At 40.6% G+C, this 57,671-nt stretch carries 44 protein-coding genes and 1 other RNA gene; 44 read left to right on the top strand and 1 reads right to left on the bottom strand.

Annotation, left to right across the window (positions count from 1 at the left end):
- Window positions 1–3: 3 nt before the first annotated feature.
- The 5 genes from PTI45_RS22635 to holA all read left to right on the top strand — a co-directional run bounded on the left by PTI45_RS22635 (window position 4) and on the right by holA (window position 6,769).
- Window positions 4–507 carry a deoxycytidylate deaminase gene (locus tag PTI45_RS22635; protein WP_281181708.1) on the top strand — a complete coding sequence of 168 codons (504 nt, stop codon included), beginning with the start codon at window positions 4–6 and terminating at the stop codon, window positions 505–507.
- A gap of 198 nt (window positions 508–705) precedes the next feature.
- Window positions 706–3,372, top strand: coding sequence for a DNA internalization-related competence protein ComEC/Rec2 (locus PTI45_RS22630; RefSeq protein WP_175425255.1), 2,667 nt, complete (start codon window positions 706–708; stop codon window positions 3,370–3,372).
- Window positions 3,373–3,680: 308 nt separating this feature from the next.
- Entirely contained in the window at window positions 3,681–4,229 is a 549-nt protein-coding gene (locus tag PTI45_RS22625; RefSeq protein ID WP_069329857.1) for an RNA polymerase sigma factor, read from the top strand.
- On the top strand, window positions 4,226–5,632 hold the full coding sequence (locus PTI45_RS22620) for a hypothetical protein (RefSeq protein ID WP_069329856.1): 1,407 nt from the start codon (window positions 4,226–4,228) through the stop codon (window positions 5,630–5,632). Before PTI45_RS22625 ends, PTI45_RS22620 begins: the two co-directional genes overlap by 4 nt.
- Before the next feature lie 117 nt (window positions 5,633–5,749).
- Window positions 5,750–6,769, top strand: coding sequence for a DNA polymerase III subunit delta (holA, locus tag PTI45_RS22615; protein ID WP_069329855.1), 1,020 nt, complete (start codon window positions 5,750–5,752; stop codon window positions 6,767–6,769).
- Between the two features lie 267 nt (window positions 6,770–7,036).
- Here the strand turns inward: holA and rpsT are convergent, their stop codons facing one another.
- Entirely contained in the window at window positions 7,037–7,309 is a 273-nt protein-coding gene (rpsT, locus tag PTI45_RS22610; protein ID WP_069329854.1) for a 30S ribosomal protein S20, read from the bottom strand.
- 221 nt (window positions 7,310–7,530) lie between these two features.
- Here rpsT and lepA point away from each other — a divergent pair, with 221 nt between their 5' ends.
- The 39 genes from lepA (at window position 7,531) to PTI45_RS22415 (ending at window position 57,623) form a co-directional block, all read left to right on the top strand.
- Window positions 7,531–9,345 carry a translation elongation factor 4 gene (gene lepA, locus PTI45_RS22605; RefSeq protein ID WP_069329853.1) on the top strand — a complete coding sequence of 605 codons (1,815 nt, stop codon included), beginning with the start codon at window positions 7,531–7,533 and terminating at the stop codon, window positions 9,343–9,345.
- 194 nt (window positions 9,346–9,539) lie between these two features.
- The gene (gene hemW, locus PTI45_RS22600) at window positions 9,540–10,730 is read left to right on the top strand and encodes a radical SAM family heme chaperone HemW (RefSeq protein WP_069329852.1); all 1,191 of its coding nucleotides are present in this window, start codon (window positions 9,540–9,542) and stop codon (window positions 10,728–10,730) included.
- A 585-nt stretch (window positions 10,731–11,315) separates the two neighbouring features.
- Window positions 11,316–11,786 (top strand): N-acetyltransferase, encoded by a 471-nt coding sequence (locus PTI45_RS22595; protein ID WP_069329851.1) that lies wholly within the window; start codon window positions 11,316–11,318, stop codon window positions 11,784–11,786.
- 187 nt (window positions 11,787–11,973) lie between these two features.
- Complete coding sequence (gene hrcA / locus PTI45_RS22590) at window positions 11,974–13,005, top strand: heat-inducible transcriptional repressor HrcA (RefSeq protein WP_069329850.1); 1,032 nt, start codon at window positions 11,974–11,976, stop codon at window positions 13,003–13,005.
- 61 nt (window positions 13,006–13,066) lie between these two features.
- Window positions 13,067–13,672 carry a nucleotide exchange factor GrpE gene (gene grpE, locus PTI45_RS22585; RefSeq protein ID WP_069329849.1) on the top strand — a complete coding sequence of 202 codons (606 nt, stop codon included), beginning with the start codon at window positions 13,067–13,069 and terminating at the stop codon, window positions 13,670–13,672.
- A 93-nt stretch (window positions 13,673–13,765) separates the two neighbouring features.
- Window positions 13,766–15,610, top strand: a complete 1,845-nt coding sequence (gene dnaK / locus PTI45_RS22580) for a molecular chaperone DnaK (RefSeq protein WP_069329848.1) — start codon at window positions 13,766–13,768, stop codon at window positions 15,608–15,610.
- Between the two features lie 215 nt (window positions 15,611–15,825).
- A complete protein-coding gene (gene dnaJ, locus PTI45_RS22575) occupies window positions 15,826–16,947 on the top strand; it encodes a molecular chaperone DnaJ (RefSeq protein WP_069329847.1) in 1,122 nt (373 codons plus the stop codon).
- 152 nt (window positions 16,948–17,099) lie between these two features.
- Entirely contained in the window at window positions 17,100–18,068 is a 969-nt protein-coding gene (gene prmA / locus PTI45_RS22570; RefSeq protein ID WP_069329846.1) for a 50S ribosomal protein L11 methyltransferase, read from the top strand.
- Window positions 18,069–18,071: 3 nt separating this feature from the next.
- On the top strand, window positions 18,072–18,755 hold the full coding sequence (locus PTI45_RS22565; protein WP_069329845.1) for a site-2 protease family protein: 684 nt from the start codon (window positions 18,072–18,074) through the stop codon (window positions 18,753–18,755).
- A gap of 149 nt (window positions 18,756–18,904) precedes the next feature.
- On the top strand, window positions 18,905–19,693 hold the full coding sequence (locus PTI45_RS22560; RefSeq protein ID WP_069329844.1) for a 16S rRNA (uracil(1498)-N(3))-methyltransferase: 789 nt from the start codon (window positions 18,905–18,907) through the stop codon (window positions 19,691–19,693).
- A gap of 46 nt (window positions 19,694–19,739) precedes the next feature.
- Complete coding sequence (locus PTI45_RS22555; protein ID WP_069329843.1) at window positions 19,740–21,110, top strand: class I SAM-dependent rRNA methyltransferase; 1,371 nt, start codon at window positions 19,740–19,742, stop codon at window positions 21,108–21,110.
- 269 nt (window positions 21,111–21,379) lie between these two features.
- Entirely contained in the window at window positions 21,380–21,784 is a 405-nt protein-coding gene (locus PTI45_RS22550) for a hypothetical protein (RefSeq protein WP_139129317.1), read from the top strand.
- 192 nt (window positions 21,785–21,976) lie between these two features.
- Window positions 21,977–25,528: a helicase-exonuclease AddAB subunit AddB gene (addB, locus tag PTI45_RS22545; protein ID WP_069329841.1), complete on the top strand. Its 3,552-nt coding sequence runs from the start codon at window positions 21,977–21,979 to the stop codon at window positions 25,526–25,528.
- Complete coding sequence (gene addA, locus PTI45_RS22540) at window positions 25,525–29,694, top strand: helicase-exonuclease AddAB subunit AddA (RefSeq protein ID WP_083243691.1); 4,170 nt, start codon at window positions 25,525–25,527, stop codon at window positions 29,692–29,694. The genes addB and addA overlap by 4 nt, the downstream gene beginning before the upstream one ends.
- A gap of 181 nt (window positions 29,695–29,875) precedes the next feature.
- Window positions 29,876–31,051: an exonuclease SbcCD subunit D gene (locus tag PTI45_RS22535; protein ID WP_069329840.1), complete on the top strand. Its 1,176-nt coding sequence runs from the start codon at window positions 29,876–29,878 to the stop codon at window positions 31,049–31,051.
- Window positions 31,048–34,461, top strand: a complete 3,414-nt coding sequence (locus PTI45_RS22530; RefSeq protein ID WP_069329839.1) for an AAA family ATPase — start codon at window positions 31,048–31,050, stop codon at window positions 34,459–34,461. The genes PTI45_RS22535 and PTI45_RS22530 overlap by 4 nt, the downstream gene beginning before the upstream one ends.
- A gap of 63 nt (window positions 34,462–34,524) precedes the next feature.
- A complete protein-coding gene (locus PTI45_RS22525) occupies window positions 34,525–34,893 on the top strand; it encodes a histidine triad nucleotide-binding protein (RefSeq protein WP_069329838.1) in 369 nt (122 codons plus the stop codon).
- Window positions 34,894–35,088: 195 nt separating this feature from the next.
- The gene (gene rpsU, locus PTI45_RS22520; RefSeq protein ID WP_005547957.1) at window positions 35,089–35,262 is read left to right on the top strand and encodes a 30S ribosomal protein S21; all 174 of its coding nucleotides are present in this window, start codon (window positions 35,089–35,091) and stop codon (window positions 35,260–35,262) included.
- Between the two features lie 15 nt (window positions 35,263–35,277).
- Window positions 35,278–35,721: a GatB/YqeY domain-containing protein gene (locus PTI45_RS22515; RefSeq protein WP_069329837.1), complete on the top strand. Its 444-nt coding sequence runs from the start codon at window positions 35,278–35,280 to the stop codon at window positions 35,719–35,721.
- 209 nt (window positions 35,722–35,930) lie between these two features.
- Window positions 35,931–37,355, top strand: coding sequence for an NfeD family protein (locus tag PTI45_RS22510; RefSeq protein ID WP_069329836.1), 1,425 nt, complete (start codon window positions 35,931–35,933; stop codon window positions 37,353–37,355).
- Window positions 37,356–37,605: 250 nt separating this feature from the next.
- Window positions 37,606–38,607, top strand: a complete 1,002-nt coding sequence (gene floA / locus PTI45_RS22505) for a flotillin-like protein FloA (protein WP_069329835.1) — start codon at window positions 37,606–37,608, stop codon at window positions 38,605–38,607.
- 31 nt (window positions 38,608–38,638) lie between these two features.
- On the top strand, window positions 38,639–39,202 hold the full coding sequence (locus tag PTI45_RS22500; protein WP_139129316.1) for a hypothetical protein: 564 nt from the start codon (window positions 38,639–38,641) through the stop codon (window positions 39,200–39,202).
- Window positions 39,203–39,427: 225 nt separating this feature from the next.
- Window positions 39,428–40,399: a PhoH family protein gene (locus tag PTI45_RS22495; RefSeq protein WP_069329833.1), complete on the top strand. Its 972-nt coding sequence runs from the start codon at window positions 39,428–39,430 to the stop codon at window positions 40,397–40,399.
- 66 nt (window positions 40,400–40,465) lie between these two features.
- On the top strand, window positions 40,466–42,712 hold the full coding sequence (locus PTI45_RS22490) for an HD family phosphohydrolase (protein ID WP_069329832.1): 2,247 nt from the start codon (window positions 40,466–40,468) through the stop codon (window positions 42,710–42,712).
- Window positions 42,709–43,209 (top strand): rRNA maturation RNase YbeY, encoded by a 501-nt coding sequence (gene ybeY / locus PTI45_RS22485; protein ID WP_069329831.1) that lies wholly within the window; start codon window positions 42,709–42,711, stop codon window positions 43,207–43,209. The genes PTI45_RS22490 and ybeY overlap by 4 nt, the downstream gene beginning before the upstream one ends.
- Entirely contained in the window at window positions 43,209–43,577 is a 369-nt protein-coding gene (locus tag PTI45_RS22480) for a diacylglycerol kinase family protein (RefSeq protein WP_069329830.1), read from the top strand. Before ybeY ends, PTI45_RS22480 begins: the two co-directional genes overlap by 1 nt.
- A gap of 199 nt (window positions 43,578–43,776) precedes the next feature.
- Window positions 43,777–44,181, top strand: coding sequence for a cytidine deaminase (cdd, locus tag PTI45_RS22475; RefSeq protein ID WP_069329829.1), 405 nt, complete (start codon window positions 43,777–43,779; stop codon window positions 44,179–44,181).
- A gap of 103 nt (window positions 44,182–44,284) precedes the next feature.
- Window positions 44,285–45,187, top strand: a complete 903-nt coding sequence (gene era, locus PTI45_RS22470) for a GTPase Era (RefSeq protein ID WP_069329828.1) — start codon at window positions 44,285–44,287, stop codon at window positions 45,185–45,187.
- A 138-nt stretch (window positions 45,188–45,325) separates the two neighbouring features.
- On the top strand, window positions 45,326–46,099 hold the full coding sequence (gene recO / locus PTI45_RS22465; RefSeq protein ID WP_069329827.1) for a DNA repair protein RecO: 774 nt from the start codon (window positions 45,326–45,328) through the stop codon (window positions 46,097–46,099).
- A 340-nt stretch (window positions 46,100–46,439) separates the two neighbouring features.
- Window positions 46,440–47,318 carry a glycine--tRNA ligase subunit alpha gene (gene glyQ, locus PTI45_RS22460; RefSeq protein WP_069329826.1) on the top strand — a complete coding sequence of 293 codons (879 nt, stop codon included), beginning with the start codon at window positions 46,440–46,442 and terminating at the stop codon, window positions 47,316–47,318.
- A gap of 2 nt (window positions 47,319–47,320) precedes the next feature.
- Window positions 47,321–49,396 carry a glycine--tRNA ligase subunit beta gene (glyS, locus tag PTI45_RS22455; RefSeq protein ID WP_069329825.1) on the top strand — a complete coding sequence of 692 codons (2,076 nt, stop codon included), beginning with the start codon at window positions 47,321–47,323 and terminating at the stop codon, window positions 49,394–49,396.
- Between the two features lie 153 nt (window positions 49,397–49,549).
- Window positions 49,550–50,029, top strand: a complete 480-nt coding sequence (locus tag PTI45_RS22450) for a YaiI/YqxD family protein (RefSeq protein ID WP_069329824.1) — start codon at window positions 49,550–49,552, stop codon at window positions 50,027–50,029.
- A 46-nt stretch (window positions 50,030–50,075) separates the two neighbouring features.
- On the top strand, window positions 50,076–51,896 hold the full coding sequence (gene dnaG / locus PTI45_RS22445; RefSeq protein ID WP_069329823.1) for a DNA primase: 1,821 nt from the start codon (window positions 50,076–50,078) through the stop codon (window positions 51,894–51,896).
- A gap of 41 nt (window positions 51,897–51,937) precedes the next feature.
- The gene (gene rpoD, locus PTI45_RS22440) at window positions 51,938–53,065 is read left to right on the top strand and encodes an RNA polymerase sigma factor RpoD (protein WP_069329822.1); all 1,128 of its coding nucleotides are present in this window, start codon (window positions 51,938–51,940) and stop codon (window positions 53,063–53,065) included.
- 271 nt (window positions 53,066–53,336) lie between these two features.
- Window positions 53,337–54,161 carry a hypothetical protein gene (locus PTI45_RS22435; RefSeq protein WP_069329821.1) on the top strand — a complete coding sequence of 275 codons (825 nt, stop codon included), beginning with the start codon at window positions 53,337–53,339 and terminating at the stop codon, window positions 54,159–54,161.
- Window positions 54,158–54,940 (top strand): tRNA (adenine(22)-N(1))-methyltransferase, encoded by a 783-nt coding sequence (locus PTI45_RS22430; RefSeq protein WP_069329820.1) that lies wholly within the window; start codon window positions 54,158–54,160, stop codon window positions 54,938–54,940. The genes PTI45_RS22435 and PTI45_RS22430 overlap by 4 nt, the downstream gene beginning before the upstream one ends.
- A complete protein-coding gene (locus PTI45_RS22425; protein WP_069329819.1) occupies window positions 54,916–56,031 on the top strand; it encodes a Nif3-like dinuclear metal center hexameric protein in 1,116 nt (371 codons plus the stop codon). Before PTI45_RS22430 ends, PTI45_RS22425 begins: the two co-directional genes overlap by 25 nt.
- A 229-nt stretch (window positions 56,032–56,260) precedes the next feature.
- An RNA gene (rnpB, locus tag PTI45_RS22420) (RNase P RNA component class A) lies at window positions 56,261–56,674 on the top strand.
- Window positions 56,675–57,122: 448 nt separating this feature from the next.
- Window positions 57,123–57,623: a YpuI family protein gene (locus tag PTI45_RS22415; RefSeq protein WP_069329818.1), complete on the top strand. Its 501-nt coding sequence runs from the start codon at window positions 57,123–57,125 to the stop codon at window positions 57,621–57,623.
- Window positions 57,624–57,671 lie beyond the last annotated feature (48 nt).

Here is a 57,671-nt window from a genome sequence, read left to right as displayed (position 1 = left end):
AGATTGGTACGTAAAGATTGGGATACGTATTTTATGGATATTGCTCATATGGTCTCGACACGTTCACGATGCCCGCGTCGTCATGTCGGTTCAGTCTTAGTACAAGGGAAAAAGTTACTTGGTACCGCATATAATGGAGCACCGATGGGTGTACCCGATTGTTCTGAAGATGGTTGTATGATCTCAGAAGAAGTAGAAGTGGTCAATGTGGATGGTGTAGAAACAATGGTCAAAAAGCAACGTTGTATTCGCACCATTCATGCCGAACAGAATTTACTCCTTTTTACCGATCGTGCTGACCGTGAAGGTTCAGTAGTGTATGTTACAGACGAACCTTGCTGGACATGTGCCAATATGTTAGCCAATAGTGGGATTATCGAGATCGTCTATTATCGTCCTTATCCCAAAGATACACGTAAAGTGACAGCTATGATGAAGCAAAAAGGCATTATTTTCCGTCAGTTGGATCATTATAATCCACCACCTGACACCACAGTGATCAGCTAATTTCATAAGATTCATCTGCCCTCATCGCAAATTAGGGAACGATATATGGAAGAACCATTATCTTGTAAGTACACCACATCTGTTGAAGATGCGTGTGAACTTATACAGGTAATGGTTCTTTTTTTGTGCGTAGAGGGCGAGATGGTCTTGAAAAATAGTTCTTTTGAACACAATAAATCAAGAACGGAGAGAACAGGATTGCAAACACGTCCACTTGTCGCATTATGTGCAGTATGGGTTGGAGGCAGTATGATCGCTTGTCTAACCAGTGAATATATAGGGTGGGTACTTGCAGGGTTAAGTCTGATTTTATGCTCAAGTTATCTGTTATTACCGGAAAATCGACGTTCGATCATTATTCTAGGTTCTGTTATGTTGATTGCGCTACTTTACTGGCACTGGAATGAAGTGAATAATATCAGCAGAATCCCTTCTACCCTTCAAGTTCAAGCATCACAGATGATCGATCAACCGGTTCAAAGTAGTGGTATCATTATTAGCCCTATCAAAATAGATGGTGATCTAGTTACTTTTTTGATGAATACATATCATTTTCAAAAAGATCAATCACTGGCTACACCAGAAAAAGTAAGAATTCAACTCAAATTAGCAAAAGAATCCGAATTGCAAACAGCGGCTTTGTGGCAACGAGGAGATCAGATACAGATTCAAGGTGTATGGAAAGTACCCGGAGAAGCTCGTAATTTTAATACGTTTAACTACAGAGATTATCTACGTACACAATACGTCCATTGGATCATTAGCGCAAAAGGTGCCCATTCACTGGAAAAGACTACACTGCCATTATCCAAAATAGCACAGTGGAAATGGGAACTACTACGTTATAACGATCAGGTTCGAGCGGATCTTGGAGCACGCATTGATGCATTATTTGATGATCATGATCGTGGATATATGAAAGGATTGTTGATCGGAAACTCGGGTGATCTGGATCCTGAGACATTTGCTTCTTTTTCCAGACAAGGATTAACGCATATTCTGGCGATATCTGGATTGCACGTAGCCATTTATACAGCTATTTTATTATGGCTGTTACGCCAGATGAGAGTGACCAGAGAACGGGCTTGTTTGATTGTGATTGTGCTTCTTCCTATCTATGTCTTATTAACAGGAGCTTCTCCATCTGCTGTCCGTGCAGGTATTATGGGCATGATTGGTCTATATGCACTTAGCCGTGGCATCCTCAAAGATGGACTGCATATACTATGTGCTGCTTGTATAGGAATGTTAATCTATGAACCTTATTATTTGCTGAATGTGAGCTTTCAATTATCTTTTATCGTAACAGCGGGATTAATTATTTTTGTACCTTTAGTTCAACCTTTACTTCAAAAGATACCGTCCAAATGGGCAGGAGCGATAGCTGTAACATGGGTGGCACAGATGATCTCGTTTCCTTTAACCATTTATTATTTTAATCAGTTTTCTATATTATCCTCGGTGGCTAACTTCATCTTGGTTCCGATTGTAAGCTTGATTGTATTGCCGATCGGATCTATCGTACTTGCTCTTAGTTATGTATGGTTGCCTATAGCGAATAGTCTTGGAAATGGAGTCTCATGGATCAACACATGGACATTTCATCTGGTAGATTGGATCGATGTTATACCCGGCATGTTAACGATCTGGTATTCGCCTTCTATGTTATGGATCTTATTATATTACGTACTGCTTTATATAGGATTACGCTGTAATCAAAGTATTATACAGTGGAAATTTCGAGAACAGTCCTCACATGTTGATTCTTCGGATCATTCAACGGATCTACAACCTGCCATCACACAGCCTTTAAAGACTATACATTCTAAATGGCATGCCGTATCTTATCAATCTCCATGGATCAAGCGAAGATATATCGCTTGTTGGATCAGTGGATGTTTAGTCACTATTTTGATCATCTATGGTTATATTCAGCCGACCACTTCAGGTAACGGAATCGTTCAATATTTAGATGTAGGGCAAGGCGATAGTATTTTGATTACGACTCCACAAGGAAAGCAGATCTTGGTGGATGGTGGCGGCACAATGACATTTGAACGTCCGGGACAAGAATGGAGAAAACGCAAAAATCCGTATGAGATTGGTAACAAGCTACTGGTTCCATTGCTCAAAAAGCGAGGGATACATCAATTAGATGCGGTTCTTTTAACACATGGCGATCATGACCATGCAGGAGGCTTACCTGCTGTAGTGAAGCAGATTCCGGTTAATCATTTTATTTTTAATGGCACATTGCCAGATGGAGATAGCTTGAATCCATTGATGAAGACGCTATTAGATCAACAAATTCCTTTGAGTACACCTACACCGGGTAGTGAATTACAGATCGACGATCAGACTACATTGACCTTTTTAGCTCCTGAATCATTACATCAAGGAAAGAATAATCAGCTCAAAGGATTACCACGTGAAGAAAATCAAAATCATTATTCGGTTGTATTTTTGCTGACCATGAATAAGCGTAACTTTGTATTTACAGGAGACGCTGATCAAGCAGAAGAACAAGGCATATTATATCATCTTCAGCAGTCGTCTACGTTTGAATCTAACTCAGCGTTTGCAACATCACGAACCGAATCGACATTTCCTATTGATGTACTCAAAATCGGTCATCATGGTAGCAAAACATCGTCTTCTAGTGAATGGTTACACTACTGGCAACCTCATTTGTCTGTAATCTCTGTAGGAGCTACAAATACATACGGTCATCCTACAGAAGAAGTATTGCAACGGATAGAGCAAGTAGACTCGGAAGTTGCTCGTACAGATCTGCAAGGAGAAATACAGATTCAAGTGACACCCGATGGAGACATGTTAGAGCGAGTGATGTTTCCTTTACCTTAATCCTCCAATACAGCCTTTCTTTAGATGTGTATTCTAATCCATACCAACTGTCGGGATGACGAATACAAGTGTTTCTGTTATTCTAAATACAGTCTTGAACCGTTTACATCTTGACATTCGATTCGGATGAATCCTACATAGGGTAAATCTTTATAACACCAGAGTTCACATCTTTCCGTAATGCAAGATAAAGCGCGTAGACCACTAATTATTCAAATGAATCAATTAATTAAAATTAATTTGAAAATAACTGCAACTATTAGGCAACTCTTTGCGTCTGAATAGTTGTAAGGAGAGGGGGATCCTCCGTGGTGGAGCAGGGACTCATCAAGGCCGCCCAAGCGGGAGACCGGGATGCTCTAATCACCCTATTAAGAGAGATAGAACATCATGTCTACAAAACGGCATATTACATTTTAAATAATGAACAAGATGCTCTAGACGCGGCTCAGGAAGCTTTGATCCGTATTTATACCAAAATCGGTTCCTATGAAGAAAAAGCACAATTTAAAACATGGGTACAACGAATCGTGACAAATGTATGTATTGATAAATTTAGACGTAACAAACCAACGGTCTCGATCGATGAGCATGAAATGATTTTTGAAGGTCGCGATAATGTAGAGCATGATGTTATGCGTGCTTATACATCAGAAGATGTACGCGAAGCGATTAATCAACTACCAGAGCATCACCGAACCGTGATTGTACTCCGTTATATTCAAGATTTATCCTATAACGAAATAGCAGATTGTCTTGATTTGCCATTGAATACTGTGAAATCGTATTTGTTTCGTGCCCGTCAACAATTACAGAGTCTGCTTGCAGATTATGAGAAAGGAGGAGTGACTGGATGAAACGTGAAGTAGCGGAAGAATGGATGAACCGCTATTTGGACGGTGATCTAAGCGAGGAAGATGCTGATATCCTGTTCCGCCATATCGATAATAATCCTGATGATGCGGATACATTTCGAATAATGAGCGCTTTATCTTTACAGCTTGAGAAATTACCAGATGTTAAGCCCCGGTTTAGTCTAGTCGATTCTATATTGCCTACTTTAGATGATATCGATGCCGAACGTCGTGCTGAGATTGCTTCTGATATCGGCATTATGGAACCGCAACATGAAAGTAAAGATGAATTCACTGAACGTCGTAGACAGCGAAGTTCTTGGAGAGATCGTCTGCCTGTACGTACGATCGGTGGGCTAGTCGCTGCTGGGGTTATTCTTGGAGTGTCGATTGCAACATACGAACCCAAAACACTTTCCGATGCAGGACAAGCACCAACCAGTATCAGTATGGAACAACAAGCAGCAGAGCAAGAAAAAGGCGCAGCGAAATCCAATGCTGAACAAGATGCTACCTTACAAGCACCTGCAACAAATACGCCTGAATCAACAAGTTCACCTGAAAGTAATACACAACCACAGTCGGATCAATCACCAGAAACTACGGTGCCTGACAGTGGAACACTAGATTCACAAGCGACACCGCCAGATAAAGCGACTCCTGATACAGGTACAGGCACTAGCCAGGAAAGCACTCCTTCTTCAGGCAACAAGGGAGGCAATCCTCCAGCAAGTTCCCAGACTGGACCAGAAGCAAGTCCGCCGAGTTCGAGCAGTGACCCAAGCAGTAATCAAGATCAGTTGATGAAACAGCAGGAAATTGCGCCGAATACCGATAGTAGTGGCACAAGCGAATCATCATCTGCAACAGGAACCGATTCAGGAACAACAGATAGTAGTTCTTCGAACAGTTCCAAATCGTCAGACAGTACTACCCCAAGTACAGCAAATAATGATGAATCTTCATCTACAGTAGCACCCAAATCAAGTGCAGATGATAGTTCGTCCAAAGATAGTTCATCGTCTAAAGATAATGCTTCTAGTACTACACCGGATACATCCGATAGTGATGTTGCACCAAAAACGTATAGTATAGCACCAGAAACAGATGCTAAACCTAAAGACGATAGTAAGCTACGTTCATTTAGTACCAATACCATACAGCAAGAGCAAGAATGGGTATCTCCCACTTCGCAATTTGCAGTTGTATTAACCACATCCAATACGTTGAGATTGGATAGTCTATCCAAAAACAATATTAATGGTCGCACAGTTGTGGCTACAGCTACAATTGACGGCACTTGGTTAAATGGTCAATGGACTAAAGATGGAAAAGCATTTAACTATCAAGTAGCTAAAGAAGGCAAAACCAAATGGTATAAACTTTCTACAGCTGGACTTCAATAACATCAATGTACATGATAACAAGTGTAAATTAAGAACTTTCCGAGTATTTAGGAAAGTTCTTTGTCGTACGCTCCTTTTTCCGTTAAAATAAAAAGGACGAACTTGGGGGGACGGAAGATGGACTTAAAAACAGCAAGTAAAGAAATTAAAAATAATAATCCAGCCGCTATTTATGTATGTTATGGCAATGAAAAATATCGTATTCGTGAGTTTATTGATTTTGCAACTTCGCAATTAATTGAACCCGAGCATAAAGATTTTGCTCTAGCTCAATATGATCTTGCAGAAACACCGCTAGAGACCGTTATCGAAGAAGCAGAAGAGATTCCCTTTATGGTGCCTCGTAAAGTGATGATTGTCAGAGACTCTTCTGTACTAACAGCAGGCAAAGATACCAAAATCGAGCATCGCATCGATTCTTTACTTCGCTACATGGAACACCCCGCTGAATATAGCATTATTATTTTTTGGGTACAGGGCGAAAAGTTAGATGAGCGCAAAAAAATTGTCAAAGCACTTAAATCATCATCAGCGTGTATATTGCCTTTTCAACCAATGGGTGCAGATGAATTGTTACAATGGTTGATTCGTCATGCCAAAAAGTTAGAATGTGAATGTTCTACAACAGCCGCAGAAGCACTTGTACAGTCTGCGGGTACTGGTTTGGGTATTCTAGCTGCCGAGATGGACAAGTTATGCTTACACGCTGGCAAAGGCGGTGTCATCACGGTAGAAGATGTACAGCACCTTGTTGCGCGCAGTACAGAGCAAAATGTGTTTGCTTTAGTAGAACAGATTGCAGCTGTTCGTTTAGAACAAGCATTGACTATTTTTTATGATCTACTGAAACAGCGTGAAGAACCGATCAAGATTGCGGCTCTGATTGCTCGTCAATTTCGTATTATGTTGCAGGTGAAAGAGTTAGCGGGGCAGAATTATTCGCAACAACAGATGGCTTCTCAACTGAGCCTACATCCTTATGTCGTTAAGTTAGCCGGTGAACAAGCTCGTAAATTTGATAGTCAGAAATTACGCTCGATTTTAGCACATTTGGGTAGACTGGATTATCAGATGAAAACAGGCGCGATCGATAAAGTATTAGGGTTAGAAATGTTTTTGTTGCGTTTAGGAGCTTGATCCTTTTGAGGTAGGCACTACTGTATAGCATAAATTTATCTTATTTCACACAAAAAAGGCTTACCCAGAATGTATATTATCTGTGGTGCAGCCTTTTTTTGTTACAATCATATTTTGGTAAATATAAAAAGTAGATGTGCATGGATAGTATGAGTATCCCAAGCTCACCCTAGCAAACTAACAAAATAACCCCCTGCTCGGAATGGCCGATGCAGGGGGTTATTATATGCAGATTGTGAATACATTCAACAATCTGTTGCACGAAATTTAGCCTTGGCTAGAAATCGCGTTTAGTTTTTTAGCCAAACGAGATTTTTTGCGAGCAGCCGCATTTTTGTGGACAAGACCTTTAGTAGCAGCTTTATCAAGCTTCTTAGAAGCAGCCATTACAGCAGCTTTTGCAGCTTCTACATCAGTATTCACAAGTGCAGTATCAGCAGCTTTAACTGTTGTACGAAGAGCAGACTTGTGAGAAGCATTCAACATACGACGTTTTTCATTAGTTTTTACACGTTTCACCGCGGATTTAATGTTAGGCAATTACATTCACCTCCTGTAGAGCATATACGTATTCTTCACAACTTTAAATATTCTATCATGTACCCTAATCAAATGCAATACCATTATTGACTATAGTCAATGATATTTGAGATGTGGGATTGCTGTAAAATCGCTCAACTGCTATAATAAATAGATTAATGGGATTGTTGATTTTTTTCAATAATCAGCAGTATATTTCAGGCTTGTGTTGGGGGTAAGGCATGACTGATATGTCAGTAAGACAACAAAAAATTCGTAATTTCTCAATCATTGCGCATATAGACCACGGTAAATCCACTTTGGCTGACCGTATTTTGGAATATACAGGCGCGCTCACTTCGCGTGAGATGCAAGCACAAGTACTTGATCAAATGGACTTGGAACGTGAACGTGGAATCACGATCAAATTACAAGCTGTTCGTCTTGTGTACAAAGCAGATGATGGTGTGGAGTATCTGCTAAATCTGATTGATACACCGGGACACGTCGATTTCACGTATGAAGTATCTCGTAGTCTGGCAGCCTGTGAAGGCGCTTTGCTTGTCGTCGATGCGGCGCAAGGTATCGAAGCTCAGACGTTAGCTAATGTGTATTTAGCGTTAGATAACAATTTAGAAATTTTGCCAGTCATCAACAAAATCGATCTTCCTAGTGCTGATCCTGAACGGGTGAAGAAAGAAGTAGAAGATGTTATTGGACTGGACACAAGCGATGCTGTACTGGCTTCTGCCAAAGCAGGAATCGGGATTAAAGACATCTTAGAGCAGATTGTACAAAAAGTTCCTGCACCTACAGGTGATCCGAATGAGCCGCTTAAAGCATTGATTTTCGATTCTCATTATGATCCGTATAAAGGCGTTATTGTCTATATTCGTGTCATTAATGGCAAAATCAAATCAGGTTCCAAAATTAAAATGATGGCAACAGGAAAAGAATTCGAAGTTATCGAAGTAGGGGCATTTATGCCACGTATGGCGATAGTCGATGAATTGAATGTTGGAGATGTAGGATTTATCGTTGCCGGGATCAAAACGGTTGGCGATACCAGTGTCGGTGATACTGTAACCGATGCTAAAAATCCTACACTAGAACCTTTACCAGGTTACCGTAAAATCAATCCGATGGTATATTGCGGATTGTATCCAATCGAATCATCCGATTATATCGATCTACGTGAAGCGTTGGAGAAATTGCAATTGAACGATGCATCGCTAAGTTTTGAGCCTGAATCTTCAAGTGCACTAGGTTTTGGATTCCGTTGTGGATTCTTAGGACTTCTGCATATGGATGTTATTCAAGAGCGTATTGAGCGTGAGTTCAATATTCCATTGATTACAACGGCTCCAAGTGTTATTTACAAAGTAACATTGACCAATGGCGATGTCATGACGATTGATAATCCTTCGAACTATCCAGAAGTGGGTAAAATCGAATATGTAGAAGAGCCTTATGTGAAAGCATCTATTATTGTGCCGAATGATTATGTAGGTACAGTCATGGAATTGTGTCAGAATAAGCGTGGCGAATTTATCAACATGGAATACTTGGATACTACACGTGTAACGATTACGTACCAAGTACCTTTGTCAGAGATCGTATATGACTTTTTTGACCAATTGAAATCAAGTACTAAAGGATATGCTTCATTTGATTATGAAGTGTCTGGATATCGTAAGTCGAACTTGGCAAAAATGGATATTTTGCTAAACGGCGAGCAAGTTGATGCCTTGTCCTTTATCGTTCACCGTGAGCGTGCTTATCATCGTGGACGGATTATTTGTGAAAAATTACGTGAATTGATTCCTCGCCAAATGTTTGAGATTCCGATCCAAGCATCAGTAGGAACCAAAGTTGTTGCCCGCGAAACCGTTAAAGCGATGCGTAAAAACGTATTGGCTAAATGTTATGGCGGTGACATTTCACGTAAGCGTAAATTGCTAGACAAGCAAAAAGAAGGTAAAAAACGGATGAAACAAGTCGGTAATGTCGAAGTGCCTCAAGAAGCATTTATGGCAGTACTGAAAATTGATGATTAAAGCGCTTGGCAACATAAGCGTGACTTTCTCTATTTTAATCAAAAGTGATTTTTGCAAAGCAAAATATCTTACGTTCGTTTAGTTTTTTTACCACAACTGCAATACTAGGATCATTCGGGGAGAGCCGCAAGGCTTTCCCTTTTGTCCTAGCACTTGGCAATACCAACTATCCACAAACGGGGAGGAAAAGAGTCATGAATAGTAATGTACAAAACGACGCGCCCCGTGCGATCTATATGCACATTCCTTTTTGCACCAATAAGTGTTTTTACTGCGACTTTAATTCTTATGTTCTTAAAGATCAGCCGGTAATGGATTATTTACGGGCGTTAGAACGTGAGATGGAATATACAGTACAACAGACTCCACCCGGAGTCATTGATACGATTTTCGTCGGCGGCGGAACACCAACTGTTCTCAAAAACGATGAAATGGAATACTTTTTACAATCGATCCGTAAGCATTTTCCAAATTGGTCAGAAAATATAGAATTTACGATGGAGGCCAATCCGGGTACAACGGATTTGGAAAAAATGGCAATCATGAAAGCAGGCGGCGTCAATCGAGTAAGTTTTGGCGTACAGGCTTTTCAAAATGAGCTGTTAACGGGTATCGGACGTATTCATAATATTGATGATGTGTATCGCAGTCTGGAAAATGCACGTAAAGTGGGGCTAAATAATCTATCGATTGATTTGATGTTTGGTTTGCCGAATCAGACACTTGAGATGCTGTCGTACAGTATTGATCGTGCGCTAGAATTGGATTTGCCTCATTATTCAATCTATAGCTTAAAAGTGGAAGAAAACACATTGTTCCATACCATGTTCCAAAAAAACCAACTTCCTTTGCCTGATGAAGATGATGAGTTAAATATGTATTTGCTTCTGATGGAGCGGATGAAAAAAGCCGGTTACGAGCAGTATGAAATCAGTAACTTTGCCAAACCGGGTTATAGTAGTCGGCATAATACCACGTACTGGCATAATGAAGATTATTACGGTCTTGGAGCAGGAGCACATGGTTATGTAGGAGGTAAACGTCATATGAATATTAAAGGCGTAAATCCTTACAATGAAGCGGCTATGAAAGGCTTACCACGATTAGAACATTTTGAAGTGGATCGTGAAGAAGCAATGGAAGACTTTATGATGGTGGGTCTGCGGTTATTACAAGGTGTCTCCAAAGAACGCTTTGTTCGTCAATTTAACGGAGCACAGCTAGATGATATTTTCCGCCCACAAATTGAGAAATTGTTACGTCTAGCATTGATAGAACCTACAGCAGAAGGGTATAAATTAAGCGAAAAAGGTCTGCTGTTTGGTAATGATGTGTTCGGTGAATTTGTAGGCAGTCTAGTACAAGAAGCAGAAACTGCAAAATAATATTCATTAAATTAAGAACCTGAAGAGAAATTCTTCAGGTTTTTTGTTTGTATTTTACATAAAAGTAGATCATAAAATCGAAAATAACATAAAAATTATGCAGTGACATGAATAATTAGTACTCATTTGGTTAAATGGTATATAACCTATTGCATTCATTTGAAGTCCGTTGTACAAGTATAGCGAAAGCAGAAGCAATGATATACAGAAAATACTTGTATATCTACGCTTTAATATAGAAAATATGAATATTATCTCGAAATAGGTAGAATATAAAGAATTCAGCTATAAAGAAAAATAGAGTGTTTGTCCGATAATATTTATATCTTTTTCTTCTGAAAATCTATTGAAATATCATTCATCTTAATGTATATTTATACGTATTCTCTTATAAGATTCAAATTTGTAGCATAATAGCTACAGTTTACAAACCAAATTCAAATAAACATTTCTATTTCAAATCAAAGCTATTTTAAAAATAAATGAATGAAAATCTAAACTAAAAAATGAACGGTTATACGGATGATAAGAAAATCGCTAAATGATACCGATTGATCCGCATTACCTCATGAGGAGGAAAGCTATATGCCTGCCGTAGTTACTTGTAGAGCAGCAGTACTTGAAGATGTAGAGCCACTGTATCAGATGATTGCAGGTTATGCCGAGCAAGGGATTATGCTTCCCCGTTCTCGTGAGGCATTGCAACGTCAATTGAGACATTTTGTTGTCGCTGAAATCGATAATGAATTAGTCGGTTGTGGATCGCTTTGTCAATTAGGCAAAGATTTGGTTGAGATTCGTTCGTTGGGTATTTCAGATGGACATAAAGGTCAAGGAATAGGTTCAAAGTTAGTCGATACTCTGCTTGAACATGCAGCAGCTAGAAAACTACCTAAAGTGATGGCATTAACGTATGAAGTTTCTTTTTTCAAAAAGAATGGATTTGAAGTCGTAGATACCAGCATTTTCCCTGAAAAGGTATGGACGGATTGTGTGCATTGTCCCAAACAACATTGTTGCGATGAAATTGCTGTGTTGAAAGTTATTGCCGTATAATCAAAAAAAGTAAGCATATTCATCAAATATATATTAAAAATCAGCCAAACTAACTTGACAATAATCGAGTCAGTTTGGTATTTTTGTATTAGTCGTTAGCACTCATGTTGATTGAGTGCTAACGATGATAGAGCAGAATGAACTTGGATTGATATCAAACTGGATATGTTTAGAAGGAGGGAACTACATGTTAACCGAGCGTCAAAAGATGATTCTAAATGCGATAGTGGATGATTATATTCGTTCGGCAGAGCCTGTCGGGTCCCGTAGTATATCCAAGCGTGGCGATGTGCAATACAGCCCCGCTACGATTCGGAATGAAATGGCGGATCTAGAAGAGTTAGGTTTTCTAGAACAGCCGCATACTTCAGCTGGACGTATTCCTTCTCATAAAGGATATCGTTATTATGTGGATCATCTGACTCCTTTTCAACCGGTAGGCGCTTCAGATGTTAAAGAACTCAAACAATTTTTTACAGAGAAATTAACAGCAGCAGAGCAGGTTATACAACATGCTGCGATGGTTTTGTCCCATATGACAAACTATACTTCGATTCTATTAGGGCCTGAAGTGTTTAATACATCATTACGTCATTTTCAGTTAATCTCACTGGATGACCAGACGGCACTTGCGATTATAGTTACGAATACCGGACAAGTTGAAAATCGTAAAATCAGTATTCCAGAAGGTGTAGCTGTTTCCGATTTGGAACAAGTCGTCAATTTACTAAATAGCAAATTGATTGGTGTGCCTCTGTATAAACTAAAATCACGTATCTTTTCCGAAATTGGTGAAGAGATGCAGCGCCATATGAATCATTATGAAGAAGTAATGAGCACACTGAATGCTGCATTTGATCAAGATCAAGAACAGAAGATTTTCTTGAGCGGTGCAACCAATATGCTGATCCAACCGGAATTCAAAGATATGGATAAAGTGAAAAGTATTCTTGATTTGTTAGAAGAAACACCGACACTTTCCAAAATAATTACAGAAGCTTCGGCACCAAATGGTATTCAAGTACGTATAGGTACAGAGAATCGACATGAAGCGTTTGAAAATTGTAGTCTGATTACAGCTACGTATGAAGTGAATGGCGAATCGTTAGGAACGATTGGTATACTGGGACCTACACGAATGGAATATGCCAAAGTAATCGGTATTTTAAATGTGTTATCTCGTGATATGACTAAAATTTTGAATCACTGGTATCGTTAGTAGATACTATTTCAATATAAATAATGATCTGTATTTAAGTATTTTAAGGAGGTGAACAATCTTGAATAAAGAGCAATCCTTTCAAGAAAATAATCAATCGGAGCAAGAAATCCCGGTTAATCATACAGAAACTGAAGCGGTAGAGAGCGAAGTACCTGCTCCTGAGGCAACAGAAGGTTCTACAACATCCGATACGGGTTCTGATGAAATGGTATCCAAAGCTGAATTAGAACGTGTACAGGCGCAACTAGACGAGCAGACACAACGTGTTCTACGTGCTCAAGCGGATTTTGATAACTTCCGTCGTCGTACACAGAAAGAAAAAGAAAACTTGGCGAAATATGCTTCCGAGCAATTGATTACCGAGTTGATTCCGGTTGTTGATAACTTTGGACGCGCAATGGCAACTAAGCCAGAAAGCCCTGAGTTGGAATCATTTAACAAAGGTATTGATATGATCTTCCGTCAATTAGACGAAGTGCTTAAAGGAGCAGGCTTGACACAAATGGACGCTGTAGGGCAACCATTCAACCCTGAACTTCACCAAGCGGTAATGCAAGTTGAGTCTGACGAGCATGAAGAAGGTATCGTTGTTGAAGAATTACAAAAAGGTTATGTACTGAAAGATAAAGTACTTCGCCCGGCAATGGTTAAAGTAAGTAGCTAATACAAACTTTTAATTGGCTATATCCTTTTTATACATTGATAATTACCAACATTTTAAAAATATATTAAATAGATGCTAGGAGGAAGTTTTACGATGAGTAAAGTAATTGGTATTGACTTAGGTACAACAAATTCATGTGTAGCAGTAATGGAAGGCGGCGAAGCTGTCGTTATCCCAAATCCAGAGGGTGCACGTACAACTCCTTCTGTTGTAGGTTTCAAAAAAGACGGTGAGCGTATTGTTGGTGAAACAGCAAAACGTCAATCCATCACTAACCCTGACCGTACCATCAGCTCTATCAAACGTCATATGGGTACAGATCACAAAGAATCGATTGATGAGAAAAGCTACAGCCCACAAGAAATTTCAGCAATGATTTTGCAAAAATTAAAATCAGATGCAGAAGCATACTTGGGTCAAACAGTAACTCAAGCCGTTATCACTGTTCCTGCTTACTTTAACGATAGTCAACGTCAAGCTACTAAAGATGCTGGTAAAATTGCTGGTCTTGAAGTACTTCGTATTGTCAACGAGCCTACAGCAGCAGCTTTAGCTTACGGTTTGGAAAAATCAGAAGATCAAACGATCCTTGTTTATGACCTTGGTGGCGGTACGTTTGACGTATCGATCCTTGAACTAGGCGACGGATTCTTTGAAGTAAAAGCAACCAGTGGTGACAATCACCTTGGTGGTGATGACTTTGACCAAGTGGTTATCGACTATTTGGTAAGTGAATTCAAAAAAGATCAAGGCTTGGACTTGAGCAAAGATAAAGCAGCAGTACAACGTCTAAAAGATGCAGCTGAAAAAGCGAAAAAAGAATTGTCTGGTGTATTAACAACAACCATTTCTCTTCCGTTTATCACTGTTGTAGATGGCGTACCTCAGCATTTAGAAGTAAACTTAACTCGTGCTAAATTCGAAGAATTAGCTGCTCCATTGGTTGAGCGTACACTTGGACCTACTCGTCAAGCGATCAAAGACTCTGGTCTAAGCGCTAGCGAAATCGATAAAATTGTATTGGTTGGTGGATCTACACGTATTCCAGCTGTACAAGAAGCAATCAAAAAATTAACAGGTAAAGATCCTCATAAAGGCGTTAACCCGGATGAAGTTGTAGCATTGGGTGCTGCTGTACAAGCAGGTGTCTTGACTGGTGACGTTAAAGACGTTGTCTTGTTGGATGTAACTCCATTGTCTCTTGGTATTGAGACAGCAGGTGGCGTATTTACTAAAATGATCGAGCGTAATACAACGATCCCTACAAGTAAATCACAAGTATATTCCACATATGCTGATAACCAAACAAGCGTAGAAATCCATGTCCTTCAAGGTGAACGCGAAATGGCAGCAGGTAACAAAACATTGGGCCGTTTCATGTTGGGTGATATTCCTGTTGCTCCTCGTGGCGTACCGCAAATCGAAGTTACTTTCGATATCGATGCGAATGGTATTGTTAACGTATCTGCTACAGATAAAGGCACAGGTAAGAGCCAAAAAATCACGATCACTTCTTCTAGCGGTTTGAGCGATGATGAAGTTGAACGCATGATGAAAGATGCTGAACTTCATGCTGACGAAGACCGTCAACGTAAAGAATTGGTTGAAGTTAAAAACAGTGGTGACCAATTGATCTACTCTGTTGAAAAAACAATCAAAGATCTTGGCGAAAAAGCAGATGCGGCTGAAGTTGAAAAAGCAAATGCAGCGAAAGAAACATTGAAAACTGCTTTGGAAGGCGACGATGTAGAAGCAATCAAATCTGCTACAGAAGCGCTAAGCGAAGTGGCTCAAGCTCTTGCTGTTAAATTGTATGAGCAAGCTGCACAAGAAGGTCAAGCAGCTGAAGGTGCTGAAGGCACAACAACTCAAAAAGATAACGTTGTTGACGCTGAGTACGAAGTGGTTGACGAAGACGAGAAAAAAGACAAAGAGTAATCAGCACTTGGCATTATAAGTGCAACAAAGTGTAATAAGAGAAAGATTTTTGCAAAGCAAAATATCTATACCACAGCACGGAATAAATAACATTTATGAAGTGGGAAGGTCAAAGCCGGGGCATCCCGTGCTTTGACTTTCGTTTGTTTATAAGGATACACTTGAATACTGTGTGAGATTGATACGATTATATGACAAGGAGTCGAGGTGGAACGATGGCAGATAAGCGCGATTATTATGAAGTACTGGGTATAGGCAAAAGTGCTTCCGATGATGAAATTAAAAAAGCATATCGTGGGCTAGCCCGTAAATATCATCCAGACGTAAACAAAGAAGCAGATGCAGAAACGAAGTTTAAAGAAGTTAAAGAAGCTTATGATGTATTAAGCGATTCTTCTAAACGTTCTCAATATGATCAATTTGGTCATGTCGATCCGAACCAAGGTATGGGCGGAGGCGGATTCTCAGCAGGTGGCGGAGGATTCGGCGATATCTTCGATATGTTCTTTGGTGGCGGTGGAAGACAGCGTGATCCGAACGCTCCACAACGTGGTAATGACCTACAATATACGATGACCATTGAATTTAAAGAAGCTGTATTCGGTAAAGAAACAGATATTACAATTAACCGTAGTGAAAATTGTGATACATGTAATGGAACAGGTGCCAAAAAAGGGACTCAGCCTAAAACATGTTCTGTATGTCATGGTAGTGGTCAAGAAGAAGTGGTACAAAATACACCATTCGGTCGTATGGTCAACCGTCGCAGTTGTTCTAACTGTGGAGGTACAGGTACAATCATTGAAGAGAAATGTAATACTTGTAGCGGTACAGGTCGTGTACAAAAACAACGCAAAATCAATGTTCGCATTCCAGCGGGTATAGATGATGGCGCACAAATGCGAGTTAACGGTGAAGGCGAAGGTGGTTCACGTGGAGGTCCTCCAGGTGATCTATATATCGTATTCCGCGTTAAACCGCATGATTTCTTCGAACGTGAAGATGATGATATTTACTGTGAAATTCCGATTACATTTGCTCAAGCTGCTTTGGGTGATGAGATCGAAGTTCCTACATTGAATGAAAAAGTGAAAATCAAAGTCCCTGCGGGTACGCAAACAGGAACGTATTTCCGTCTTAAAGGAAAAGGTGTTCCTCGTCTACGTGGTGTAGGTCAAGGGGATCAACATATCAAGGTAGTTGTGGTTACACCAAGCAATCTAAGCGAAGAGCAAAAAGATTTACTTCGTCAATTTGGAGCGCTTAATGGTGAGCATACTCATGAAAATGAGCAATCTTTCTTTGATCGTGTAAAACGTGCTTTCCGCGGTGATTAAGTGCTAACATGTCTAAATAGAAAGCCCGGTTCTTTATGAGCCGGGCTTTTCATTCAGGCATTTACAAGGTATGAAAGAGAATTTTGAATTGTTCAGTCCAGATGTAGTACAATAAATCGTACGTATGTTTCACTATTAGGAGGAAATGAATAATGTTATGGCATGAATTAACTATACATACAACAGAGCAAGCAGTAGAAATGATTTCCAACTTTCTGCATGAAGCTGGAGCTGGTGGTGTAGCGATTGAAGAATCAGGCACACTCAATAAGCCACGCGATACTTCATATGGACAATGGTATGAACTTCCGCTTAACGATATTCCAGAAGGATTAGCAGTGGTGCAAGGTTATTTTGCAGAAGAAACGGATATGAATACATTGATGGAAGAAGTGCGTGTACGTATTGCACAACTTCATGAATTTGATATTGAAGTCGGTACAGCAGAGATGTCTTTCAAAACAGTAGACGAAGAAGATTGGGCAAATGCATGGAAACAGTATTTCAAGCCTATTCGTGTGTCTGAGCGTCTAACGATTAAGCCAACATGGGAAGATTATACTCCTGAAAGTGATATCGAAAAGATTATTGAATTAGATCCAGGTATGGCTTTTGGTACAGGGACTCATCCTACAACATCACTTTGCTTACGTACACTTGAGACTGTTATCAAAGGCGGAGAAGAAGTTATTGATGTCGGTACAGGATCAGGTATTCTGGCAATTGGAGCGATCAAATTAGGAGCAAAAAGCGTGCTTGCCCTTGATCTTGATCCAGTAGCTGTATCCAGCGCCAAAGAAAATACCCATTTGAATGGATTAGAGCAAGAAATCACTGTATTTGAAAGTGATCTGTTATCTGTGCTCAAAGCAGATGCAACAACCAAGCTGAATGTAACGTTACCTGTGCAAGTGGTAGTGGCTAATATTTTAGCTGAAATTATTTTGTTATTTATTGAAGATGTGTATGAAGCACTAACACCAGATGGTGTATATATCGCATCAGGTATTTATAAAAATAAAGAAGATGTCGTTCGTGAAGCTTTAGAAGCTGCCGGATTTATTATTGAAGGCGCACATCGGGATGAAGATTGGATTGCCTTTGTTGCGAGAAAGAGGTAAGTAATGGATTTTTTGAACAACTTATTATTTGTACGGTTAGATGTACTACCTTTTTACGTATTGGCATTAGTGATCGGATTTACAGTACATGAATTTTCGCATGCTTATTTTGCCAATAAGTTCGGCGATCCAACTGCTCGCTTGTTAGGACGGGTTAGTCTTAATCCTGCGGTGCATATTGATCTGTTAGGTATTATTTTGTTATTGATTGCTGGTTTTGGTTGGGCGAAGCCTGTACCTGTCACCCGTGAAAATTTCAAAAATCCACGTCTGATGGGGATTATTGTCTCTGCGGCAGGGCCAATCAGTAATTTATTACTAGCTTTAATCACAGTCATCATTTATTATGCTTTAAATTATTTTGGTATTGTAGGTTCTTTTGCCAATACTCGGATTGATGAAGCAATCTTTATGTTTGTACAGTATATGGCATTGATGAACTGTTTCTTATTTGTATTTAACTTAATTCCTTTGCCTCCTTTAGATGGTTACCGTATTTTAAGTGATTGGCTACCAAGACGTGCTAGTGCTAAGTTACAACGTGTAGAACAATGGGCAATGTTGATCTTTTTACTGGTTGTCTTTTTACCGCCACTACGTGCAGTTACTATTTCACCGTTGTATACATTTGCTCAAGACTTAGCGTCTAGCTTTTATACATTCGCTGGTGTGATTTTCGGAGGATAGATCAAGACAGTTACACAAGTATACATTCGTTAATATAAGGGACAGAAGCAGGTGAACGATACATTACACCTAGCCCTGTCCCTTTAAAAGTTGTATGATATTAACTTGAGTTAGCACGTTATCAAATGCACATAGAAAGTGGATGAAGTATGCAGCGATATTTTGTACCCGCAGACCAGTTTGACGAACAAGAAGTGCGTATTACTGGTGAAGATGCGCGTCATATTAGTCGAGTGATGCGATCCCGTGTAGGCGATCAAGTGATTGCTTGTAACGGTCAATCTCTAGATGTATTGGTTGAAATTACAGAACTTGCCGAAGGCGTAGTTACTGCGTCGATCGTAGAAACATTAGAACAGCATGGAGAGCCTAATCTATTTGTGACGATTGCTCAGAGTTTGCCCAAAGCAGACAAAATGGAAAGTGTGATTCAGAAATGTACAGAGATCGGAGCATCTTCTTTTCTACCCTTTTTGTCTGAACGTACAGTTGTTCAATATGATGAACGTAAAGAAGTGAAACGGATTCAGCGTTGGAGCAAAATAGCTAAAGAAGCAGCAGAACAAAGTCATCGTAGTCGTGTTCCACTGGTCGAATCACCTGTATCGTGGAAACAATTATTGAAGCAATTTGCAGATTACGATTTGATCTGTTTTTGTTATGAGAAAGAGAACGGGCATCAACTTCGTGATGTGGTTCAACCTTTTGCACAATCGTTAACAGCAGATCATGATCATGCTTCTCATCAAGTGACTCGTGTCATGATTGTTGTCGGACCTGAGGGTGGATTCAGCGAGCAAGAAGTAGCAGCAGCCGAAGCAAGTGGTGCAGTAGCTACAGGTCTAGGAAGACGTATCTTACGTACAGAGACCGCTGCGATGACAGCACTGGCTTGTATCATGTATGAAACAGGCGAAATGAGCGCTAACAACGTATAAAGAGCTTAAACAATAAACAGGTATATGAAGAAGGAGTGGAATACTATTGGCAAGTGTTATATTGCAACCCAAGCGTAAAAAAAGATTAGAACAAGCTCACCCATGGGTTTTTCAAAATGAGATTGCTTCGGTTGAAGGAGATCCTATTCCCGGGCAATTAGTGAGTGTGTTGACGCATCAGAAGCGCTTTTTGGCAACTGGATATTATAATCCAGCTTCTCAGATCACAGTGCGGGTAGTATCATATCAACCTTTAGAAGAAATGGATACTGCTTTTTTTGTAGAGCGATTCACTCGTTGTCTCAAGCATCGTCATCGTTTTTTACCTACAGAAAATGCGTATCGTCTAGTCTACGGTGAAGCAGACTTTTTACCTGGATTGATCGTAGATCGCTTTGGAGAAGTATTGGTTGTCCAGTTATTGACGTTAGGTATGGATGCTTGTCGTCAATCGATTATTGATGCATTGGTACAAGTTATGCAGCCATTAGGTATCTATGAGCGTAGCGATGTATCTGTACGCAAATTAGAAGGGCTAGAAGAAGTCACCGGTGTGTTATATGGAGAATGTCCTCGACATGTAACGGTTACAGAAAATGGTCTATTGATTGAAGTGGATATTGTAGAAGGTCAAAAAACAGGTTATTTCTTCGATCAGCGTGAAAATCGTGCTTCGATTGCTCCACTGATGTTAGGTTGGGGAGATCGTAGTGGAATTGAACTGACTGAAGTTGAAGTAGATGGGCATATGACGCATAAGCCTATGAATCGTAATGGCAAAATTGTCGATTTCCCTTATTGGGATGGAGCTAATGTGTTAGAGTGCTTTTCACATACAGGAAGCTTTACGCTACATGCTTGTCATTATGGAGCCAAAAAAGTAACTTGCCTTGATATCTCAGCACACGCAATCGAAAGTGCCAAAGAAAATGTACGTTTAAATGGATTTGAAGATCGTGTTGAATTTGTAGTGGATGATGCTTTTGATTATTTGCGCCGTAATGCTAAAGGATTAGATGAGCGTCAATTACGTAGTAGCACAGATAGCAAACAAGATACGTCCAAACCGATGACTGCTTCTGGTGGACGTTCATGGGATGTTGTTATTTTGGACCCGCCTGCTTTTGCCAAAACGAAAAGTGCTGTAGCTGGTGCTGTTCGTGGATATAAAGATATCAATTTACACGGAATGAAGCTTGTGAATGAAGGCGGTTATCTAGTCACTGCTAGTTGTTCGTATCATATGCGTCCTGATCTATTTTTGGAGACGATTCAAGATGCAGCTAAAGATGCGGGTAAAGTATTACGTCTCATTGAATGGCGTGCAGCAGGTAAAGATCACCCGCAAATTTTGGGCGTGGACGAAGGACATTATTTGAAATTCGCTATCTTTGAAGTACGTAGTAAAACGTTTTAAATCGTAATTTTAATAGAGTGTTTATAAAATTGCTAGATGACTTGAATAATCTATTCGTGATTCTGGAATGTTAAAGCTACCTCTTACATGTTAGCTGTTGATCTAGGGTCTCTGTAGTACAATAAACAGTAGACTGTATATGCTTTGAAATATATAATTAATCATTTATTTTAATTACAACATCCACATTCACAAAAATCATGTATAAATATAAAATCGATCATGAAAGAGGAATTGCATTGTCAGAGCAAAAAAGTGAAATTGAAGCGGTGATCACGCCACTCGGTTATCTGTATGGACGTGATGCGATCTATGTGGATAAGCTTTACTATGGGCTGGGTCGCAGAATGACGTTAGCAGGTGAGTTTAATGGTGCGCTAGCAAGTAAAAGCGAGTCAGACGATTTTGTCATGTACACGCTTCGCTTTGAAGGGGTGTTCTACTTTAATATGGTAGAACTCGATTTGTATAGTGATCAGCTACCGCCAGGGCAATCGGACATTAAGTCGAACTGGTTGGAATATCGTCAGTCTCCACTTTTGGAACGAGCGCAGCAGAACCAAGAGCTAAAGGAACTGCGTCATTTTATACTGTTTACGTATGATGATGTGTTTGAAATTGCCTGTCAGCGTTATGAGTTAGAACTACATCCGAACAAGAGCAACGCCGAATAGTCATTGTCAGATGGCTATTCTTTTTTTATAATAAAATAGAACACATATTCGCTACTTATCGGGTTAGCAGTTTCCAGGTGCGGCGTTCTACAAAAAGGAGTTTTTGCGACGTCAACATCGATTGCACCGCTCTAATAGAACAATTTTTATGCATCGTGAAGACTATACTATAATAAATAAGGGTGAACTCATATGCTATTGCATTTTTTATTAGGTCGCTCTGGAAGTGGCAAAACGACCACAATTACTAAGCGAATTATTGATCAAATTACACAACAACCTGATGGACCGCCTATATTGCTACTGGTTCCTGAACAGGGTTCTTTTCAAGCCCAATATGCACTTGTTCGTTCTCATCAATCCAAAGGAAATGTACGTGTACAAACGTATGGTTTTCGCCGTCTAGCGAATTGGGTGCTACAAGATGTAGGTGGAAGTGCCAAAACACCGATTGGTGAAGAAGGTAAAAAAATGCTTCTTTATCGACTTATTCAGCGACATCAATCGCAATTACGGATGTTTGGTACGTCTAGTGATCAGTTCGGGTTTATCGGTAAATTAAGCGAATTATATAATGAATTTAAGCGTCACACAATTACGTTAGAGCAATTAACTGAATATAGTGAACGATTATCAACATCAGCTCGTTCTCCTTTGTTAATCGATAAATTACATGATCTACAACGAATTTATCAAGATTTTGAAGAGAATTTGCAAGGATTATATGTAGATGGAGAAAATACACTAACTGATCTTGCTTTAGCGATTCCAGAATCACAGGTTCTTCATAATATTGATATTTGGATCGATGGATTTCATAGCTTTACCCCACAAGAATATGGTGTGATTGCAGCATTATTGCAAAAAGCCAATTCAGTGACGATTGCTTTAACATTAGATCGTCCTTATGATGGTGAACCCCCTCATGAATTGGAGCTTTTTCACCAGACAGCTACTATCTATATCAAATTAAAGCAGTATGCTAACGCTATTGATGAGTCTTTTACGATAGATGTTGAGAATCTTTCAGAGAATCCTACGGATATTCCAGTTCGGTTTCAATCTAGTCCGCAGTTAGCTCATTTAGAAAATGCGTATCGTTCTTCTCATCGCTGGCAACAAGCTCCGTATGTGAAGCAGGTAAATGAACGTCAAGATATTCATACGTATGCTGCTCCTGATCGTCGTTCAGAAGTGGAGAGTGCGCTTCGCGAAATGATTCGTTTGGCTCGTGAAGAAGGTGCACGCTGGCAAGAGATGGGCGTTTTTGTACGTCAATTAGCAGATTATGAACATATTATTGCACCACTACTACAAGACTATGAAATTCCCTATTTTCTCGATCAGAAACGTAGCATTTTACAACATCCTTTAGCAGAATTTATACGTTCAGCACTGGATATTGTGCAATATTTTTGGCGGTATGAAGATGTATTCCGCTGTATCAAGACAGGGCTATTACTTCCAGATGATGGACGTGTCACTACAGAAGATATTGATCGTTTGGAAAATGTGGTGTTGGCTTCTGGGATTCATGGATCACGTTGGACAGATGGACATCCGTGGAAAGGTATTCCTAGCCTTTCACTCGAAGCGGGGGATGAAGTTAAAGAAATTAGCGAACGTGAATTAGCTGAAGGACAACGCATGCAACAAGCACGTCAGTTAGTAGTGGAACCATTGTACCGATTTGAAAAACGAATCAAAAAAGCAAAACATGCCAAAGAAATGTGTATCGCTCTGTATCAGCTACTGGAAGATTGTCAGATTGCGATGCATTTGGAACATATGAGTACAACAGCCACGGCGCAAGGCAATCCATTACGTGCGCGTGAACATATACAGATCTATGGAGAAATTATCGATTTACTGGATCAGATGGTGGATATTATGGCAGAAGATGCTATAGATCTGGGAACTTTTGCAGGCTTACTGGAAACAGGATTAAGCGGCATCCGCCTAGGGATTGTGCCTCCAGCTATTGATCAGGTATTGATCGGTTCTATGGATCGTACTCGTCCGATGGATATCAAATATGCATTCGTTTTGGGCATGAATGAAGGGATTGTGCCTTCACTATTTCCAGACAGTGGTATTTTGAGTGAACCAGAACGAACCAATATGTTGGAAGGTGGCTTAGAGCTGTCTCCAGGGAATAAGCGTCTTTTGTTAAATGAGCAATTTTTGATCTATCATGCGTTAACGGTAGCCAGTTCCAAATTATGGCTTAGTTATGCGTTAACAGATGATGAAGATAAAGGACTTTTGCCTTCTGAAGTGATTACGAATGTGCATAAATTATTTCCTTTTTTACAAGAACAAGTTGCTACTACTCCATTATCTGCTCAATCTAATGATATAGAATCTTTGCGATATGTGACTACACCAACTACAACGTTACCGCATGTAATAGCACAGTTACGGGAATGGAGTCGTGGAACAACGATTGCAGATTCATGGTGGCATGTATTGAATTGGTATACAGCACGTGAAGCATGGCGACCGCAGATCAGTATGTTAGTTCAATCTTTATTTTATAGAAATACAGGCGAATTATTAGAAACGGAAACCAGTCGGCATTTATACGGGCAGACGTTACGTACCAGTGTATCAGGCATGGAGCAGTTTGTTTCTTGTCCTTTCGCTCACTTTGCTTCCCGTGGATTACGATTGCGAGAACGCCAAGAGTATCGGTTGAAAGCACCTGATATTGGGCAGTTATTCCATGCTTCCTTAACCGACCTTGCCACTACACTGAAAGAGCAAGGGCGGGCATGGGGAGAATTGACTCGTGAAGAGTGTGTAGAGATCGCTTATGAAGCTGTAGATAAGCATATCCCACGTCTGCAAGGACAGATTCTTTCCAGTTCCAAACGATACAATTATATTTCACGTAAATTGCGTGAGATTGTGAGTCGTGCTTCGATTATGTTGGGAGAGCAAGCACGCCGTGGAGATTTTGAGCCACTTTATTTAGAGCTGGCATTTGGACCGAATGGACAATGGCCACCGCTTCGTTTTACCCTTGAAAATGGATGTACGATGGAGATTGTAGGACGAATTGATCGGGTGGATGTTGCTGAAGGTGATGATACATTATTGCTACGGATTATCGATTACAAATCCAGTCAAACCGATCTCAAATTGCATGAAGTCTATTACGGACTTGCTTTGCAAATGCTGACGTATCTGGATGTATTGCTAACTCATGCAGAACAACAATTAGGTCAATCGGCACAACCAGCAGGTGCTCTTTATTTCCATGTGCATAATCCGATGCTACAAGCAGGGAACGGGCTAAGTATGCAACAATCCGAACAAGAAATGCTCAAGCGTTTCAAAATGAAAGGATTACTTCTTGCAGACCGTGATGTGATTGGCAAAATGGATACAGAACTGGATAAAGGATATTCTGCGATTCTTCCTGTAGCTGTCAAAGCAGATGGAGGATTTTACAGCAGTTCAGCAGTAGCCACAGGAGAGCAGTGGCAAGAATTGCTTCGTAATGTGCGTCAGACGGCTCAAGAAATTGGGACGCAGATCACAGATGGTACAACACAGATTACACCTTATCGTATAGAACAAGAAAAAGCATGTGATTACTGTGATTACAAATCGGTCTGCCAATTCGATGAAACGTTAAAAGATAATCAATATAAATTACTACAAAAACCGGGCAAAAACGAGACATGGGAACTTTTACAAAACCGTCATGACTACCAGAAAGGAGATTCACCTTCATGATCCATAACAATGATAACGACAATAATGAATCACTAGATCATTTATTCGCAGACCATGATCAACCATTGCCTGTTAGAAATGAAATGCCTAAGCCCGAACAGAGTACATGGACCGATGATCAGTGGAAAGCGATCTCTCTGGACGGTGGCAATATGCTGGTTGCAGCAGCGGCAGGTTCGGGTAAAACAGCTGTTCTTGTGGAGCGTATTATTCGTCAAGTAACCGACCCTATTCATCCAATGGATGTGGATCGGATGTTAGTGGCTACCTTTACCAAAGCAGCCGCAACTGAAATGAGACAACGTATACGTGCTGCTCTGGACAAAGAAGTATTGCGTCGCCCGGAAGATGATCATTTGCGTCAACAATTGGCTTTGTTAAGCCAAGCATCGATCACGACGCTACATTCTTTTTGTTTAGAAATTATTCAACGTTATTATTCGATGATTCCGTTAGATCCGGGATTTCGGATAGCGACTGCTAATGAATGTGATATTTTGCGGGAAGAATTGTTAACTGAACTATTTGAAGAAAAGTATACTGAAGAAGAAGAGCGTGATAATAAGCAATTTTACCGCTTAATGAACTGGTTCGGTGGAGAGCGAAGTGATGATGCCGCTTTGGTTTTGGTAGAGCGCCTTTATCATTTTGCACGTAGTCATCCATGGCCTGAATACTGGTTAGAGCGAACAGCGGCTGAATTCGATGTAACCGAGGGGTCTTCATTGCAAAATACGTCATGGGTACAGAATATTATGACTGATATTGCTTTGACATTAGAAGGTATTCAAGCGGTGCTACATCAAGCGATAGATACAGCATTATTACCGGGTGGACCTGTAGCTTATGCAGATAGTCTACGAGATGATCTGGAAGTGATTCATACTCTTCAATCTGCAATGACTGTTCAGCCGTGGGAGCAATTGTATACCGTTTTCCAAAGCGCGGCTTTCGGTAAATTAAAAGCAGTACGCAAAGAGGGAATCGATCCTCAATTACAAGAAACCGTTAAACAATTGCGTGAAAATGCGAAAAAATCGTTAGCTGAGATCAAAAATTTATTTTTCGGTAGAACTCCTGATGAGTTTGCTCAAGAATTACGTGAAACATTTCCATTGATGAAAGAATTAACAGAATTAGTGATTCGTTTTAGTCAAAAGTATCAACAGGAGAAACAGCGTAAAGGATGGGTCGATTTTGCCGATCTAGAACATTACGCTCTTCATATATTACGTCATGCCGATTCTACACCTGAGCATGTGATTCCTTCACAAGTTGCTTTGGAATATCGTGAACGATTTGATCAAGTGATGCTCGATGAATATCAAGATACTAACTCTGTACAGGAAGAATTAGTACAGCTCATTTCACGAGATACGGTAGGGAATCGCTTTATGGTTGGTGATGTGAAGCAAAGTATTTATCGTTTTCGTCTGGCAGAACCGGGGCTGTTTTTAGATAAATATGAGAAGTATCAAGACGATTGGGAAGGAGAAGGACGACGAATCGATCTTTCTCGTAACTTCCGTAGCCGTCATCAAGTTGTCGATGCTGTTAATATGATTTTTAGACAGATTATGAATAAAACAGTAGCAGAAATCGAATACGATGAGCGAGCAGAATTAGTAGCCGGTGCAACTTATCCACCGGGTGACGAAACTGCCTATGCACCAGAATGCTGGATTATTGATCGTGCAGGAAGTGGAGCAAGTTCTGACTACAACAATGCAGATGACAGTAATGATAGTGAGGGATATGGCAATAGCGAAGTCTCGGAAATGGAATCTGCTCGCTTAGAAGCACAAGCGATTGCTGTACGAGTACGTGAAATGGTAGAGCCTGATGGCATACCATTGATGATTTATGATAAATCGGTCGATGGGTTACGTCCGGCTGAATATCGCGATATGGTTATTTTGCTACGATCAACCGCAGCATGGGCACCACTCATATTAGAGGAATTGCAACGTGAAGGTATCCCTGCATATAGCGAATTGAATCAAGGATTTTTTGAAGCAGTGGAAGTAAAGATTATTCTATCTTTGTTAGCTGTAATTGATAATCCCCAACAAGATATCCCACTGGCTTCTGTACTGCGTTCACCGATTGTTGGTTTGAATGAAGATCAATTGGCGACCATTCGTTTATTTGGCAAAGACACTTCGTATTATCAAGCTATGATGTTAGCGGCTGAACATATGCAAGAACAACCGGAAGAATGGAGTTACAAGTTACTTCATTTTCTTAAGCAATTGAATCAGTGGCGACTAGCAGCACGAGAAGGTGAGCTAGGTGATCTGATCTGGCGTATTTACCGGGATACAGGTTATCTCGACTGGTTAGCTGGTTTACCGGGAGGATTACAACGTCAACATCATTTACGAATACTATATGATCGTGCTCGCCGATTTGAAGTGTCTACATCTTCACGAGGACTATTTCGGTTTATGCGTTTTATTCGCCGTCTGCAAGATACAGATGGTGATCTAGGAGCTACAGCTTCGGTCGATGGTCAAGAAAATGCGATTCGAATTATGACTATTCATAAAAGTAAAGGTCTAGAGTTTCCAGTTGTGTTTCTAGCAGGTATGTCCAAAATGTTCAATATGCAAGATTTAAATACTTCTTTTTTGATGCATAAAGAATTAGGATTCGGCCCTAAATTTGTAGATGAAGATACACGTGTGAGTTATCCTACATTACCGAATTTGGCGATTCGTCGTCGTACAGCGACAGAGTTATTAGCAGAAGAAATGCGTGTCCTCTATGTAGCATTAACTCGTCCTCGGGACAAACTGATTATGATCGGAACAGTCAAAGATATCGACAAAAAAATCTCGGCATGGAGTCAAGTTCAGAACTCTGATCATTTGCAACTGCCTGATTATGTATTAGCCAAAAGTCGGACGTATCTTGATTGGGTAGGTCCAGCATTAATGCGTCATCGTGCGGCTTCTGTATTCCGTGAGCGTAACGAAATTGCGGCAGGGCCTTATTCAGCTTGCTTGGCAGATGATCCAACACCGTGGAGTATTACCATTCTGGATAGTCGTCAATTACAATCGAAAACAGAAGATACCGAGCAATCGATAACAGCTTTGCGCGAACATGATCCCAAGTGGATTGCTTTGCAACAGATTGCAGATGGGGAACAGGTACAGCCTGTGACTGATTTTGAAAATAATCATGATCTCGCTGTTGAAGATATTGATACGTCTGTGAACGCGAAAGAAGTCGAACAAAGACTGTCATGGCAGTACCCATATGAATTATCGACTCATATTGCTGCCAAAACAACGATTAGTGAAATCAAGCGACAATTGGTTTCAGAAGAATCTCCAGCTGTAGACGGTATCCATGAATCTCTGGATCAACGGGTTATGATTGGACGTTATACTGATCAGCATCAAGATCAATCCATAACAGATGTGCCACAAGTCAAAGGGGCTAATCCATTTTTGATGAGCACTATTTTACAGCGGGCAGGTATACTGCTGGAAAATCAGACAGAGGATCAGACCTCTTCAGCTGAGCCTGTATCGAATAGATTGCAAACAGATGTATCTTCTCAGCAATCAGCTACTTTGTCTGGTGCTATCGATCACCAAGCAGATGGAAGTACACTCAAATTGCAACGTCCTAAATTTATGGAACAACGTGGTCTAAGCGGAGCAGAACGTGGAACCGCATATCATACTGTCATGCAGCGAGTGCCTTTAGATCAGGGATATGTAGATGTCAAGATAGTTGAACAGACCAAAGCAGATCTGGTTCAGCGCCAAATTCTACGTCAGGATCAAGCGGATAGCGTACATGCGAATGAGATCGTTGCTTTTTTCGCAACACCGCTCGGTCAACAAATGTTGCAAGCTACAGAGATCAGACGAGAATTAGCCTTTAGTTATGGTATTCCGATCAATGATGCCGGTGATAAGATATTGTCACAGGGAATAGTCGATTGCATTTTCCAGATTGATAATCGATGGATCATTGTCGATTACAAAACCGATCGTGTAGTAGATACCCATGGAGGGATAGAAGTGCTGAAAGATCGTTATCGTATTCAACTTCAGCTGTATGCGCAAGCGATTCAAGATTCTTTGCATTGGAAAGTCGATCAATTATGGTTGTATTTCTTCGACATTAACGAAGCGATAGAAATCTAAACAGGATTAACATACTAAATAACCTAACTCTTTTTCATTCATCAATCTGAAATGGTAAACCAAAAAAGGTGGTTTGTTGTCCATAAGACTAATGGCATTTTGAAGCTAGTCTATGAGATGACAAACTTCCTTTGATTCGATATACACCCCAATTCTAGCATCACTTAAAAAGGAGAAAGCTATGCGTATTTTACATACAGCTGACTGGCATTTTGGTCGAACATTAGAAGGCAGAAGTCGTCTCGATGAACAAATCGCTTTTGTCGATGAATTGGTTCAGATTGCAGATGATCAACAAGCCGATCTTATTCTGATGGCAGGCGATGTCTATGATTCTGTGAATCCACCTGCTGTAGCAGAACAATTATTTTATGAAGCCGCCGCTAGATTAACAGCTAATGGTCGTCCACTGGCTGTTATCGCAGGGAATCATGATCAACCTGATCGTATTGCGTCAGCGACACCATTGGTTCAAGGGCGAGGTATTTATTTATTAGGTACACCTGCTGCACAGGCTTTAACTATTTCTGTACCTCGTACTTCAGAGACAGCTATAGTGGCAGCATTACCTTATCCATCCGAAGCTAGACTGAATGAATTATTAACCGAGGAACATGATGAAGATTTAATACGTCGTGCCTATAGTGAACGTGTAGGCATGTTAATGCGACAATTAGCGACTGACTTCCGTTCGGATACGATCAATCTAGCTATGAGCCATATCTATGCTCTTGGAGGAGTCGAATCGGATTCAGAGCGCCCTATTCAAGTAGGTGGTGCGTATACAGTTGATCCTTCTGCATTATATACAGGAGCTCAATATACAGCGCTAGGTCATCTACACCGTGCTCAAGCAGTCAAAGGAGAAGGAATGATTCGGTATAGTGGTTCTCCGCTAGCTTATAGTTTTTCTGAAGCAGGGCAAGCCAAATCTGTCACGATGCTCGATGTTGTACCCGGTGGTATTCCACAGATAGAAGAAATCTTTTTAACTTGTGGTCGTCCTTTAGTGCGCTGGAAAGCGAAAGGCGGTCTGACTGAAGTCCATCAATGGTTAGAGGAAGGCAGAGATCGCAATGCTTTTATCGATCTGGAAATTTCATTGTTAGAAGCTTTGTCGATGTCTGATATTCAATCGATTCGCAAAGCTTATAGTGGCATTGTCAATATTCGTCCTGTATATCCAGAAACAGAAGCACAGCAATCTTTTGCAGAACGTGCTCAATTGCCTGTCCATGAATTGTTCCGTACGTTTTATGCACGCCAGACAGGTGGAGCCGTGCCCGAAGATCGATTAGTTGAGCTGTTTTTGGAACTGATCGATGAAGAAGAAACCGGGGAGGAACAATCATCATGAAGCCAATCACACTCAAATTATCCGGTTTACAAAGTTATCGTGAACAACAAGAAATCGATTTTGAAGCATTGTGTGAAACAGGGCTATTTGGTATTTTTGGACCTACAGGGAGTGGGAAATCAACTGTTCTTGATGCTATTACACTTGCTTTGTATGGCAAGGTGGAACGAGCTTACAACGGTACACAGGGGATCATGAATCATTCGGAAGATTCGTTATTTGTATCGTTCTCTTTTGAATTGTTATCTGCTGAAGGGGCGCAACGGTATCGAGTCGAACGTCGGTTTAAACGTACGGGCGATCATACAGTAAGTAATGCGATGAGCCGTTTTATCGAAATGCGTGCAGATGGCGATGTTGTGGTTGCTGATAAATTAGCAGAAGTCACACGTTGTGTAGAAGATTATATCGGGCTGAAAATGGATGATTTTACACGCGCAGTCGTATTACCACAAGGTAAATTTGCTGAATTTTTATCTCTTAAAGGTAGTGACCGTAGACAGATGTTGCAACGTCTTTTCCATCTGGAACGATACGGTGACCGCTTAATGCAGAAGCTTAGCCAGCGTGTGAAAGAAACAGACAACGTACTAGGCAAACTGTACGCCGAACAGACAGGTCTGGGCGAAGCCTCAGCAGAAGCGCTACAAACAGCAATAGAGCGCTTAGAAAAAGCGATTCAAGAAGCGGAACAACGTCGTCAAGAACTGGTTGATATTACTGCTCGTACCGAACAATGGAGCAAGATTAGAGAATATCAACGAGAACAAGCTGAGTTACAGCAACGTCTAACTCAATTACAACAACACGAAGCTGAGGTTGCCCACAAAGAACAGCAGATTGAACAAGCGTTATCTGCGCAGAACTTATTACCATTATTAGATACATGGCGTACTCATGAAGCCAAAGCCATACAAGAACAACAACGTGTAACTACATTACAGCAAGATTTACAACAAGCAGAGATTGCAGTAGCGACAGCTGTAGAGCGTGAACAAAAAGCCAAACAACAATTAACCGAGCAAGAACCGCAATTAATGACACGGATCGAACAACTACAACAAGCACTACAATTGCAAAAGGAATGTGTAGCATTAGAACAAGATCAACAGCAGATTCATCAGCAATTGGAAAATATACAAAAACAATGGGAAGAAGCATCTCATCAAGTACAACGTGAACAGATGCTTTTGGATAAGGCAAGACAGCGTCAAGAAGAACTGAATAAGCAACTCAAAGCTTGTGAAGTTCGCAGTCAGGATCGGCGTGAATTACAAGAAGCCCAGCAACAATTGTCTGCTCTGAATACAGCTAGAACCCGTCTACAAGAACAACAAACCGAATATGATGGTTATACTCGGTCAGCACAACAGGCGAATCAAGTATGGCAACAATTAATTGAGCAAGAAGCCACTCGATCTGAGCAAGAACAGCAATTACAACAACATGTTTTTGCGTTGTATCAAGAGCATCAACAACTTGAACATGTACTACAGCAAGCACACCAATCTGCTGAACAACTGGAAGAACAGTATGCACAACAATCCAGAGAAGCAGAATCGAATCGTCTGGCAAGTCTGTTAGCAGTAGAACTACAAGAAGGTCAACCTTGTGCAGTATGTGGATCTACTCATCATCCTCAACCTGCTCATGACATCGAACATAAAGGACTAACGGATCATCAATCGGTAGCGGATACAACAACTAAGCAGACTCAAGCGCTCAAACAAATGAAACAAAATCTTCAAGTTGTACAGCAACATGTTCGTGGTCGTCAAATAGAGCTAGACAGTCATATGCAAGAATGGGATTGGCAGATAAAAGATTCAGCTTCATTACCTGCTTCTTCTGATCAAGCGGCTCCTTTATCGGAGCAAGAACTGCAAGCACAATGGTTAGATGTACAAGCTCATAATCAGAATTTAGAGCAACAGACTAGAGAATTACAACAACAATTAAGACAATGGCGTCAAAATGAACGAGAATGGTCAGGGCGTAAAGTTACAGCTCAATCTGAGCAACAATCATCTGCTCGCCTGACAGAACAATCCAATACTCGTCTCCAAGCCGCTACACAGACGTTAGAGCAACTTTTACAACAGTGGCAACAGACTTTACCACATCTAACGGAACAGTCGGCATGTGAGCGATTTGAAGCTCTAGCACACATGGATGAACAAGCAGAGAAGATCCGTGAAGGATTGGATAAAAGTGTTCCGTATATCGAAGAGCGTGAACAAGCCATCAAGCACGGTACAGAACAGATCAATACATTGGATAAGCAACGTATTCAAGATCAGACCCGTCAAGAAGGGAATCAACGACTTTTACAAGAAAAGAAAAATCGTCTTACACAGTGGATCGGCGATCAATCTGCGGAGCAGTTACTTACCGAGACACAACAGCAACAACAACAATTACGACAGCAAGCAGAGCAGACCGCAGACTTGTGGCGTAAGGCGCTACAACATCAGCAGACAGCAACACATCAAGTTGAATTGGCTGTGCAATCAGCACAATCGTTACAACAACAGGTCGATCAGCATGCAGAGAAGTGGCAACAAGCATTACAAGTCTCTCCTTTTGATAATGAACAAAGTGTCAGTCAATCACGGATGGCAGAAGATCAGATTCAGTTGTATCGTCATCAGATTCAACAGCATCGTGATCAACAACATGAATTATCTGTTCATTTGCGAGAAGTACAGAACAAGTTAAACGGACAGAGTCTGAGTGAAGAAGAATGGGCACAGATACAACAGCAATATACAGAAGCTCGTCAAGCAGATGAGATGGCATTAGAACAACGAGCCAAAGCCACTCGTGATCGTGAAGACCTTCAAGAGCGTCATGTACGCTGGCGTGAGCTAGAAGACAAACGAGTCACTTTAGCGCAAGAGGCTAAGCATTTATCCAAATTACAAGCCAGTATGCGTGGTAATGCTTTTGTCGAATATATTGCAGAAGAACAATTAATGCAGGTCAGTCTAGCCGCTTCTGAGCGATTACGCTTTTTGACCAAACAACGTTATTCATTGGAAGTTGATTCTGGTGGAGGATTTGTAATCTGTGATAATGGCAATGGGGGGATTCGTCGCCCGGTATCTTCTTTGTCTGGTGGAGAAACGTTTTTAACTTCGTTATCATTAGCCTTAGCTTTATCGGCTCAGATTCAGTTGCGCGGTCAGTATCCACTTCAGTTCTTTTTCCTGGATGAAGGATTTGGTACGCTTGATCCCGAACTTTTGGATACAGTGGTGACTTCACTGGAGAAGCTTCATAACGATCAACTATCGGTGGGTATTATTAGCCATGTTCCTGAATTACGGATGCGATTGCCTCGTAAATTAGTGATTGTACCTGCGGAGCAAGCAGGAAGTGGCTCCAAAGTAGTCCTTGAACGCATGTAGATTTGAATGTATGCCCATAGGAAACAAAATACACAAAAAGAATTGAAGGAGTGTTTGAAGATTATGGTTAAAGACGATTGTTTATTTTGTAAAATTGTTGCAGGAACGATTCCTTCACAAAAAGTATACGAAGATGATCAGATACTAGCTTTTCACGATATTACACCTGCTGCCCCTGTTCATGTATTGCTTATTCCCAAAAAACATATCGACTCGATGAATGAAGTATCTCAAGAAGATTTGCCAGTTATCGGTCATATTCATGGCGTAGCGATACAATTAGCCAAAGAATTGGGCGTAGATCAAAGTGGATATCGTCTGATCAATAACTGTGGACCGGATAGCGGACAAGCGGTACAACATCTTCATTATCATTTGTTAGGTGGAGCCAATCTTGGCGCCCTGACAGGCATTTCGAGCTCTCACGCATAAGTCAAAATAACGTGTAAAAGAATAATAAAAAAAGATGTTCCAATACAGTCTAAAACGGGTATATAATAGAACATTAAAAAATTGCAGGCAAAACTAGCCAATCATATTGACACTTCATTCAACTTTCACCTATAATGAAAGTTGATAAACCGTGTTATTGTTCTTGGACGGTCTGGTCGGAGGGAGGGAAAACTAGTGTCTGAAACGAAAGTTCGCAAAAACGAAACAATTGATGCAGCACTTCGTCGCTTCAAACGCTCCATCGCTAAAGATGGCGTTCTGGCTGAGGTGAAAAAACGCAAACATTATGAAAAGCCGAGCGTTAAGCGTAAGAAAAAATCTGAGGCTGCTCGTAAAAGAAAGTTTTAGGAGGATTTACCCGTTATGAATCTTAGCGAACGATTAAACGAAGATATGAAGCAAGCAATGAGAGACAAGGCGAAATTCAAATTGTCGACTATTCGCATGGTTCGTTCAACGATTAAAAATCTCGAAATAGATTTGAAAAGAGACTTGGACGACACTGAAGTGCTTGATATTCTTAGTCGTGAGATCAAACAGCGCAAAGATGCCCTCCAAGAATTTGAAAAAGCAGGTCGTGATGACCTGACAAGCAACCTTAAAGCGGAGATTGAGATTATTTCCGAGTATCTTCCCACACAGCTGTCTGAAGAAGAAATTAAAGTTCTTGTAAAGCAGACCATCCAGGAAACCGGTGCTTCTTCAAAAGCCGATATGGGAAAACTGATGAGCGCCCTGATGCCTAAAGTAAAAGGTCGCGCAGACGGAAAAGTTGTGAATCAAACGGTTCAACAATTTCTGCAATAAACATATGTGAAAGCACCTCATTTTTCTATAAAGTGGGGTGCTTTTTTCTATGCTTATTTTATCAAAAAGGAATATAATTGAAACGTAACCATGATGTTTACGTATTATATATAGACTACCTTTTACCATGCTTATATGTATATTGTTTAATATCAGTATTATTGCTGTATTAAACAAAACACATCTGAACTGAAAGGGGCTAAGATCGAATGAACTCATCGCTTGACCAGATTGGCCGTATCAAGCGTCAGCTAAGTTTATTATTGTTAGGTTCACTGATGGCGATGCTTATCGTGGCAGGGATTTATCCACAATCTGCTAGTGCTGCATCTGCACCCGCTACTAGCAATAATGATGGTGCCGTCTACGTGATTCCTATTGACCGTCAAATTGAAAGCGGATTACAAAAGTTTTTGGTAAGAGGATTTGAAGAAGCGAAGCAAGCGAAAGCATCGTGGATTGTACTTGAAATGAATACGCCGGGCGGAGAACTTCAAGCGGCTGGTGATATTGGAGCGATGGTACGTAATAGCAGTGTACCTGTAGCTGTTTTTGTACAAGACAAAGCTGCATCAGCAGGAAGTTATATTGCTTTGAATGCAGATAAGATTTTTATGCAACCTGGAAGTACAATTGGTGCTGCTGCTATTGTAGATGGTAAAGGCAATCCGATTGATAATCCCAAACAGGTCGCTTATTGGAAAAGTGAAATGAGAGCTGCCGCACAGCTTCATAATCGTAACGCAGATATCGCTGACGGTATGACAGATGTGAACATGGTAGTATCTATGCCAGAGATTAATCAGACCAAAACAAAAGGACAGATTATTTCTCTTTCTAGTAATGAAGCATTGAAAGTAGGATTTGCAGACCAGATTCTTTCTTCTACCAATGCGGTTGTAACTGAATTAGGGCATTCACCTGAAGATATAGTGAAAGTACAACCAAGTGCTGGCGAAAATATCGCACGGGTGCTGACTAATCCGATTGTAACTACATTGCTTCTATTTATTGGAATGGTCGGAATAGCCATGGAGATTATTATACCGGGATTTGGTATACCAGGTATCGTCGGTATTGTTGCTTTTGCATTGTACTTCTTCGGTAGTTATGCAGCTGGTTTCTCAGGATCTACCACATGGTTACTGTTTTTAGGAGGACTTATTTTACTGGTGCTGGAGTTGTTTATTCCAAGCTTTGGTATATTGGGTATTTTAGGATCAGCCAGTCTGATTACAGGGGTAGTGAAAGCCGCATATGATACAAGCGATGCTTTGTTATCTTTAGGTATCGCATTTGCTGCCGCTGCTGTAGTCGTCACACTGATTGCTATTTTGCTCAAAGAACGTGGCGTCTGGAATCGATTTATTCTCAAAGAACAACTTTCTTCAGAGCAAAGCTTTATGTCTCGCTTAACGAGAGAACAATTTTTGGGCAAAGAAGGAATAAGTGTAACGCCTCTTCGTCCGTCAGGTACAGTACTGATCGGCGATGAACGAATCGATGTCGTTACACAGGGTAACTTTATTGCGAGTGATCGTCCGATTCGAGTCAAGCAAGTGGATGGCAGTCGTATTATTGTCGAAGAAATAACAGAAGAATCTGCTCTGCACGCACAATTATTGAAAGAATAATTTCAAATATAGAAGTTATTCCATAGGTAAGGTATGGATAAACCGTTTCATTTTCTATTCATACCTTGATCATTTTAAAATGATATTGCTTCGTCTTCATTATGGATTCATATACACATATGTAGACAAAAGGGGTCATGTACGTTTACATATTTAGCCGTATAACCGATTCATTGAATCCAAGAATACAGGCAATGGGCAAGTCAGGTAACACAGATTGAACTATAAAAATTGGAGTGTGATGTGAATAATGAGTACAAGCGTATTAAGTATTCTCTTTATCGTTGTTGTCGCTATTATTATTTTAAGTGTATTTTTCAGTTTCTTCCCGGTTATGCTTTGGATCTCGGCTGTCGCTTCTGGCGTACGTGTAAGTATTATTACACTTGTAGCGATGCGTCTTCGTCGTGTAACACCTTCACGTATTGTGAATCCACAGATCAAAGCGCACAAAGCAGGTCTGGGACTTGATATGAACCAATTGGAAAGTCATTATCTAGCAGGTGGTAATGTAGACCGTGTCGTGAATGCACTAATTGCAGCACAACGTGCAGAGATTCCGTTGGAATTTGAACGTGCAGCAGCCATTGACCTTGCAGGTCGTGATGTACTACAAGCTGTACAGATGAGTGTTAACCCTAAAGTAATCGAGACGCCTGTTGTCGCTGCTATGGCTCGTAACGGTATCGAAGTAAAAGTTAAAGCTCGTGTAACCGTACGTGCGAATATCGAACGCTTGGTTGGTGGTGCAGGGGAAGAAACGATTATTGCTCGTGTTGGTGAAGGTATCGTTACAACTGTAGGTTCTAGTGATTCTCACAAACAAGTCTTAGAAAATCCAGATATGATTTCTCGTACAGTATTGCAAAAAGGGCTAGATGCAGGAACTGCTTTTGAAATTCTATCGATCGATATTGCGGATGTAGATGTTGGTAAAAATATTGGTGCAATGCTACAGACAGAACAAGCAGAAGCGGACAAACGTATTGCTCAAGCTAAAGCAGAAGAAAGACGTGCAATGGCTGTAGCTCAAGAACAAGAAATGAAAGCACGTGTTGTTGAGATGAGAGCGCGTGTTGTTCAATCCGAGTCCGATGTACCGCTTGCGATGGCAGAAGCTCTTCGTAAAGGACAAATGGGTGTAATGGATTACATGAACCTCAAAAATATCGAAGCAGATACTCAAATGAGAGGCTCACTTGGTAAATCAGAAGATTTCGATGGTAGTTCAGATAACAAGTCAAATAAATAAAGGTGTGCGATAATTGATGCTTGATTTCCTTATGGGTAATTTATATTTTGTCGCCATTATTGCTTTTGCTATCTTTTCTTTTGTCAAAACGCGTTCAGCAAAAAAGAAATCAGGCGGGCAACCTTCTGGGATGCCGACGTTTGGTGGAAATGGTGATCACAAAAAAAGATGGTTCAATGAACCTGAACGCACATCTGCTGAACCCGGACCGTTAGATGATGCACAGCGACGGTATCATGAGGCTCAGCAACGTTACGATGAGTCAGATACGTCTGAAAATGCTCCAGGATATGAAGATTCTGCGACTAGATCGGCTTCATCTATGCAAGAGCCTCAAATACCGAAGCCGGTCACTGCTAATCGTAGTGAAGTGGAGAAACGTTTAGATGCTATGCATAAAGATATTCAAGCACGCTCAATGCATTTGAACGCAGGAAGTCGAGTAGTTATCGAAGAATTAGATTCCGCATCGACTTCTAAAAATGCAATCGGGTCGGATGAACTTCGTAAAGGCGTGATTTGGGCAGAAATCTTAGGTGAACCACGTGCTAAACGTCCTTATAATCATCATAAATATGCAGTAGACAAGAAATAGTAAGGTATCAGCCGATCTCTATATGGAGATCGGTTTCTTTCTAATCTATCTTCGTTTTGTTTCTATCTTGACCGATGTATGGTAATGATAAATAATGTGCAAAAAATTTTGCATGACAAACCATACAATGGTAAAGTTTAGGGTAAAGATATTGCACTCAAGTTTTATAGTATAAATGCACACAGCAGTTTTATATTATTTTATTAATGAGGAGATTGAGGCTATTTGTTAGAGCAAACGCAAAGCACCAGAATTCCACTGCTTAATGCAGAAGAAGGATTGTCACTGTTTGGACCACAGGACAGTTTTCTAAAATTAATTGAACGCGAAACGGAAGCCAAAATTGGTAGTCGTGAAGCAGAGATTTCGATTCATGGTCCTGCACAAGCAGTAGAACAGATGACTCAGCTTTTCGAAGTATTATTACAATTAGTTCGCAATGGCTATGTACTTACAGAACGTGATATTTTATATGCAATAGAACTTGCCAAAGAGCTTCGAGCAGACCAACTGCTTGACTTATATAAAGGTGAAATTACACAGACGTATCGTGGAAAACCAATTCGTGTCAAAACGATTGGTCAGAAACACTATGTATCAACAATCAAAAAGCTAGATATTGTATTCGGGATTGGACCAGCAGGTACAGGTAAAACGTATCTAGCTGTAGTTTTAGCGGTTGCAGCGCTCAAAGAAGGCAAAGCCAAACGAATCATTCTGACTCGTCCTGCGGTTGAAGCAGGGGAAAGTCTAGGGTTTCTACCCGGCGATCTACAGGAAAAGGTAGATCCTTATCTGCGTCCGTTATATGATGCCCTATATGATGTTATGGGACCTGAGCAGACAGCCAAAGCGCTAGAGCGTGGTCTGATCGAGATCGCTCCGCTTGCTTATATGCGTGGACGTACATTAGATGATGCTTTTATTATTTTGGATGAAGCACAGAATAGTACAGCCGAACAGATGAAAATGTTTTTAACCCGTTTAGGATTTGGTTCCAAAATGGTCATTACAGGTGATGTTACACAGATTGATTTACCTCGCGGTAAAAAGTCCGGTCTGGTGGAAGCTCGAATGATTCTGGATGGTATCAAAGAAATCGGATTTGTTATTTTCGGCGAGCAAGATGTGGTTCGTCATTCCTTGGTACAAAAAATTATTGTCGCTTATGATAAAGCTTCGGAAAATCTGGAGTAGTCGGCGGTCAGCGGAGAAAACAGAAACCGCACATTTTGAATATTCAGAAGTGAGAGGGCTGTATGTATGACTTCCAAAGAACCGTCCACACGCAATTTACTTGATTCTATGATCGCAGGTTGGAAAAATAGCAGAATGACCCGTTACGGAATGTTTGCTCTGCTATTTGTAGTGCTTTATGTCAGTCTGGCACCCAATCTGCTTCCACAGCGCTTTGATATTCAAGTCGGTACCGTGAGTGATAGTGATATTATTGCTCCGATGCAGATTCCGAATAACAAAACTACGCTTCAAGCGCAGGAAGCTGCTGCTGAACAAGTAGAATCTGTATACGCGATTGTATCGATGCGTAGAGAAACGGTTATTTCACAAATGTTAGATCGAATTGAATCTCTGAATCAAGATGATCAGATTACCAATGCGGATAAAGCACAGATTTATAGCGAAGAGATTCCACAACGTGCCCAAAATTCTATCGCTAACTTTATTCGGAATAACCGTGAAGCAGGTAAATATTCAGATAAGATGTTAGATGAAATGCAAAAAACGATAGGCGAGCAAACGTACAGTATTCCTGAAGAAACGTTTCTCAAAATTCCACGTCTATCCACATCTGAAATACAAGATATGCGTCAGGTCGCTACATCGATTATGTCTCGTTTAATGAGCGATCAGATAACAGATGCACAATCTGCACGTGCTAAAGTCGCTGAATTGGTCAGTACCAGTTCTCTAAGTAGCCGTACAGCTCGTGAAGTGGTGCAAGAGCTTGTCCGTGCCACACTCACAGCTAACAAGTTCTATGATGAAGAAGCGACCCGAGCGGCGAAAGTAGAAGCTCGTGAGAATACACCAACCGTCTATATTCAGCAAGGAGAAGTACTTGTTCCTAAAGGCGAGAAGATCACACAGGAAATGTATACATTGCTGGATGAAAATGATCTGCTCAAAAACGATGTGAATTATTGGCCTCAACTGGGTCTAGTACTGTTTGCCTTTTTGATTACTTTAGGGCTGTATATGTATCTACGTCAGTCTATTCATCAAGGTCGAACTTACAATAATGCGCAGTTGTTCATGTTGATCGTTATTTTTGCGATTGGTGTGATTTGCTTGCATCTGGTACGTATTTTGCAAATGGGTAATTCACCTTACTTTGGATTCCTTGTACCAGCGGCTATCGTGGTGATGTTAATTACATTGTTGCTTGATATTCAATTGGCGTATATTTCGTCGATTATTATGAGTATTTTAGCAAGTATTATTTTGAATATGAGTCAGCATGAATTATTCGATTATCAATTTGGATTTTTCACATTAGTGGTTTCATTTACAGCGATTCAATGTATTCATCGTGCTAGTCAACGTTCTACTATTCTCAAAGCAGGTATTATGAGTTGCTTCTTTGGAGCCATAGCGGTTTTGACATTAGTATTACTGAATGATGGAGAATGGACACGTATATCGATGATGTATGCTGTTGGATTTGCTTGTATTGGAGGGCTGATCACTACTGTATTGGTGCTTGGATTAATGCCGTTTTTTGAGACGACTTTTGGTATTTTATCTGCGCTTAAATTAGTAGAATTGTCGAATCCAAATCATCCGTTATTGCGTAAATTGTTAATTGAGACACCGGGTACTTATCATCATAGCGTGATGGTAGGGAATCTGTCCGAAGCCGCCGCAGAAGCGATTGGTGCCGATGGATTGTTATGTCGGGTCGGTTCATATTATCATGATATTGGCAAAACCAAACGTCCGGGTTATTTTATCGAAAATCAGAACAATATTGGTAATCCACACGATAGTATTGATCCTAAGCTCAGCAAATCAATTATTATTGCTCATGCTCGTGATGGCGTAGAAATGCAGAAAGAGTACAAATTACCAAAACCGATCCGTGATATTGCTGAACAGCATCATGGAACAACCTTTTTGCATTACTTTTATCACAAAGCATTGAAGCTAGCAGAAGAACAAGAGATCGAACCAGATTTCACTGAAAATGATTTCCGTTATCCGGGGCCCAAAGCCCAGACCAAAGAAGCGGCTGTCGTAGGAATTGCAGATAGTGTAGAAGCGGCAGTACGTTCACTTAGCAAACCTACTGTAGAACAAGTAGAGACGATGATCGAGAAAATTATTAAAGGTCGCGTCGATGATAATCAATTTAATGAATGTGATCTAACGATGAAAGAACTAGATGTGGTCGCCAGAACGCTCAAAGAAGCCGTAATGGGGATATTCCACTCTCGTATTGAATATCCGGAAGACATCAAGAAACCGGATCAGAAGGAGAATAAAGCATGAGTTTACAGCTTGCATGGGAAAATGAACAAAATAAATATGAGATTACAGATGAGCTAATCACTACACTTGAACTGATTCTGCAAAAAGCAGGAGAACAAGAAAAAGTGAATGATGGTGAAGTTGCTCTTACTTTTGTTGACGATGAAGCAATTCATGAGCTAAATAAAGAGTATCGTGGGATTGATCGTCCAACAGATGTGTTGTCTTTTGCCATGCATGAATCGCTTGATGATGAATTAGATATTATCTATGATCCTGCATTAACTGGACAGGATACACCACTTCCAGGCGATATGTTAGGCGATATTATTATCTCGGTGCCACGTGCTATTGCTCAGAGCGAAGATTATGGGCATTCGGTAGAACGGGAACTTGGTTTTTTGTTTGTTCATGGTTTTCTGCATTTGTTAGGATATGATCATCAAGATGATGAGACCGAAGCCGAAATGATGGGCAAGCAAGAAGCGGTATTACAACAAGCAGGATTGACACGCTGATGAAAAAAAGAACGTGGAGAGCCGTATTTTTTTCTGCGGCAGAAGGAATTGCAGACACTTTTCGGACAGAACGTAATTTTCGTATTCATGTATTGATTACATGTATTATCATTATCGCCGGAATCCTTTGTCATGTATCTGCTGTAGATTGGATGCTGCTAACATTAGCGATAGGTATGGTGCTCGGAGCGGAATTAATGAATACCGGTGTTGAAGCTGCTGTAGACCTATGCTCTCCCGATTGGCATCCCTTTGCCAAAAAAGCAAAAGATGCCGCAGCAGGAGCTGTTCTTATTTCTTCTATCGTTGCGATTGTGATTGGTCTTATTGTGTTTGTAGAACCTTTTTTATCATGGTTCACCCGATAAATAGTGTGCATGACTATAACGTATACGTTCCCCTCTAATGACTTGAGGTATAGAGTCAGGAGGGGATTTTATCTTTTTTTGTGCAAAAAGTTCTAGAACATCATATAGATTAGTGGGCGTAAACGTCTAAATCGTGTAATATATAAGAATAGGCAGTGTATGGAAACGATCAATACGATACATGTTCAGGAGGATTACCATGGAATCATCACAATTATTACAAGAAGCTATTCTTGCTCGTGCCAAAGCCTATGTACCTTATTCCAACTTTGCTGTCGGTGCAGCATTGCTTGATCGTAATGGACAAGTGCATCACGGCTGTAATATTGAAAATGCAGGCTATACTCCTTGTAATTGTGCAGAACGTACAGCGTTGTTTAGTGCGATTGCGCAAGGGCAACAACCCGGCTCTTTTCAAATGATGGCTGTTGTTGGAGATACAGATGAACCGATTGCTCCTTGTGGAGTATGCCGTCAGGTGATGGTTGAACTATGTCAACCGGATATGCCTATATTGCTCGGAAATATGAAAGGCGATACGCGGTTGACGACAATTTCAGAATTGTTGCCACATGCGTTTGGACCGTGGAATTTAAATAAATAAGCGGAATCGTTGAGAACTTTATATACACAGACTTGTACTACCAAAAAGCACTTTAATATGACAGGAGCTATTCTAAAGAATAACTCTTGGAACGGAGAATGATATGTCGAAAAAACATTTTAAATCAGGGTTTGTGGCTATTGTCGGCAGACCAAATGTAGGGAAATCCACACTAATGAATCAGGTGATTGGACAGAAGATTGCGATTATGTCTGACAAACCACAGACTACACGTAACAAGATTCATGGCGTATTTACAAGAGATGATAAGCAAATCGTTTTCTTGGATACACCGGGTGTGCATAAGCGTCAATCCAAATTGGGCGATTATATGAATCAGACTGCACTGAACACACTTAGCGAAGTAGAAGCTGTTCTATTTTTAGTTGATGCAGCTGAAGGACTAGGTGGCGGAGATCGCTTTATTATTGAACATCTGAAAAAAGTAAAAACACCTGTTTTTCTAGTGATCAACAAGATTGACCAAGTGGTACCTGAGCAGTTGTTGCCTATTATTGATCAATATCGTAAATTGCATGAATTTGCTGAGATTATTCCGATCTCTGCCAAACTCGGTAACAATGTAGATACACTGATGGAGCAAATTGGTAAGTATTTACCAGAAGGCCCTCAGTATTATCCAGATGATCAAATTACAGATCATCCAGAACAATTTGTATGTGCTGAGTTGATTCGTGAGAAAATTTTGAATCAGACACGCGAAGAGATTCCTCACTCCATTGCAGTAACTATCGAAGCGATGAGTGTAGAGCCTAACGGTGTAGTTAATATTTCAGCAGTGATCTTTGTAGAACGTGATTCTCAAAAAGGAATCGTTATCGGTAAACAAGGAGCATTATTGAAAGAAGTAGGTAGACAAGCACGTATGGATATTCAGAATTTGCTAGGTTCTAAGATTTTCTTAGAGCTATGGGTAAAAGTGAAAAAAGATTGGCGTAATCAAGATAGTGTGTTGAAAGATCTTGGTTTCCATCGTAATGCTTAATCTATAGTTAAATCGGGTTAATTATTTTATATCACTTCAATACAGATTCAGGATCGAAGAGCAGAGCATAGAATTGTATGCTCTGCTTCTTTTAAATTCAAAATGGACTATATTCATAATCAGATAGGGAGATGAGACATGCTATACAGGGTGGAAGGGATTATCATCCGCAGCATGGATTATGGCGAAGGGAATAAAATTGTTACGTTGTGTACAGAAACACACGGTAAGATAGGTATTTTTGTACGCGGAGCCAAAAAGCCCAAAAGCCGCCACGGTGCTATGGTACAGCCGTTTACGTATGGTGAATATTCCTTTATTCGTAATGGAACAGGTCTGGGTACTCTTAATCAAGGTGAGATCATCGAATCGAATCATAAGTTACGTGAAGATGTATTTTTAGCAGCTTATGCGGCTTATGGCTGCGAAATGGTCGATAAAGCACTCCAAGAAAATGAAACAGGACGCTTCTGGTTCGATCAACTCAAAGCATTTCTTTCTTTTCTAGGCGAAGGCAGAGATCCTGTCGTACTTACTACGTTGTTCGAAATGAAAATTCTGCAAGCGACTGGATACTCTCCGCAAGTGGATGCTTGTATTTTTTCAGGCGAAACCGAAGGGAAGTTTTTCCTCAGTCCAGGACTTGGTGGTATTTTATCAGAACGTGAACGTCGTCAAGATCCAGCAGCTTTTGCAGTTTCTCCGGGAACGCTCAAGTTGTTACGATTATTTTCTAGATTGGATATTCGTCGCCTTGGTAATATTGATGTCAAAGATTCAACCAAAGCAGAGCTAAAAAAAATTATGGATGCTTTTATGGAAGTTCAGTTAGGGCTTAAATTGAAATCCCGCCGCTTCCTAGATCAATTGGATAAGTATGAAACTTCACTTCAAAACCATGTTGACGAATAGTCTAAAGTCAGATATGATCTAGGTTATAACTTGTGTATTATATACACACATGATGCGTTGACCGGATTAGTAAGCAGAAGATTATCGTCTTTGGATAGCGAGTCAGGGATAGTGTAAGCCTGATGACGACCTTATGCCCAATGGCATCCGTGAGCATATGAGCTGAATAGAAAAGTGGATGACATGCAAATGTCTTCAAATAGGGTGGAACCGCGGGAATACAACTCTCGTCCCTATGTCTGTACATCAGGCGTAGGAACGGGAGTTTTTTGCGTGCGATGCAGATGATACATATTCAGCGAAATCACCTATCAACTATGAAGATAAAGGAGTAATGTCAATGAATTTCCAGCAAATGATTTTGACACTGCAAAATTTTTGGGCAGCTCAGAACTGTATTATCGTACAGCCTTATGATACTGAAAAAGGTGCAGGAACAATGAATCCAATGACGTTCCTACGTTCGATTGGACCTGAACCGTGGAATGTGGCTTATGTAGAACCTTCCCGCCGTCCTTCAGATGGTCGTTATGGTGAGAACCCTAACCGTTTGTATCAGCATCATCAATTCCAAGTGATCATCAAGCCTTCACCAGATAATATTCAAGAATTATACTTGGATAGCCTCAAAGAATTAGGGATTAATCCGTTAGATCATGATATTCGTTTTGTAGAAGACAACTGGGAAAATCCATCACTCGGCTGTGCAGGTCTAGGTTGGGAAGTATGGCTAGATGGTATGGAAATTACTCAATTCACTTATTTCCAACAAGTCGGTGGTATTGAGACAAATCCGGTAGCTGTTGAAATTACGTATGGTATGGAGCGTCTAGCTTCTTATATTCAAGATAAAGAAAATGTGTTTGATCTAGAATGGGTGAATGGCATTACGTATGGCGATGTATTCCATCAACCTGAAGTAGAGCATTCTACGTATACATTTGAAGTCTCCGATGTAGCGATGTTGCTTAATCTATTTAGCACGTATGAGCAAGAAGCGAAGCGTGCTATGGATCAGAACTTGGTATTCCCTGCTTATGATTATGTTTTGAAATGTTCACATACATTTAACTTACTGGATGCACGTGGAGCGATCAGTGTCACTGAACGTACAGGCTATCTGACTCGTGTTCGTAACTTAGCACGTCAAGTGGCAGCTACGTATCTGGAAGAGCGTGAGAAGTTAGGCTTCCCGATGTTGAAGAAAGGAGATGCTTAATCATGGCAAAAGACATATTACTTGAAATTGGACTGGAAGAAGTACCTGCACGCTTTTTACGTGCAGCAATGAACCAATTGCTTGATAAAACAGTCAAATGGTTAGACGATTCCAGATTGACTCATGGAGAAGCAAAAGCTTTTGCAACCCCACGTCGCCTTGCGGTATGGATCAAAGATGTCGCTGAAAAGCAAGAAGATATCAATGAAGAAGTGAAAGGCCCTTCTCGCAAAATTGCTCAAGATGAGACAGGTGCTTGGAGTAAAGCAGCACTTGGATTTGCACGTAGTCAAGGTGTTGATCCCGAAACATTCACTTTCCGTGAACTGAGCGGAGTTGAATATATCTATGCTCAAAAGAGCAGTGTAGGTATCAGTACAGAAAGTATTGTTGCTGAAGCATTGCGTAACATTATTACGACAATGACATTCCCTAAAAATATGCGTTGGGGTACACATGATTTCAAATTTGTACGTCCTATTAAATGGATCGTTGCATTATGGGGACATGATGTGATCGACTTTGAAATTACAGGCGTACACACAGGACGCACAACACGCGGTCACCGCTTCTTAGGTAGTGAGACTGAGATTGCTGAGCCTACATTGTATTTAGAAGCTCTTCGCAATCAACATGTTATTGCTGATATTGAAGAACGTGAAGCGATGATCAGTGCACAGATCGCTCATTTAGCGAGTGAAAAGAATTGGCATATTGATGTCAAAGAAGACTTGCTAGAAGAAGTATTATTCCTAGTCGAAACGCCGACTGTATTGTACGGAGCATTTGATCCTGCATTTTTGAATATTCCGCAAGAAGTATTGATTACTTCGATGCGTGAACATCAACGTTATTTCCCTGTACTGGATGAAGCGGGTCAATTATTGCCTTATTTTGTAACCGTACGTAGTGGAGATAATCGTTCTTTAGATATTATTGCTAAAGGAAATGAAAAAGTGTTGCGTGCACGTCTGTCTGATGCCAAATTCTTTTATGAAGAAGATCAGAAAGTACAGATTGACACAGCACTTGCCAAGTTAGAAAATATTGTGTTCCATGAAGAGATTGGAACAGTAGGCGATAAAGTACGTCGTATTCGTCAAATCGCAGATCAATTAGCCGTACAACTTCATGTGACGCCTGAGCAAGCAACAGCAGTTAGTCGTGCAGCAGATATTTGTAAATTCGATTTGGTCACTCAAATGGTCTACGAATTCCCTGAATTACAAGGGGTTATGGGTGAAGACTATGCACGCAAAGCAGGCGAAAGTGAAGAAGTATCGCGTGCGATCTTTGAACATTATCAACCACGCTTTGCAGGCGAAGCTTCTCCAGCATCATTAACAGGAGCACTTGTCAGTATTGCCGATAAGCTGGATACGATTGTAGGTTGTTTCTCAATCGGGATTATTCCTACAGGTTCGCAAGATCCATATGCTCTTCGTCGTCAAGCAGCAGGGATTGTACAAATCTTGCTTGAGCATCAATTATCACTGACTTTAGAACAATTATTTGATATTGCCCTAAATATTCATCAAAATTTAAGGAATATGAAACGTTCTTACGATATAATACGTATAGAACTATATGACTTCTTTGGACTTCGTGTGAAAAAATTGTTGTCTGAGCATCTTCGTTATGATGTTGTAGATGCAGTTATCGCATCAGGATTCAATCATATTGGTTCTGTGGTTGCTCGTGGTCATGATTTGATGAAAGTGGTTCAAGAAACACCAGACTTCAAGTTGACGATCGAGTCTTTTGGACGCGTATCTAATCTTGCAGCGAAGTCTTCTGGTGTAGCTGTACAACCAGCATTGTTTATCGAACCAGCAGAGCGTGAATTATACGCTTCATGGCAAGCCGCTACTACAGAATATCGTACACTGCTTGCAGCTAATCGCACAGCAGAAGCTTTAGCATTATTGTCTTCTTTACGTCCAGCAATCACTGCCTTTTTTGATCAAGTGATGGTTATGGCAGAAGATGAAGCTGTACGGGAAAATCGCCTTGCTTTACTAGCAGCGGTCGATCAAGATATTCGTAGCTATGCAGACTTCTCGAAGTTGGTTAAATAAAAGATAACAACAGATTTACAGATATAACTTTAAATGAACGACTAAATACAGCTATACGGAACGACGGCATTTATGTCTTGTCGTTCCGTATTTTCTACTTTTATAAACGAACGTATGCTCCATAGGAAGTCCCGATGAGAGGGGGGATGGAAATTGGAAAGTAACAAGCCATTCCACCCGCGTACGATTGTGGTGGATGGAGATGCTTGTCCGGTCAAAGCGGAAATTGCAGAGACGGCACGAGCATTTCAGACACCTGTCTTAATGGTGTCTTCTTTTGATCACAAGATTTATGCAGAAGAAGGTGTATCTGTGGTTCAAGTGGATCGCAGTGATCAGAGTGCTGATCTGTATATTGTGAATCATGTGCGTCCAGGAGATATTGTGATTACACAAGATTATGGTTTGGCAACGATTGCTCTAGCCAAGCAATGTCGAATTCTTTCTTTTCGAGGAATGGAATTTGATAGTGAGAATATAGAATTCCTGTTGGCACGCCGACATGCACAAGCCAAAGCACGTCGTAGTGGCAAGTATGGTAAAGGCCCTAAGCCTTTAACAACAGAAGATAAGAAAAATTTTCAGTCACAATTAACAAAACTTTTAACAAATTTGCAGGAGATCGACTCCTAGCTATCGAATATTATGTATCGTGTGAAAAGAGATGAAGGTGGTAACAATGAGCACCGGACATAATGGTGGTATTCCTGACGAAGTGATTGAAGCTGTACTTCAGCACAATGACATTGTTGATACGGTAGGCAAATATGTTCATTTGACCAAACAGGGGAAATATATGAAAGGCCTCTGTCCATTTCATTCGGAGAAGACGCCTTCTTTTACAGTGACGCCTGATCGTCAAATTTTTTATTGTTATGGTTGCGGAGCAGGTGGCAATGCAATCAAGTTTAGAATGGAGATTGACGGGCTTTCTTTTCCAGAGGCTGTAAAGTTGATGGCAGAAGAGTCACATATTCCTTTTCAGGATGGTAAAGGTGGAGGAGTGGCTCCTCGTGATCAAGAGCTTGAGCGTTTATTACAAGCTCATGAATGGACAGCCAAGTTGTTTCATTACCTTTTGAAAAATACGGAACATGGCAAACCAGCAATGGAATATTTACGTGCCCGTGGATTCGGGGATAAGCTGATTGATCAATTTCAAATTGGCTATGCGCCTGATCGTTGGGATACGCTAGTTCAATTTTTTGAAAAACGCTCTTTTGATCTCAAAGAAATGGAAAAAGGCGGCTTACTTTCTTCCAAACAAGATGGTTCTGGATATGTTGATCGATTCCGCGGACGAGTTATGTTTCCAATTATGAACCGAAGCGGCAGGATTATTGCATTTGCAGGTAGAATCTTGGGAGAAGGGCAGCCCAAGTATCTCAATTCACCTGAGAGTCGTTTATTTAACAAAAGTCGTACTCTCTATAATCTGAATCTTGCTAAGTCTGCTATTCGTAAACAAGGGCAGCTGGTATTGATGGAAGGTTTCGGTGATGTGATTGCATCATGGGATGCGGGGGTACAACATAGTGTAGCGACGATGGGCACAGCGCTTACTGAGAATCATGCTTCTTTAATGAGAACACTCACAGAAGAAGTTGTGATTTGTTATGACGGTGATAATGCCGGACAAGCAGCAGCGCTCAAAAGTATTCCGATTTTGGAAGAAGCAGGCATGCGCGTTAAGATCGCTTTATTGCAAAATGGGCTAGATCCGGATGAGTATATCAAAACATACGGAGCCGAACGTTTTGCAAGTCAAGTGATTGATGGTGCGGTGTCAACAACCAAATTCAGGCTTATTTATGTGAAACGAAATTACAACTTGTTAGAAGAAGATGGCAAAGCGTCTTATGCTCAAGAAGCATTAAAAGTGATTGCCCAGCTATCTTCACCGACAGAGCGAGAAGTATACCTTAGAGAGTTATCAACTGAGGTAGGTGTATCGCTTGAAAGTCTCAAACAAGATTGTAATTTGATGCGTCAGACTTTGAATAGGACTCGTCCGCAAGGACAGAATGGGAATCGCAGTTCTGGAAATGGTAATTCTAGAAAAGCTCAGGGTACACCTACTCTGTTACCGGCTTATCATGCGGCAGAGCGTCGCCTAATTGCAATGATGCTACAAGATGCTGAAGCGGCAACTTATGTATCAGAACATCTAGGAGATGCTTTTAATATTGCTGATCATGCTGCGATTGCTTCCTATATTTATGCTTATTATGCGCAAGGTAAGCCACCCGATGTAAGCCGATTTATTTCGTCGCTTCAGGATGATCGGCTAGAAAAGACAGCGACTTCGATCCTTATGATGGATACCCCTCATGGTGACAGTACGCAAGTTTTGCAAGATTGTATTCAACAGATCAAAAAGTTTCCACAACAGAAACAAGTAGAGCAAAAAAGAGAAGAAATGCTACGCGTTGAAAAGTCAGGTGATTTTTTACGTGCTGCACAAATTGCAAGTGAGATTATCGCCCTAGAAAGACAGTAATTGTCTTGTACGGATAGTTCTAGGGAGGAGGGAGTCGAAAGATGGCGAACGATCAGCATACTGAATTAGAAACCGAATTAACATTAGATCAGGTGAAAGAACAATTAATAGAGGTCGGCAAAAAAAGATCCTCTCTGAATTACAAAGATATTATGGAAAGACTGGCTCCATTTGACCAGGATTCCGAGCAAATTGATGAGTTTTACGAGCAATTGGGTGATATAGGTATCGAAGTGGTCAATGAAGGCGACGAAGAAATTACAATGCGCCCTAGTACCGATCGTGAGAGTTCAGATAGCGAATTTAATTTCGACGATGACCTTGCGCTTCCACCAGGTATCAAGATTAATGACCCGGTTCGTATGTATTTGAAAGAAATCGGTCGTGTTCCTCTATTATCAGCAGATAATGAAGTCGAATTGGCTAAACGGATTGAAAATGGCGATGAAGAAGCAAAACGTAGATTGGCTGAAGCTAACTTACGTCTCGTGGTTAGTATTGCTAAGCGTTATGTGGGACGCGGAATGTTGTTCCTTGATTTGATCCAAGAAGGTAATATGGGTCTAATCAAAGCGGTTGAGAAGTTTGACCATACAAAAGGATACAAATTTAGTACGTATGCTACTTGGTGGATTCGCCAGGCGATTACGCGCGCAATTGCCGATCAGGCAAGAACGATTCGTATTCCTGTGCATATGGTAGAAACCATCAACAAATTGATTCGGGTTTCCCGTCAATTGCTACAAGAATTAGGACGTGAACCTACACCAGAAGAAATCGCTGCTGAAATGGAACTAAGTGTCGAAAAAGTTCGTGAGATTATGAAAATTGCTCAAGAACCTGTTTCGTTAGAAACGCCGATCGGTGAAGAAGATGATTCTCACTTGGGCGATTTTATTGAAGATCAAGATGCTTTGGCTCCAGCAGATGCTGCGGCTTATGAATTGTTAAAAGAGCAATTGGAAGATGTTCTGGATACTTTGACAGAGCGTGAAGAAAATGTACTTCGTCTACGCTTTGGTTTAGATGATGGACGTACGAGAACGCTTGAAGAAGTTGGTAAAGTATTTGGTGTTACGCGTGAACGGATTCGTCAGATTGAAGCAAAAGCACTTCGTAAGCTTCGTCACCCAAGCCGTAGCAAACGTCTGAAAGATTTCTTAGAATAGAGTATACAAAGAGACCTTCTGCTTATAGCGGTAAGGTCTCTTTTTGTATCACGATGTTTTTTTATTTACATATCAGTCAAAATTCGTTTTTTACAGATTCACCATGTAAGGGGTTTACTTTTGCTCCCAATTAAGCGATATATAACTATAGAAGAACATAACAGGCTATAATGCAAGTATAGCTGTTATCAGTATCTAATAATCGGTTATAATCGGCTGGCAGCGCATAGATCGAGCAATGGCCTAGTGATGAATAGGGAGTGGGAAAGTCGTGGATCGGGGGAAACGGGAAGTTATTTTGGATGAAATTGAATACTGGCGGGAAAATCGCTTGCTTCCAGGGCATTATTGCGATTTTTTGATGAATTTGTACGATGTGGATCAAGAGCGGAGTGACAAAAAAGTACTGTCGATGAATTCATTACAACAGGGCAATATTCGCACATGGTTGTTTACTTTTATCGTGGTATGTTTTATTTGTTTGACTATTTTGTATTTTGCTACATTCCCATTTTTAGTACAGCTGGTATGTATACCGTTATTTACGGCTTTATGTTATACTGGCGGAATTCGTCTGCGTACACGTAATGCGCTGGCATCGTCATTTTTATTAGCGATAGGTAGTTTGCTCATGTTGGGATTAGGTATATTTTTGATTCGTGAACAGGGCATGGATGAACGTGTTTTTACAACGCTGTTAATTTTGGTTTGCGCGATAATATGGTGTATACTCGGTTATATTATTTCGAGTCCTGTGTTATTGTATATAGGGTTTGGTGCTTTTGTATTATTATATGCAGGGTTCTTTGCTCAGGTTCAACCTAAAGCTTCATGGTTGATGTTACAAGGGCTATGGTTACCTATTAGTTTGTTATTAATGTGGTTTTGCTGGCTTGTACATCATCGTGGCAAAAAAATGGCGGCTGTTTATTTTACAAGTAGTCTTGGAGTCTGGTTTATGCCGGAGATTGATGAAGTCTTTCTACGGGGACAAATGCCAGAAGCATTCGCACTATTTTGTATGGTAAAAGTGGCATTGATATGTATTATTTTATTTGTACTTCGAAAAAAATGGATAGCGTGGGTGGCTGCATGAAATTATCAACACGATTAACAAAAATTGCAGAGCAAATTCCGACAGGAAGCCGGTTGGCGGATATTGGTTCCGACCATGCCCTTTTGCCGGTTTTTGCTATGCGTAAAGGCATAATTACAGAAGCAATTGCAGGGGAAGTCAATGTAGGGCCTCGCGATGCGGCTCAGCGTCAGGTGAATGAAGCAGGGCTCAAAGAAAAGATCAATGTAAGATTAGGTAATGGACTTGCTGTGATCGAGCCCGGCGAAGTGGATGTGGTAACAATCGCAGGAATGGGCGGCGTATTGATCGTCTCTATCTTATCGGAAGGCATTGATAAATTAGCAGGTGTACAACGTCTTGTACTTCAACCTAATGTCGGCGAAGAAAACGTACGTCGTTGGTTACTAGAACATGATTGGTTTTTAAGCCATGAACAAATTTTAGAAGAAGACGGACGTATTTATGAAATTTTAACAGCAGATCATCTGCCTGATGCGAGTACGCAAAATCAACAATTATATGCAGGGATAACGTTAACTGCTCGCAGTACAGATCACCAAGTGAATGATTATCATGTTGATCAAGATAGCTTGCTACGTTTTGGACCTTATTTAATTCAAGAAGGATCTACCATTTTTCAATACAAATGGTCTCAAGAAATCAATAAACTTGAAAAAGTAGCTGCTTCAACAGGTAAGTCTGAAAATGAAGAAGCACAAGCCAAATCGGCTGCTTTTCGCCAACAGCTTCAAACCGTGAAGGAGGTTCTAGTATGCTTGCAAAAGGACAAACTGTAATTCAATATATGGAGCAATTTGCACCTAAAAGTATCGCTGTACCTGATGATCGAATTGGTCTACAATTAGGAACACTGCAAAAGGATATTCGTAACATTCTGGTTGCTCTTGATGTGACTGATGAAGTAGTCGATGAAGCGATCGCTCTTAATGTTGATTTGATTATTGCTCATCATGCGATTATTTTCCGTGCTCTTAAAAGTATCAATACCAGTACGCCAATGGGCAAATTGTATGAAAAGCTTATTAAGCATGATATTGCAGTCTATATCAGTCATACAAATCTAGATATCGCTGAAGGTGGAGTAAATGATTGGATGGCGGATGCGTTAGGGCTTCGTCAGACAGTACCGATCGAACAGACATCTACAGATTCTTTATTCAAATTAGTCACTTTTGTACCTGATACTCATGTAGAAGGTGTACGTAATGCGATCACTGCGGCTGGTGGCGGTCATATCGGTGATTACAGCCATTGTACGTTTATTTTGGAAGGCACAGGTACATTTCAGCCGGAAGAAGGCAGTGAGCCTTACATAGGGACTACAGGTAAATTAGAATCGGTATCTGAGATTCGTTTGGAAACAGTCGTTCCTTCCAGTCTGCGTAATAAAGTGATTCAAGCATTAATCAAGTCTCATCCTTATGAAGAAGTCGCTTATGATCTGTATCCGTTAGCAGATAGCGGTAAAGTATATGGTCTAGGTCGTGTAGGTAAATTAGATGCTCCGGTGAGTCTTGCTCAATTTGTCGACACTGTTAAACAAGGATTAGATGTACCGATTGTACGAGTAACCGGTGATCTTCAGCGTACGATCAAAAAAGCAGCAGTGCTTGGTGGATCAGGTAGCCGCTATGTGAATCAGGCTTTATTTAAAGGTGCAGATGTAATTGTTACAGGAGATATCGATTATCATACTGCTCAGGATGCACTGATGGCTGGAATAGCGATTATTGATCCCGGGCATAATACAGAGAAGATTATGAAGTCAGGACTGGCTGAGGTTATACGTAAGCGACTAGAAGCAGATAAGTACGATACTCAAGTGCATGCTTCTACAATCAATACGGAACCTTTTCAATTTGTATAAAAGTTAATCGGGTACAAAAGCTATGTTAATCTTTGTATTTAAAGATTCGAAGCCGTATATCTTTATGTTAATTATCGTTTGCTTTACAAAATGTACTGTACGAAATGCGTCGAAATAGCTAGAGAATACAATCAAATCTGCATTTTTGTAATGTAAACTCTTAAAAAGTGTAATGTATGCTTTACACTCTTATAGAATGATTATATAATGTGAAGTGTTGCGTTCGCGGAAAGCTAAACAGACAATCGCCGGTGACTTATCGTCACGGGAGGAAAGTCCGGGCTCCACAGGGCAGGGTGCTGGATAACATCCAGTCAGCGCGAGTTGAAGGATAGTGCCACAGAAATGGACCGCCGATGGCTGATTTCTTCGGAAATTATGCACAGGTAAGGATGGAACCGGGGTGTAAGAGACCCCGAGGAACGCTGGTGACTTCGTTCCTGGTAAACCCCATCTGGAGCAAGACCTAAAGAGATACGGCTTTTTTTCGAAAAAGCAGCCTTTGCCCGAGGTGTATCGAGGTTGGTCGCTGGAGCCAAACAGTAATGTTTGGCCTAGATAGATGATTGTCGCCTAAAGTGGGAGGGTAGTTCCCGTCTGAACCACAAAAGGCACAGAACCCGGCTTACGAGAAGCTTTCCCCACTAACGCTACTATTTATTTGATGCAGTATACAGATATCATTTATAAGTATTGATCATGATCCGATATAGAGTTATAGACACTCTGTACCGGTTGTATATCCGCTGGAAGAAGGCGGTGTGTCTTTCCATCTCTGGAGAGCACGCCGCTTTTTGATGCGGTTAAAATTGATATTCTAATAACAAACTTGCTTCTTTGTAAAAACCAAAGTAATCTATATGATAATAAACCATTCATCAATGGGAATATTGATGAGATTCCTTTTCACAAGGAGACGTTTTTAATATTTAAAATATGGTTAAAATGAAGTTAAGAAGATTTTGTACACATCAGAGATACCATAAGTATTATTTTTGTGGTAGGATTGTAATTAAAAATCAGGGTAATGTTTCCTTTCTCGAGGGGCATCCCAGTCTCTAAGGAACCAATTTTAAGGGGGAGCTACAGACATGTTAGCAGCGAATGTCCAAAAGTTAAGTGAAAGCACTAGGGAAAAATTGAAACCAGCAATGGAGAAGATGGAAGAGTTCCTAAACGAATACTCTTTACAAGCATTGACCGCTGAAAGTGGGGTCGACAGTGTTGCTTTCTACAAAGGATTTTTGTCCGATTTACGTCATTTGCTTGTGTTTTCCGAAGTTTCTTACGAAAAATTAGGTGTAGTGATCCGTCGTGCAAACTTCGATATGGATTTTGCAGAAAAAGCACTTTATAATGCGTATCACCATTGTATCAATAGCTTTTTTTATCCCAAAAATGAGTGCTACTCTGAAGATGGACGTTATGCTTATACAGGTCAGGAAGCGATTCGTTTCCGTCAGACTCCTGTCAAACCGGTTAGAGACATTATTTTAGAAATCACCAAAATTTATGAAGAATTACGCGATGATTTAGCTTACTACGAAAGTGATTATTTGACACAACGTCGTATGAATCAACGTCACGCTTAATTTTGATCTCACTACGAAATCAGTAAACCAAGATGTCCTTCGGGGCAT

Source organism: Paenibacillus nuruki (assembly GCF_001721045.1).
GTDB classification, from domain to species: domain Bacteria; phylum Bacillota; class Bacilli; order Paenibacillales; family Paenibacillaceae; genus Saccharibacillus; species Saccharibacillus nuruki.
This window is presented reverse-complemented; position numbering and strand designations above follow the sequence as displayed.

Coding starts and splice junctions, on each gene's coding strand:
- PTI45_RS22620 (WP_069329856.1), top strand. CDS start 4,226: ATGAAACGTGAAGTAGCGGAAGAATGGATGAACCGCTATTTGGACGGT.
- holA (WP_069329855.1), top strand. CDS start 5,750: ATGGACTTAAAAACAGCAAGTAAAGAAATTAAAAATAATAATCCAGCC.
- lepA (WP_069329853.1), top strand. CDS start 7,531: ATGACTGATATGTCAGTAAGACAACAAAAAATTCGTAATTTCTCAATC.
- hemW (WP_069329852.1), top strand. CDS start 9,540: ATGAATAGTAATGTACAAAACGACGCGCCCCGTGCGATCTATATGCAC.
- PTI45_RS22595 (WP_069329851.1), top strand. CDS start 11,316: ATGCCTGCCGTAGTTACTTGTAGAGCAGCAGTACTTGAAGATGTAGAG.
- hrcA (WP_069329850.1), top strand. CDS start 11,974: ATGTTAACCGAGCGTCAAAAGATGATTCTAAATGCGATAGTGGATGAT.
- dnaK (WP_069329848.1), top strand. CDS start 13,766: ATGAGTAAAGTAATTGGTATTGACTTAGGTACAACAAATTCATGTGTA.
- dnaJ (WP_069329847.1), top strand. CDS start 15,826: ATGGCAGATAAGCGCGATTATTATGAAGTACTGGGTATAGGCAAAAGT.
- prmA (WP_069329846.1), top strand. CDS start 17,100: ATGTTATGGCATGAATTAACTATACATACAACAGAGCAAGCAGTAGAA.
- PTI45_RS22565 (WP_069329845.1), top strand. CDS start 18,072: ATGGATTTTTTGAACAACTTATTATTTGTACGGTTAGATGTACTACCT.
- PTI45_RS22560 (WP_069329844.1), top strand. CDS start 18,905: ATGCAGCGATATTTTGTACCCGCAGACCAGTTTGACGAACAAGAAGTG.
- addB (WP_069329841.1), top strand. CDS start 21,977: ATGCTATTGCATTTTTTATTAGGTCGCTCTGGAAGTGGCAAAACGACC.
- addA (WP_083243691.1), top strand. CDS start 25,525: ATGATCCATAACAATGATAACGACAATAATGAATCACTAGATCATTTA.
- PTI45_RS22535 (WP_069329840.1), top strand. CDS start 29,876: ATGCGTATTTTACATACAGCTGACTGGCATTTTGGTCGAACATTAGAA.
- PTI45_RS22530 (WP_069329839.1), top strand. CDS start 31,048: ATGAAGCCAATCACACTCAAATTATCCGGTTTACAAAGTTATCGTGAA.
- PTI45_RS22525 (WP_069329838.1), top strand. CDS start 34,525: ATGGTTAAAGACGATTGTTTATTTTGTAAAATTGTTGCAGGAACGATT.
- PTI45_RS22515 (WP_069329837.1), top strand. CDS start 35,278: ATGAATCTTAGCGAACGATTAAACGAAGATATGAAGCAAGCAATGAGA.
- PTI45_RS22510 (WP_069329836.1), top strand. CDS start 35,931: ATGAACTCATCGCTTGACCAGATTGGCCGTATCAAGCGTCAGCTAAGT.
- floA (WP_069329835.1), top strand. CDS start 37,606: ATGAGTACAAGCGTATTAAGTATTCTCTTTATCGTTGTTGTCGCTATT.
- PTI45_RS22500 (WP_139129316.1), top strand. CDS start 38,639: ATGGGTAATTTATATTTTGTCGCCATTATTGCTTTTGCTATCTTTTCT.
- PTI45_RS22490 (WP_069329832.1), top strand. CDS start 40,466: ATGACTTCCAAAGAACCGTCCACACGCAATTTACTTGATTCTATGATC.
- ybeY (WP_069329831.1), top strand. CDS start 42,709: ATGAGTTTACAGCTTGCATGGGAAAATGAACAAAATAAATATGAGATT.
- PTI45_RS22480 (WP_069329830.1), top strand. CDS start 43,209: ATGAAAAAAAGAACGTGGAGAGCCGTATTTTTTTCTGCGGCAGAAGGA.
- cdd (WP_069329829.1), top strand. CDS start 43,777: ATGGAATCATCACAATTATTACAAGAAGCTATTCTTGCTCGTGCCAAA.
- era (WP_069329828.1), top strand. CDS start 44,285: ATGTCGAAAAAACATTTTAAATCAGGGTTTGTGGCTATTGTCGGCAGA.
- recO (WP_069329827.1), top strand. CDS start 45,326: ATGCTATACAGGGTGGAAGGGATTATCATCCGCAGCATGGATTATGGC.
- glyQ (WP_069329826.1), top strand. CDS start 46,440: ATGAATTTCCAGCAAATGATTTTGACACTGCAAAATTTTTGGGCAGCT.
- glyS (WP_069329825.1), top strand. CDS start 47,321: ATGGCAAAAGACATATTACTTGAAATTGGACTGGAAGAAGTACCTGCA.
- dnaG (WP_069329823.1), top strand. CDS start 50,076: ATGAGCACCGGACATAATGGTGGTATTCCTGACGAAGTGATTGAAGCT.
- rpoD (WP_069329822.1), top strand. CDS start 51,938: ATGGCGAACGATCAGCATACTGAATTAGAAACCGAATTAACATTAGAT.
- PTI45_RS22430 (WP_069329820.1), top strand. CDS start 54,158: ATGAAATTATCAACACGATTAACAAAAATTGCAGAGCAAATTCCGACA.
- PTI45_RS22425 (WP_069329819.1), top strand. CDS start 54,916: ATGCTTGCAAAAGGACAAACTGTAATTCAATATATGGAGCAATTTGCA.
- PTI45_RS22415 (WP_069329818.1), top strand. CDS start 57,123: ATGTTAGCAGCGAATGTCCAAAAGTTAAGTGAAAGCACTAGGGAAAAA.